54 protein-coding genes and 1 pseudogene (2 of these 55 running past the window's edge) are annotated in these 55,636 nt (G+C 62.5%); 36 read left to right on the forward strand and 19 right to left on the reverse strand.

Annotated elements, in window-relative coordinates; genetic code table 11:
- A protein-coding gene (locus tag YH63_RS10345; protein WP_046829610.1) for a tripartite tricarboxylate transporter substrate binding protein crosses the window boundary here: on the forward strand, window positions 1-242 show its 3' portion. 727 nt of this gene lie to the left of the window's left edge; the window shows 242 of its 969 coding nt (coding positions 728-969); its start codon lies off the left edge, out of view; it ends in the stop codon at window positions 240-242.
- Window positions 243-342: 100 nt separating this feature from the next.
- On the opposite strand, the gene YH63_RS10350 is transcribed toward YH63_RS10345, so the two are convergent.
- Entirely contained in the window at window positions 343-1,368 is a 1,026-nt protein-coding gene (locus YH63_RS10350) for an acyl-CoA desaturase (protein ID WP_046829609.1), read from the reverse strand.
- Between the two features lie 323 nt (window positions 1,369-1,691).
- Here YH63_RS10350 and ykgO point away from each other — a divergent pair, with 323 nt between their 5' ends.
- The 6 genes from ykgO to YH63_RS10380 all read left to right on the forward strand — a co-directional run bounded on the left by ykgO (window position 1,692) and on the right by YH63_RS10380 (window position 6,884).
- Window positions 1,692-1,817 carry a type B 50S ribosomal protein L36 gene (gene ykgO, locus YH63_RS10355; RefSeq protein WP_002718645.1) on the forward strand — a complete coding sequence of 42 codons (126 nt, stop codon included), beginning with the start codon at window positions 1,692-1,694 and terminating at the stop codon, window positions 1,815-1,817.
- Between the two features lie 137 nt (window positions 1,818-1,954).
- Window positions 1,955-2,620, forward strand: coding sequence for a tetratricopeptide repeat protein (locus tag YH63_RS10360; protein ID WP_046827675.1), 666 nt, complete (start codon window positions 1,955-1,957; stop codon window positions 2,618-2,620).
- A gap of 111 nt (window positions 2,621-2,731) precedes the next feature.
- Window positions 2,732-3,700: an alpha/beta fold hydrolase gene (locus YH63_RS10365; RefSeq protein WP_046827674.1), complete on the forward strand. Its 969-nt coding sequence runs from the start codon at window positions 2,732-2,734 to the stop codon at window positions 3,698-3,700.
- A gap of 201 nt (window positions 3,701-3,901) precedes the next feature.
- Entirely contained in the window at window positions 3,902-4,282 is a 381-nt protein-coding gene (locus tag YH63_RS10370) for a hypothetical protein (protein ID WP_046827673.1), read from the forward strand.
- Window positions 4,283-4,537: 255 nt separating this feature from the next.
- Window positions 4,538-4,942, forward strand: coding sequence for a phasin family protein (locus YH63_RS10375; protein WP_046827672.1), 405 nt, complete (start codon window positions 4,538-4,540; stop codon window positions 4,940-4,942).
- 460 nt (window positions 4,943-5,402) lie between these two features.
- Window positions 5,403-6,884, forward strand: coding sequence for a DUF1254 domain-containing protein (locus tag YH63_RS10380; RefSeq protein WP_246658039.1), 1,482 nt, complete (start codon window positions 5,403-5,405; stop codon window positions 6,882-6,884).
- Between the two features lie 16 nt (window positions 6,885-6,900).
- Here YH63_RS10380 and pyk read toward each other — a convergent pair whose 3' ends face one another.
- Together pyk and YH63_RS10390 are read right to left on the reverse strand one after the other, a co-directional pair.
- A complete protein-coding gene (gene pyk / locus YH63_RS10385) occupies window positions 6,901-8,337 on the reverse strand; it encodes a pyruvate kinase (protein WP_046827670.1) in 1,437 nt (478 codons plus the stop codon).
- Complete coding sequence (locus tag YH63_RS10390; protein ID WP_046827669.1) at window positions 8,334-8,885, reverse strand: DUF1036 domain-containing protein; 552 nt, start codon at window positions 8,883-8,885, stop codon at window positions 8,334-8,336. The genes pyk and YH63_RS10390 overlap by 4 nt, the downstream gene beginning before the upstream one ends.
- A 301-nt stretch (window positions 8,886-9,186) precedes the next feature.
- Between YH63_RS10390 and YH63_RS10395 the strand changes: the two genes are divergently transcribed.
- Window positions 9,187-9,489 (forward strand): DUF1244 domain-containing protein, encoded by a 303-nt coding sequence (locus tag YH63_RS10395; protein WP_046829608.1) that lies wholly within the window; start codon window positions 9,187-9,189, stop codon window positions 9,487-9,489.
- Window positions 9,490-9,836: 347 nt separating this feature from the next.
- Complete coding sequence (locus YH63_RS10400; protein WP_046827668.1) at window positions 9,837-10,112, forward strand: DUF2312 domain-containing protein; 276 nt, start codon at window positions 9,837-9,839, stop codon at window positions 10,110-10,112.
- 89 nt (window positions 10,113-10,201) lie between these two features.
- On the opposite strand, the gene YH63_RS10405 is transcribed toward YH63_RS10400, so the two are convergent.
- The 4 genes from YH63_RS10405 to YH63_RS10420 all read right to left on the reverse strand — a co-directional run bounded on the left by YH63_RS10405 (window position 10,202) and on the right by YH63_RS10420 (window position 17,132).
- Entirely contained in the window at window positions 10,202-11,014 is an 813-nt protein-coding gene (locus tag YH63_RS10405; protein WP_046827667.1) for an enoyl-CoA hydratase, read from the reverse strand.
- A gap of 116 nt (window positions 11,015-11,130) precedes the next feature.
- The gene (locus tag YH63_RS10410) at window positions 11,131-12,759 is read right to left on the reverse strand and encodes a DUF882 domain-containing protein (RefSeq protein WP_046827666.1); all 1,629 of its coding nucleotides are present in this window, start codon (window positions 12,757-12,759) and stop codon (window positions 11,131-11,133) included.
- 428 nt (window positions 12,760-13,187) lie between these two features.
- Window positions 13,188-15,257 carry a L,D-transpeptidase family protein gene (locus YH63_RS10415; RefSeq protein WP_046827665.1) on the reverse strand — a complete coding sequence of 690 codons (2,070 nt, stop codon included), beginning with the start codon at window positions 15,255-15,257 and terminating at the stop codon, window positions 13,188-13,190.
- A 363-nt stretch (window positions 15,258-15,620) separates the two neighbouring features.
- Entirely contained in the window at window positions 15,621-17,132 is a 1,512-nt protein-coding gene (locus tag YH63_RS10420) for a sigma-54-dependent transcriptional regulator (protein ID WP_046827664.1), read from the reverse strand.
- A 147-nt stretch (window positions 17,133-17,279) separates the two neighbouring features.
- Here YH63_RS10420 and YH63_RS10425 point away from each other — a divergent pair, with 147 nt between their 5' ends.
- The 5 genes from YH63_RS10425 to YH63_RS10445 all read left to right on the forward strand — a co-directional run bounded on the left by YH63_RS10425 (window position 17,280) and on the right by YH63_RS10445 (window position 22,468).
- A complete protein-coding gene (locus YH63_RS10425) occupies window positions 17,280-19,172 on the forward strand; it encodes a M3 family oligoendopeptidase (protein ID WP_046827663.1) in 1,893 nt (630 codons plus the stop codon).
- Between the two features lie 198 nt (window positions 19,173-19,370).
- Window positions 19,371-19,523, forward strand: a complete 153-nt coding sequence (locus YH63_RS10430; RefSeq protein ID WP_046827662.1) for an aa3-type cytochrome c oxidase subunit IV — start codon at window positions 19,371-19,373, stop codon at window positions 19,521-19,523.
- A gap of 71 nt (window positions 19,524-19,594) precedes the next feature.
- Window positions 19,595-20,722 (forward strand): Re/Si-specific NAD(P)(+) transhydrogenase subunit alpha, encoded by a 1,128-nt coding sequence (locus YH63_RS10435; RefSeq protein WP_046829607.1) that lies wholly within the window; start codon window positions 19,595-19,597, stop codon window positions 20,720-20,722.
- Between the two features lie 11 nt (window positions 20,723-20,733).
- Window positions 20,734-21,054 carry a proton-translocating transhydrogenase family protein gene (locus YH63_RS10440; RefSeq protein WP_046827661.1) on the forward strand — a complete coding sequence of 107 codons (321 nt, stop codon included), beginning with the start codon at window positions 20,734-20,736 and terminating at the stop codon, window positions 21,052-21,054.
- A 13-nt stretch (window positions 21,055-21,067) separates the two neighbouring features.
- Window positions 21,068-22,468 (forward strand): NAD(P)(+) transhydrogenase (Re/Si-specific) subunit beta, encoded by a 1,401-nt coding sequence (locus tag YH63_RS10445; protein ID WP_046827660.1) that lies wholly within the window; start codon window positions 21,068-21,070, stop codon window positions 22,466-22,468.
- Window positions 22,469-22,533: 65 nt separating this feature from the next.
- Here YH63_RS10445 and YH63_RS10450 read toward each other — a convergent pair whose 3' ends face one another.
- Window positions 22,534-22,917: a VOC family protein gene (locus YH63_RS10450; protein ID WP_046827659.1), complete on the reverse strand. Its 384-nt coding sequence runs from the start codon at window positions 22,915-22,917 to the stop codon at window positions 22,534-22,536.
- 114 nt (window positions 22,918-23,031) lie between these two features.
- Between YH63_RS10450 and YH63_RS10455 the strand changes: the two genes are divergently transcribed.
- Window positions 23,032-24,132: a calcium:proton antiporter gene (locus YH63_RS10455; protein ID WP_046827658.1), complete on the forward strand. Its 1,101-nt coding sequence runs from the start codon at window positions 23,032-23,034 to the stop codon at window positions 24,130-24,132.
- A gap of 62 nt (window positions 24,133-24,194) precedes the next feature.
- Here YH63_RS10455 and YH63_RS10460 read toward each other — a convergent pair whose 3' ends face one another.
- Together YH63_RS10460 and YH63_RS10465 are read right to left on the reverse strand one after the other, a co-directional pair.
- Entirely contained in the window at window positions 24,195-25,571 is a 1,377-nt protein-coding gene (locus tag YH63_RS10460; protein WP_046827657.1) for a vWA domain-containing protein, read from the reverse strand.
- Window positions 25,572-25,743: 172 nt separating this feature from the next.
- Window positions 25,744-26,685 carry an AAA family ATPase gene (locus YH63_RS10465; protein ID WP_046829606.1) on the reverse strand — a complete coding sequence of 314 codons (942 nt, stop codon included), beginning with the start codon at window positions 26,683-26,685 and terminating at the stop codon, window positions 25,744-25,746.
- Window positions 26,686-26,971: 286 nt separating this feature from the next.
- Between YH63_RS10465 and YH63_RS10470 the strand changes: the two genes are divergently transcribed.
- The 7 genes from YH63_RS10470 (at window position 26,972) to YH63_RS10500 (ending at window position 32,564) form a co-directional block, all read left to right on the forward strand.
- Entirely contained in the window at window positions 26,972-27,436 is a 465-nt protein-coding gene (locus YH63_RS10470; protein ID WP_052753830.1) for a hypothetical protein, read from the forward strand.
- A 61-nt stretch (window positions 27,437-27,497) separates the two neighbouring features.
- Window positions 27,498-27,788 carry a hypothetical protein gene (locus YH63_RS10475; RefSeq protein ID WP_052753906.1) on the forward strand — a complete coding sequence of 97 codons (291 nt, stop codon included), beginning with the start codon at window positions 27,498-27,500 and terminating at the stop codon, window positions 27,786-27,788.
- 85 nt (window positions 27,789-27,873) lie between these two features.
- Window positions 27,874-29,277, forward strand: a complete 1,404-nt coding sequence (locus YH63_RS10480; RefSeq protein WP_052753905.1) for a TolC family protein — start codon at window positions 27,874-27,876, stop codon at window positions 29,275-29,277.
- Between the two features lie 14 nt (window positions 29,278-29,291).
- Window positions 29,292-30,674 (forward strand): multicopper oxidase family protein, encoded by a 1,383-nt coding sequence (locus tag YH63_RS10485; RefSeq protein ID WP_046827656.1) that lies wholly within the window; start codon window positions 29,292-29,294, stop codon window positions 30,672-30,674.
- Window positions 30,675-30,676: 2 nt separating this feature from the next.
- Entirely contained in the window at window positions 30,677-31,162 is a 486-nt protein-coding gene (locus YH63_RS10490; RefSeq protein WP_246658040.1) for a cupredoxin domain-containing protein, read from the forward strand.
- A 26-nt stretch (window positions 31,163-31,188) separates the two neighbouring features.
- Window positions 31,189-31,491 (forward strand): copper-binding protein, encoded by a 303-nt coding sequence (locus tag YH63_RS10495; RefSeq protein WP_046827655.1) that lies wholly within the window; start codon window positions 31,189-31,191, stop codon window positions 31,489-31,491.
- Window positions 31,492-31,637: 146 nt separating this feature from the next.
- Window positions 31,638-32,564: a hypothetical protein gene (locus tag YH63_RS10500; protein WP_046827654.1), complete on the forward strand. Its 927-nt coding sequence runs from the start codon at window positions 31,638-31,640 to the stop codon at window positions 32,562-32,564.
- Between the two features lie 606 nt (window positions 32,565-33,170).
- On the opposite strand, the gene YH63_RS10510 is transcribed toward YH63_RS10500, so the two are convergent.
- The gene (locus YH63_RS10510) at window positions 33,171-34,277 is read right to left on the reverse strand and encodes a substrate-binding domain-containing protein (protein WP_046827653.1); all 1,107 of its coding nucleotides are present in this window, start codon (window positions 34,275-34,277) and stop codon (window positions 33,171-33,173) included.
- Window positions 34,278-34,391: 114 nt separating this feature from the next.
- Here YH63_RS10510 and YH63_RS10515 point away from each other — a divergent pair, with 114 nt between their 5' ends.
- Entirely contained in the window at window positions 34,392-35,876 is a 1,485-nt protein-coding gene (locus YH63_RS10515) for an aldehyde dehydrogenase family protein (RefSeq protein ID WP_046829601.1), read from the forward strand.
- 163 nt (window positions 35,877-36,039) lie between these two features.
- Window positions 36,040-36,843: an alpha/beta hydrolase gene (locus YH63_RS10520; RefSeq protein ID WP_046827652.1), complete on the forward strand. Its 804-nt coding sequence runs from the start codon at window positions 36,040-36,042 to the stop codon at window positions 36,841-36,843.
- Window positions 36,844-36,909: 66 nt separating this feature from the next.
- Here the strand turns inward: YH63_RS10520 and rpsU are convergent, their stop codons facing one another.
- Complete coding sequence (gene rpsU, locus YH63_RS10525) at window positions 36,910-37,221, reverse strand: 30S ribosomal protein S21 (RefSeq protein WP_046827651.1); 312 nt, start codon at window positions 37,219-37,221, stop codon at window positions 36,910-36,912.
- A gap of 269 nt (window positions 37,222-37,490) precedes the next feature.
- On the opposite strand from rpsU, the gene aqpZ reads away from it, so the two are divergent.
- On the forward strand, window positions 37,491-38,207 hold the full coding sequence (aqpZ, locus tag YH63_RS10530) for an aquaporin Z (protein WP_046827650.1): 717 nt from the start codon (window positions 37,491-37,493) through the stop codon (window positions 38,205-38,207).
- A gap of 61 nt (window positions 38,208-38,268) precedes the next feature.
- On the opposite strand, the gene YH63_RS10535 is transcribed toward aqpZ, so the two are convergent.
- Window positions 38,269-39,363: a 5-(carboxyamino)imidazole ribonucleotide synthase gene (locus tag YH63_RS10535; RefSeq protein WP_046827649.1), complete on the reverse strand. Its 1,095-nt coding sequence runs from the start codon at window positions 39,361-39,363 to the stop codon at window positions 38,269-38,271.
- Window positions 39,364-39,527: 164 nt separating this feature from the next.
- The gene (purE, locus tag YH63_RS10540) at window positions 39,528-40,013 is read right to left on the reverse strand and encodes a 5-(carboxyamino)imidazole ribonucleotide mutase (RefSeq protein WP_046827648.1); all 486 of its coding nucleotides are present in this window, start codon (window positions 40,011-40,013) and stop codon (window positions 39,528-39,530) included.
- A gap of 96 nt (window positions 40,014-40,109) precedes the next feature.
- On the opposite strand from purE, the gene YH63_RS10545 reads away from it, so the two are divergent.
- Entirely contained in the window at window positions 40,110-40,877 is a 768-nt protein-coding gene (locus YH63_RS10545; RefSeq protein ID WP_083992586.1) for a GGDEF domain-containing protein, read from the forward strand.
- A 7-nt stretch (window positions 40,878-40,884) separates the two neighbouring features.
- On the opposite strand, the gene YH63_RS10550 is transcribed toward YH63_RS10545, so the two are convergent.
- Entirely contained in the window at window positions 40,885-41,091 is a 207-nt protein-coding gene (locus tag YH63_RS10550; RefSeq protein WP_046827647.1) for a YdcH family protein, read from the reverse strand.
- 377 nt (window positions 41,092-41,468) lie between these two features.
- On the opposite strand from YH63_RS10550, the gene YH63_RS10555 reads away from it, so the two are divergent.
- Window positions 41,469-41,645, forward strand: coding sequence for a YdcH family protein (locus tag YH63_RS10555; protein WP_083992585.1), 177 nt, complete (start codon window positions 41,469-41,471; stop codon window positions 41,643-41,645).
- A 77-nt stretch (window positions 41,646-41,722) separates the two neighbouring features.
- Here YH63_RS10555 and YH63_RS10560 read toward each other — a convergent pair whose 3' ends face one another.
- Window positions 41,723-42,832 carry an NAD(P)/FAD-dependent oxidoreductase gene (locus YH63_RS10560; RefSeq protein ID WP_046827646.1) on the reverse strand — a complete coding sequence of 370 codons (1,110 nt, stop codon included), beginning with the start codon at window positions 42,830-42,832 and terminating at the stop codon, window positions 41,723-41,725.
- Window positions 42,833-43,042: 210 nt separating this feature from the next.
- On the opposite strand from YH63_RS10560, the gene YH63_RS10565 reads away from it, so the two are divergent.
- From YH63_RS10565 to YH63_RS10585, 5 genes and pseudogenes are all read left to right on the forward strand, one after another.
- Window positions 43,043-45,757, forward strand: a complete 2,715-nt coding sequence (locus YH63_RS10565; protein ID WP_046827645.1) for a sensor domain-containing protein — start codon at window positions 43,043-43,045, stop codon at window positions 45,755-45,757.
- A 105-nt stretch (window positions 45,758-45,862) separates the two neighbouring features.
- A pseudogene (locus YH63_RS10570) lies at window positions 45,863-46,054 on the forward strand (glycerol-3-phosphate dehydrogenase); the annotation flags it as partial.
- A complete protein-coding gene (locus YH63_RS10575; RefSeq protein ID WP_046827643.1) occupies window positions 46,051-47,157 on the forward strand; it encodes an ABC transporter ATP-binding protein in 1,107 nt (368 codons plus the stop codon). The pseudogene YH63_RS10570 and the gene YH63_RS10575, both read left to right, overlap by 4 nt.
- Window positions 47,154-48,065 (forward strand): ABC transporter permease, encoded by a 912-nt coding sequence (locus tag YH63_RS10580; RefSeq protein WP_046827642.1) that lies wholly within the window; start codon window positions 47,154-47,156, stop codon window positions 48,063-48,065. Before YH63_RS10575 ends, YH63_RS10580 begins: the two co-directional genes overlap by 4 nt.
- Window positions 48,065-48,883 (forward strand): ABC transporter permease, encoded by an 819-nt coding sequence (locus YH63_RS10585; protein WP_046827641.1) that lies wholly within the window; start codon window positions 48,065-48,067, stop codon window positions 48,881-48,883. Before YH63_RS10580 ends, YH63_RS10585 begins: the two co-directional genes overlap by 1 nt.
- Here YH63_RS10585 and YH63_RS10590 read toward each other — a convergent pair.
- Window positions 48,880-50,946, reverse strand: a complete 2,067-nt coding sequence (locus tag YH63_RS10590; RefSeq protein ID WP_046829599.1) for an AsmA family protein — start codon at window positions 50,944-50,946, stop codon at window positions 48,880-48,882. The two genes, YH63_RS10585 and YH63_RS10590, sit on opposite strands and share 4 nt — an antisense overlap.
- A 341-nt stretch (window positions 50,947-51,287) precedes the next feature.
- Here YH63_RS10590 and YH63_RS10595 point away from each other — a divergent pair, with 341 nt between their 5' ends.
- Both YH63_RS10595 and YH63_RS10600 read left to right on the forward strand, forming a co-directional pair.
- Window positions 51,288-51,989 carry a CoA transferase subunit A gene (locus YH63_RS10595; RefSeq protein WP_046827640.1) on the forward strand — a complete coding sequence of 234 codons (702 nt, stop codon included), beginning with the start codon at window positions 51,288-51,290 and terminating at the stop codon, window positions 51,987-51,989.
- A 22-nt stretch (window positions 51,990-52,011) separates the two neighbouring features.
- On the forward strand, window positions 52,012-52,662 hold the full coding sequence (locus YH63_RS10600) for a 3-oxoacid CoA-transferase subunit B (protein WP_046827639.1): 651 nt from the start codon (window positions 52,012-52,014) through the stop codon (window positions 52,660-52,662).
- 12 nt (window positions 52,663-52,674) lie between these two features.
- Here YH63_RS10600 and YH63_RS10605 read toward each other — a convergent pair whose 3' ends face one another.
- Both YH63_RS10605 and YH63_RS10610 read right to left on the reverse strand, forming a co-directional pair.
- A complete protein-coding gene (locus YH63_RS10605; protein WP_046827638.1) occupies window positions 52,675-53,106 on the reverse strand; it encodes a DUF1772 domain-containing protein in 432 nt (143 codons plus the stop codon).
- 91 nt (window positions 53,107-53,197) lie between these two features.
- Entirely contained in the window at window positions 53,198-53,854 is a 657-nt protein-coding gene (locus tag YH63_RS10610) for a DUF924 family protein (protein ID WP_083992584.1), read from the reverse strand.
- Window positions 53,855-53,956: 102 nt separating this feature from the next.
- Between YH63_RS10610 and YH63_RS10615 the strand changes: the two genes are divergently transcribed.
- Window positions 53,957-54,931, forward strand: a complete 975-nt coding sequence (locus tag YH63_RS10615) for a LysR family transcriptional regulator (RefSeq protein WP_046827637.1) — start codon at window positions 53,957-53,959, stop codon at window positions 54,929-54,931.
- 97 nt (window positions 54,932-55,028) lie between these two features.
- On the forward strand, window positions 55,029-55,636 hold the 5' portion of the coding sequence (locus YH63_RS10620; RefSeq protein WP_046827636.1) for an AI-2E family transporter. Its footprint extends 457 nt past the window's final position; only the first 608 of its 1,065 coding nucleotides appear in the window; the start codon lies at window positions 55,029-55,031; the stop codon falls past the right edge of the window.

Here is a 55,636-nt window from a genome sequence, read left to right on the forward strand (position 1 = left end):
AGGGTTTCGAGGCGACCGCATGGTTCGGCCTCTATATGCCGACGGCCAATGGTAACGCGGCTCACACAAAGCTGGTTGCGGCGATGAAGGAGATCCTCGCAGCACCGCAGACGCGCGAGAAGTTCGCGACGCAGGGCGTCGAGCCCGGCAAGCTCACCGGCGCGGATTTCACCAAGTTCGTCGATGCGGAAATCAGCAAGTGGTCGGGCGTGGTGAAGACCGCGAAGGTCCCGCAGCAGTAACAACCGGCCTGAAGATCGCAGAAAGCCCGCTCCGGAATTGTCCGGGGCGGGCTTTTCTGCATCGAGATATGGTTGGAGAAAGAAGCGGAGTTCGCTGCGATCACTCGTCTGGCGTGTTGCTTCCGCCGCGTGTGACCATGTTTACGCCGGCCTTGGCCATCACATGGGGACTTGGCCCGACGACATCGGTTGCGAGTCCGAGCTTTTCGAACAGGCGGATGGTCAGCCAGGTGGTGTCGAACTCCCACCACTTGTGACCGTGTCGCGCCGAGCGCGGGTCGGCGTGGTGATTGTTATGCCAGCCTTCGCCGTGGGCGAGCAGGCCGATGAAAACATTGTTCCGGCTGTCCTCGTCGGTCTGATAATTCCGGTAACCCCAGAGGTGGGTCACGGAATTCACCGCCCAGGTCTGGTGCCAGACGAACACCGTGCGCACGAACACGCCCCAGAGCAGGATACTCAGCCCGAATTGCAGGGCCTGCATCGTGGTGCCGCCCATCGCCAGTTCGGCGAGAAAACCGAGGCCAAAAAACACAGCCCATTGCGCGAGAATGATTTTGACCTGAAGCCAGTTGCGCTCGATCGCGACATAGAACGGATCGCGCAGGATGTCCTTGGCGTAGCGGTCGTAGATTCCGAGGCGGTTCAGCTCCGGATTCTTGATGATCAGCCAGCCGATGTGGCCCCAAAGGAAATTCACCAGCGGACTGTGCGGATCGGGCTGTTCGTCGGCGTGCTGATGATGCCGGCGATGCACCGCGACCCAGCGGGCTGGTGTGTCCTGCACGCAGCAGATCGCGATGACCGCCAGCGTATGCTCGAACCACTTCGGGCACTTGAAGCCGCGATGGGTGAGCAGGCGGTGATAGCAGATGTTGATGCCGAGCAGACCGGACAGCCGTGCGGCGATGATCGCGACGATCACGCCGGTCCAGCTGAAGGTCCAGGGGATAAAGGCGAGCAGGGCCACCAGATGATAGGCGAGGATCACGGAGGCTGTCGGCCACTCGATCCGGCGCAGGAGCACCCCGTTTGGCAGCGGCAGGCGGCCTGACTGTTCAGGCGCGGCAAGGCCGGTGTCGGTGAGTGGCAAGGCCTTCGCGGCTGCCGGACGATGTGTGGTCATTTCGGCGGTCAACGGTCCAGATCTTCCGGGGGGCCAAAGCCGTGTTTAATGTACGCGCCCGGGAACATGAAGGATCGTGGGCGCGAACAGGTCCAAGTGTCTGCTTAGAGGCTGATTTGGGCCTCGGAAAGTCCGAAAATGGGTTCCGGTCGGGTCATTTTGCCCCGGTTTGAGCTGTTGAATTGGCCTGATCGGATTGACATTTGTCCCCCCGATGGCATAGAAACCGCCTGTCTCGCGCGGCCCTTGGCCTGCGGGATATGCCCATCAACCAACGGTTCATACTCGGCCCTGCAACGCGGCCTTCCAGAGAGCATTGTCCCATGAAGGTCCGTAATTCGCTGAAGTCCCTGCGCGGCCGTCACCGCAACAACCGTCTGGTCCGCCGCAAGGGCCGGGTTTACGTCATCAACAAGGTTCAGCGCCGCTTCAAGGCGCGCCAGGGTTGATCCAAACGGGCTGATTTTTCGCCTGTTTGTTCCATGACGTGTGCCGCCACCGAGGCGGCAGGTTCCTCCCCACATCACAGCCGTTTGACGCCGCTTGTACTTTGCACGCGGCGCTTTCCGCGTTTAGACTTTCCGTCATGGCATTGCGGTCCACAACCACGGCGAACTGGACGCGGGTTTTAAGGCTCGCGATCGGCATTGTTGTGCTGGCAGCAATCGCCGCGACGCCCGCCGCTGCACAGGCTCCGCAACCGACGCCGCCGGGCACGCAGAAGAAACTGCCGCAGGCGCCCGCCAAGCTGCCGCGCGTCATCGGTGACAAGGCCAAGAATCTCGATTTTCTGTTCGGCGCTTTGAAGGCCGCCCCCGATCAGGAAAGCGCCAAGGCTGTCGAAGCCCGGATCTGGGCGGTATGGACCGCAACGCCGAGCGATACCGCCGCGCTGCTAATGGCGCGGGCGAAACTCGCGATGGACAGCAAGGACACCGCTGTCGCCTTGAAACTGCTCGACGCCGTCATCAAGCTGCGTCCTGACTATATTGAGGCCTGGAATCGGCGCGCGACAATCCACTACCTGAAGAACGATTACAGGCGCTCGATGGAAGACATCCGGCAGGTCCTGATTCGCGAACCGCGCCACTTCGGCGCATTGGCGGGCCTCGGGATGATCATGCAGGAAACCGGCGACGAAAAGCATGCGCTCGATGCTTTCCGCAAAGCGCTGGCCATCAATCCCCATCTCGAACGGGTCCCGGACCTTGTGAAGTCGTTGACCGAGAAGGTCGAGGGCCGCGATATTTAACCAGGCATTTCTGAACCCGGCCGGTTTGCGGGCGGGCGCGATTTCGACGCGAAACCTATTCAACAGCCGTTCGTATTTTCCGCCGTGCAGAAAGTTTTCCGGATTTCTTCCATGATTGTTTTGGCTGTCGCGGTCACGCTGGCGGTGCTGGCGCTGGTTACGCAGGCGGGCGTCTTTGTGCTCGAACGCGACCATCCGCCGGAGGGCCGGTTCGTCGACGTGAAGGGCGCGCGGCTTCACGTCGTGGAGCTTGGCCCGACCTACGCGCCCGGTCTGCCGATCGTCCTTGTTCACGGCGCAAGCTCAAGCCTGCAGACGATGCGCAAGCCGCTCGGCGACAGGCTGGCGAAGGACCGCCGTGTCATCCTGATCGACCGGCCCGGGCATGGCTGGAGCACGCGCGAACGCTATGAGGATTCCACGCCTGCGATTCAGGCCCGCATGATCGACGAGGCGCTCGGCAAACTCGGCATCGACCGGGCTATCGTCGTCGGCCACTCATGGGCCGGCGCGCTGATGCCGGCGCTGGCGCTGGCTTATCCCAAACGTGTCGCCGCCATCATGATGCTGTCGCCGGTGGCCTATCCGTGGCCGGGCGGCGTCGGCAATTTCAACAAGATCGCGACCATTCCGGTGATCGGTCCGCTGCTCGCCTATACGATCACATTGCCGCTCGGCATATTTCTGGTTGAGGGCGGAACTCGTTACGTCTTCGCGCCGCAGACGATGCCGGACGGTTACATCGCGGCGACGGCGGTGCGCATGGTGTTGCGGCCGCAGGTGTTTCTCAGCAATGCCTGGGATCTCACGACGCTGAAGGCGGAGACGGTCAGGCAGTCGCCGAGCTATCCATCGATCAAGGTTCCGGTCACGATCATCGCCGGTGATGCCGACAAGACGGTTTCGACTGAAATTCACTCGCGGCCTTTCGCCGCTGCAGTGCCCCAGACCAGGCTTGTGGTGTTGCCGAACGGCGGCCACATGCCACAGGTCTATGCGGCCGACGTAATCGTATCGGAGGTCGAGGCGATCGCAGCGAAGGCGCAGGCCGGGTCATCGGCATCGGCCGTTCCTTATTGATTGCTTTCGAAAGCCGGTTCCCGTTTTCTCGGGAGTATGCTCTGTTGGCGTAGTCGGAACTTTGAGTCCGATCGCCGTAATAAAGTGCAGCGGCTTCCGGCGGTGAGATGCGGCCCGCGTTAAATTTGATGCAGTGCGGTGGCAGGCCGCGCGTCGCGGCGCTCACTGCCGTATTCAGAAAATTGTGATCGGGAGATCAACATGAAGGCTTCGACATTGAGTTTTTTCGCCGCTGTCATCGCAGTGCTGGTCGGAATGTCGTGGGGTATCGTCATGGCCCTTTCGCATGATCATTCCGCCATGCCTGCCCATGCCCATCTCAACCTGCTCGGCTGGGTGTCGTTGTTTCTTTTCGGGATTTATTATCGCCTTCATCCGCCGCTGGATGTCTCGCGCATCGCGATGATGCAGGTCTGGATCTGGATCGTCGGCACGATTGTATTGACCGTCGGCGTCGCCATGATTCACGCGGGCAACAAGGCGGGCGAACCGTTCGCAGGCATCGGTTCTTTCGTCGTGCTTGGCGACATGCTGCTTTTCGGCTGGCTGGTGGTCCGGTATGAGCGCCGTGCGGCGGCGTGATCCAGTCGTTGCGTTATCTGCCGAGTATTTTTCACGCGCTTGCAGCAATCCGCCGTTCGGTCATGAGCGGTGACCTTGATCATTCCAGGCAATCTGATTCTTGTGAGCGTGCACGTGCAACATGCACCTGCATCGGAGAGAAATTTTTCTTTTCGCTCACGATGCGATGAGCATCATACTGCTGCCATCGATCAGTGATGAAGTGTCGGCGTTAGACGTGTCCTTTTCTTGCTCCAGCAGAATGAAGGTCCGACAATGGCACCCACATCCACCAGCGACAACGTATTCAACAAGGCGGCGGAAACGATTCCGTTTCCGGATCTTGCGCGCGTGAGCGAGATCAATGGAACCATGCTGAATGAAACTGCGAAGTTTAACGCGCAGGTCGGCACGGCCATGCAGAACATCGGCAAGGAATGGTCGGAGTTCGTCGGCATGAGGCTGCGCGAGGACGTCCAGTTGTTCCGGACGATCCAGGACTGCCGCTCGCTGCAGGATTTGCAGCAGGCCTATGCCCAGTTCTGGCAGACCGCGTTCGCGCAGTATGGCGAGGAAGCGCAGCGCATGCTGCGGCTCACGCAAGGGACGGTCGAAGATGTCACCCGCGCAGCGCAGGAAGCGCGCGAAACGACAGTCCACGCCGCCGACAAGGCGGCCTGAGAGCGGCCTGCGCCGGACACAATAACCAACTGTCGTGCCCGATGATGTGCGGGCACGACTGTCACCATGCGCCGGAGTTTCGCCTCGCGAAATGGTGCGGTTCGCCAGTTGCGGCGCAGCGATGCGCCCTTTCCTGATCGATAAACTTCAATTCAAGCATGATACTTACCCCGATAGTTAGCTAGGCTGAACTATCGGAACTGGATTCTGTTGCCTGACTGAGGACCGGAGAGTTATTCTTGCTGGGACAGCGGTGACGGGGTTTTCCCAATTTCAGTCACGTTGTCCATTCGATGCGATTGATCGGCTGATTTCCGTCAAGCAGACAAGGCCGCCTTATCTCAAGGCGAGCAAGTTTTGGAGGAACCAAACAATCGGGGCGTGGCGCGCGAACCTGCGTGCCCTTTTCTATTTTCGAAAGCCATCAGGAAAATTGAAATCGAACAACGGAGGTTGTGTGATGCTTACTCCCGTTAAGAGAATTCGTTTTGGATTGATCCTGTTAACTGGTTTGGCTGCGACAGGGACACTACAGATCCCATCTGCTGCAACGGCGCAGACCGCGCAGCTTTCCGAGCAGGAGGCGCTCGCCATCGCCACCGACGCTTACATTTATTTCTATCCGCTGGTGACGATGGATGTAACGCGCAAGCAATTGACGAACATGGAGCCGGGCAAGGGCATTGGCGGTCCGGCGAATACGTTCGCCAACATTCCGGCGTTTCCGGCTGCCGACATGAAGGCCGTGGTTCGTCCGAATTTCGATACGCTGTATTCGAGCGGCTATCTGGATATGACGAAGGAGCCCGTCGTCATCTCCGCACCAGACACCGCCGGGCGCTATTATCTTCTTCCCATGCTCGACATGTGGTCGGACGTGTTCGCTTCGCCTGGATCACGCACCACGGGAACGCAAGCGGGAAATTTCCTGATCGTTCCGCCGAACTGGCGGCCGGATCTGCGGGACCGGCTTGTTGAAGAGTTCAAGCTTCCGAAGGAAACGCAGGTCATTCATGCGCCGACACCGCATGTCTGGGTCATCGGGCGCACCAAGACGGACGGTCCACCGGACTATGCCGCGGTTCACAAGATTCAGGCCGGCTACAAGATCACGCCGCTGTCGGAATGGGGAAAGCAGGCGAAGCCTGTCGAGGCGAAGATCGATCAGTCCATCGACATGAAGACGCCGCCAAAGGTCCAGGTCGACACCATGGCGGGCGGCAAGTATTTTACCTACGCGTCTGAAATTCTGAAGGTCAATCCGTCCCATGACACCGACCAGCCGATCATCGCGCAGATGAAGCGCATCGGCATCGAACCGGGCAAGAGCTTCGACATTGCGAAGGTTGATCCCGCGGTGAAGAAGGCCATCGAGGCCGCGCCGGAGGCTGCGCAAAAGCTGATGGAATGGAAGGTGGCGACTCTCGCCCGTGTCGCGAACGGCTGGTCAATGAACACCGACACGATGGGCGTGTACGGAAATTACTATCTCAAGCGGGCCATCGTGGCTCAGCTTGGTCTTGGCGCGAACCTGCCCGAGGACGCGATCTATCCGCTCAACCTTGCGGATGATGCGGGAAAACCGCTCGACGGCGCCAACAAGTACACGATCAGTTTCGAGAAGGGGAGCGCGCCGCCGGTGAACGCGTTCTGGTCGGTCACGCTTTACGACCCCGAAGGCTTCCAGGTCGCCAACAGCCTCAATCGTTTTGCTGTCAGCAGCTGGATGCCCTTCAAGACCAATCCCGACGGCTCGCTGACGCTGTATTTCCAGAGCGAGAGTCCGGGAGCCGATAAGGAGGCGAACTGGCTCCCTGCGCCGAAGGGGCCGTTCAACCTCACAATGCGTCTCTACGGTCCTCAGTCCGACGCGTTGACCGGGAAGTGGAATCCGCCACCTGTGACGCGGGTCCAGGAAACGGTGGGTCAGTCAGCGAAGTAGGACGGCGCGTTCGCCTTCAGATGTCGGCGTCGCGCTCGGGGCCGACATAGGCGATGCGGACCATGTTAGTGGTGCCCGGCGTGCCGAGCGGTACGCCGGCGACGATAATCACGCGCTGGCCGGCTTTCGCAAAACCGTCGCGGAATGAAATCCGGGCGGCGCGGTCGATCATGTCGTCCTGATCGTGGGCGTCTTCCGCGATCACGCAATGCACGCCCCACACCAGCGACAGTTTGCGTCCGGTATTGACGTTCGGCGTGATGGCGACCACCGGCGGCTTCGGCCGTTCGCGCGCGACACGCAGCGCGGTCGAGCCGGAACTGGTCCAGCAGATGATGGCGGAGAGATCGAGCGTTTCGGCGATCTGCCGCGCCGCGTCGGCAATGGCGTCGCCTGCGGTGGCTTCGGGATCGGGCCGTTGCGCGGCGATGACGCCGCGGTAGGTCGGATCGCGCTCGCACTCCTCGCCGATGCGGTTCATGGTCAGCACCGCTTCGACGGGGAACTTGCCGGCGGCTGATTCCGCCGACAGCATGATGGCGTCGGCGCCCTCGAACACGGCGTTGGCGACGTCGGAGACTTCGGCGCGGGTCGGTACTGGCGACGTGATCATCGATTCCAGCATCTGGGTTGCGACCACCACCGGCTTGCCGGCGCGCCGCGCCATGCGAGTCATCTGCTTCTGAAGTCCGGGCACGCGTTCGGCGGGCAGTTCGACGCCGAGATCGCCGCGCGCGACCATCAAGGCGTCCGACGCCTCCATGATTTCGGCAAGACGTTCGATCGCCTGCGGCTTCTCGATCTTCGACATCACGGCGGCGCGGCCGCGCACCAGTTTCTTCGCCTCGATCACGTCGTCGGCGCGCTGCACAAACGACAGCGCGACCCAGTCGACGCCGGTTTCAAGCGCGGCTTCGAGATCGGCGCGGTCCTTCGGCGTCATCGCTGACACCGGCAGGTCCGTGTCGGGCAGGCTGACGCCCTTGCGGTCGGACATTTTTCCGCCGGTGACGACGCGCACCAGCGCATGGTCGGGCGAGGTCTCCTCGGCGATCAGGCGAAGCTTGCCGTCGTCGATCAGCAGCGCGTGGCCCGGCCGCAAGGCTTTAAGAATTTCGGGATGGGGAAGGTGGACGCGGGTTTTGTCGCCCGGCGTCGGATCGGCGTCGAGCGTGAACATCGCGCCGTTGTTGAGTTCGACAAAGCCGTTCTCGAAATTGCCCAGCCGCAGCTTCGGTCCCTGAAGATCGATCAGAATCCCGATCGGCCGCCCGTAGCTGCTCTCCACGTTGCGGATCGTCGCCACCATCTCGCGCATCTTGTCATGCGGGGTATGGCTCATGTTGATGCGGAACACGTCGGCGCCGGCCTCGAACAGCTTGCGGATCGATGCGCTGTCTGAAGAGGCTGGTCCGAGGGTGGCGAGGATCTTGATGCGTCGCAGACGTCTCATTTAGGATTTCCAGGAGCTGCACCGGGAAGTGCGCCGGGTTGTGCAGCCCCCGGCGCATTCGGCATGCCGGGCAGGCCGGGCGAGCGCGGGTTCTGTTCGGTGGATTCGGTCAGTTGGACGGTCCAGGCGCGTTGTTCGCCGGTATCGACCTCGAAATATCCGGTGCGGTCGAAGCCGCGCGCCAGACAGTCTTCAGTGCCTTTGATGGTGAATTCCTTGTCGCGCGAACACATGAAGGCTTGCCCCGACCACTCTCCGCCGCGGTCATAGTCGATGGCGTAGATATAATAGTATCGTGCGACAAGCGTTCCGCGCAGCAGGGTTTCGCAGGCGCGGGACGACACATTCCACCAGCCTTCGGTGACCCAGCCTTCATTGTCCTTGTAGCCGAGCGCGATGCCGACCCGGCTCGAGGTGTTGTTGCAAAGCCGGAAATCAGCGGCTGCCGGATCGTTCCACGCGCACAGTGCGACCAGCGCGACAAGCCCGGTAAGGGCAGCGGTGATCGTACGATGAAACGTCATGCGGCGGGAAATCGTGGCTGTCATCTAATCAGGTACTATCAACCATTCGTTGATTTCGCGTAACACATTGAGCATGATCGGCAAAAGCGGAGATCCGATGTCCGGTCAGTCCCGGTCAGTATAGGGCGGCTTGGCGGTTTCGCCAAACTACACACAAGCGTTATTAGGCCCGTTGCCGGGCGGTGGCGCGGGTATGGCTGGCTTTTCTCGCCATATGGAAATCATTGAACCTGTCACGCGGGGCTTAAAATCACGAGGTCCGGCCCCATGTTAGGAGGCCGGTGGCGGGACAGCCAGCCGGCCTCAAAATTGCGGAAAAATGACCATGGCGATCGATGAGAAGACCCGGACGGAATTGGAAGCGGCGGTTTTTCGCCGCTTAGTCGAGCATCTGCGCGGGCGGACCGATGTGCAGAATATCGACCTGATGAACCTCGCGGGCTTCTGCCGCAATTGTCTCTCCAACTGGCTGAAGGATGCCGCCGACGACAAGGGCGTGGCGCTCAGCAAGGACGAGAGCCGCGAGGCGGTGTACGGCATGCCTTACGAAACCTGGAAGGCGAAGCATCAGACCGAGGCGACGCCCGATCAGGTCGCCGCGATGAAAAAAAGCCACAGCGGCCACTGAAACACGCAAGTGAAATCGGCTCGATTGGCGCCGGCTTTTCTTTCGCCTGTGGGTCACTGTGGATGACCGCGACTCCGCCTTGACGCGGCAGGCCTCACTCTTGAGTGTGATGCCAGTGTCCTGAATCCTTTCGTTCGCTTCATTTTGCAGCGCTTTCTGTAGCGAACGAAAGGATTCAAAGGGACACTGGAAACTAAAGTTGCTAGTGGTCTTTTGATTCTGACATTCGCAAAGAGAGTTGTTGAAACGGGATGCGAATGTCAGAATCAGATCACTAGATGACGTGCCGCGCACGCCCGCGATCAACCCCATTGATCAAGCCCCATTAAAGTTCAGGAGTACCTCCGATGGCCACCACCTCGGCTGCCGTGAAAGACGACGATACCGCGCACAGCTTCGCGAAGGGTCAGCTTAAGGCCATCATCGAGCGCATCGAGCGGCTTGAAGAAGAAAAGAAAACCATCAGCGACGACATCAAGGACGTCTATGGCGAAGCCAAGGGCAACGGCTTCGACGTGAAGGCGCTGCGCACCATCATCCGCATGCGCAAGCAGGACGCCGACGAGCGCCAGGAGCAGGAAACCATCCTGGAAACCTACATGCAGGCGCTGGGGATGCTGTAAGCGTTCGCGTCCGGCAACGGACGCTGGCATCCTGACAAGATTCCCCGGCCTGATCCGGGGAATCGCACCTCTACAAGACGAGCGGCCTACTATCGTCCCGTGAAAGCGGGCGGACGCTTCTCGATGAAGTGCTTCACGCCTTCCTTGAAGTCCTCGCTCTTGAGGCTGAGCGCCATTTCACGATCGGCAACGTCCATCGCCTCGTCGAGCGTCTGCATCGGCGTTTCCCACAGCTGCTTCTTGATCACGCGCAGTGACCGCGGCGACGACAGCTCGGCGAGTTCTTTGGCGTAGGCCATGACCGACGGCATCAGGTCGGCCGCCGGATAGATGCGGTCGACCAGCCCCAGCCGCAGCGCTTCATCGGCCTTCACCTTGCGGCCTGACATCAGCAGGTCGGTGGCGGCCGACAGGCCGATCAACCGCGGCAACGTCCAGCTCATGCCGTGCTCGGCGATCAGGCCGCGCCGCGCGAACGCTGTGGTGAACACGGCCTCCTGCGCGGCGAAGCGCATGTCGCAGAACAGCGCGAAACACATGCCGAGACCGGCGCAGGGTCCGTTGATTGCCGCGATGATCGGTTTCGGAATCGCGGGGAAGTAAGTGTTCTTGCGCTGGAAGTCGGGGCGCGAATTCGCATCGATGGGGGTATCGGCGACTTCGGTCAGACCACCGGCCGCGCTGATGCTGGATAGCCGTTTCATGTCGGCGCCGGCGCAGAAGCCGCGGCCCGCGCCAGTCAGCACGATAACGCGGACGTTGTCGTCGGCCTTGGCCTGCTCCATGGCGTTGCGGACTTCCTGACCCATCACGGAAGTCCACGCGTTGAGCTGTTCGGGGCGATTGAGGGTGACGATGGCGACGCGATCGGTGACCCTGTAGTCGATCTCGGCAAAGGACACGGTGTTTCTCCTGGTGCTTGTTGTTGTTGGTTGATGCAGCACAGAATGCGCGGTCCCGATGCCGGGCGCAATCGTGCGACAGATTTAAGAGGAAAGCGTTGAAGCGCCGCGCCGTGTTACCGCAGCGCTGCGGTGCGCATGGCGAACGTCGTCGTCGACAGCGTCGTAGTCGCCGAGCCGGTGAACTTCTCGCAGACGATGCCCATTTGCGGATCGTTCGAGAACGTCATTGCCACCGCTGCGTTCGGCTTGACGAAATGCGTGCGCATTACCGTCATGTCCTGATCGCCGAGAACTGAGGCGACCATCGAGGTGCTGGCGCTTGGCGCAAGGATCATCGCGCGCAGCCAGATGTCGTTTGTCTGGGAGGCCTGCTTGATCCGGGTCGCAGTCGCGATCTTGCCCTGTGGTGCCTTGGCGATCGCCGCAGCGGAGGCGTTGATGTCCGCGCCGGACATGGGGTTCGGAGCGAGCGATGCAACGCGCGGGCTGCGCGGCAGCGGCGCGCTGGCCGCGACGACCTTGGCGCGATCGAGCGGAGCATCCGCCGGCGCGTAGGCGAGCGCCTGCGAGACGTTCTGCGGCAGGCTTGCGGTGAATTGCGGATCGGCGGCGACGACGGCGCCGCGGGCCTTGAGGGCGGCGATCTGGGCCTCTGCCGCGGGCTTCGGCGCCGGTTCGTTATCCCAGAAGCCGCGGGCGTTGATGATGTCGATGGGCGATTGCGGGGCGTATTCGTCGGCGGGAATCGGCTTGAGTGCGGCTTGCGGCTTGGGCAGCGGAACGGTCTTGGTATCAGCCGAAGCGACCTGATAGGACGCCGCGCCTGCGGGCTTCGCGCGCGGCAGCGGCACGCGCTCGAGAAGTTTTTCGGCGGCGGCCGTGACGGTGGCCTTGGCGTTGTCGGCAGCAGCCAGCGCGACAGGAACAACCTTGCGGCGCGCCGCGTCGTTACCGGCTTCTTCCTCGTCATCCGCCTGCTTGCGGCCGAACAGCGAGGCCAGGAAGGTGCGCGACTTCGACGGCGCTGCGACATCCTCGCCATTGCCGCGGCGCTCGATGTCGGCGAGCGCCAGTTCGTAGCCCTTCAGCGGCTGGCCGTTGGACGGCACATGCACCGTACGGCCGTCCGGGAAGACGCGCGCGAGTTGATCGTGGGTCATGCGCGGCCAGTGGCGGATGCTGCCGACGTCGAGATGCACGAAGGGCGATCCGGAGGTGGGGTAGAAACCGACACCGCCGCGCTGCAGGCGAAGTCCGGCGAAACGAATCTGCTCGAGCGGCACGCTGGGGATGAAGAAGTCCAGCGCCTGGCCCTGCATATGCTGGCTGTGGCGCGCCACGCCCGAGGAGCGGCGGCGGAGCATGGAATTGGTGGCGGGCGAGCGATAGGCGGAGATGATCTGGATCGGCTGTTTGCCGTCGACGTCGCGATAGACTTCCCAGACGATGTCGAACAGCCGCCGGTCCATCGTGGTGGAATCCTGGCTGCGCCAGTCGCGCAGGAAGTGATTGAGCTTCTTCAGCGCGGCCTCGTCGTAACGGCCGTGGCGCTTGAAGGTGACGGTAAGGTCTTCGCCGGAATGGGTGTGATGGAAGGAGAGGGTGCGGGTGTCGCCGTCGGCGGTGGCGTTATGGACGGAGCGGGCGTTGGTCGCGATCAGCAGCAGCGAGGCGAGGCCGACGCGCACCGAGGTGCGCGAAAGCCATCCAAAGCCAATGCTGCGTGGAAAACCGCCCGCCACTCAGAATCCCGTCAGCCGTCAGTTTGTTTAGGTGATCCCCCGCTACCCCACGCAACGGGAGAGGATGAACATGGTCTTAAGGCAGGGGGGTTAAGCGTTATTTACCAATCCCCGCGCCGCGTTGGTTAGCTTCCCAAGTCTTGTTCTTCCCAAGTCTTAGTTTTCCCGAGTCTTAGTTTCCCCAAGTCTTTAGCGATCCCAATTCTTTACGAACCCAAGTCCCCGAGCCTGACCCAAGTCTGTCACAGGCCCGTGAAGACCGGAGTATGCCCTCCGGAGTATGGCAAAAAAGGGCCGTCGGGCCGATCCGGCCCGGAATGCTTTGTCGGCAATGGTTAATGAAAAAGGGCCCCGCCAACGGCGGAGCCCTTTCAAACTGTGGAAATCGGGGAAAATCGGCGCTTTTGGGCCGGTTCCAGCGAAGTTCCTTAGCGAACCACCCGGCGCTGACGCACGGGGGCCGGCGGCGGGGTCGGAGGTCCAAACAGGCGCTCGAAGAAGCCCATGCCGCTGTTGCTGGCGAAGCTATCGCCGGGAACGCGCACGTTGGTCGGGCGGACGTAGTTCGGCTGGGCGTGGGACACGGCGGTTTCCATGTCGCGGCCTTCGCTGCCCTTGAGCAGTGCAAGCACCCTGGAATCGCGGCTGTAGATATCCTTGCGGAATTCGAGCTTGCCCGCGCTGTCCACGAATGCGGTCTGATAGGTGATGTTGACCGGGATCGGCGTCGGGAAGTTGATGTTGACCTCGCTGCGGCCGTACATGCCCTTGATCTTCTCGGATGTGTAGTTGTCCTTCGGCAGCACGATGCTCAGCAGGTTCGCGGCGTACTGGTCGGGGTTCTGCACGCGCATGCAGCCGTGGCTGAAGGCGCGCTCTTCCTTGGCGAACAGGTGCTTGTCCGGCGTGTCGTGCTGATAGACCAGGAACTTGTTCGGGAAGTTGAAGCGGATGCGGCCGAGCGCATTGGCTTCGCCCGGCGGCTGCGAGATGCGGATGCTGCCGTCAGCGGCGCGCGCGAGTTTCAGGCCCATGCGGTCGAGCACGGTCGGGTCCTGCGCCAGTGCGGGCAGGTACTCGTTGTAGATGATCGATGGCGGCACGTTCCAGGTCGGATTGACGGTGATGAACTTCATCGTCTCGGTCAGTTCCGGGGTCGCATGCTTGCCGGGCTTGCCGACGACGACGCGCGTGGTCCAGACCTGCTTGTCGCCTTGCATCAGCTTGAGCGAATAGTCGGGAATGTTGAGGATCACATAGGCGTCGCCCAGCGCCTTCGCGCCGAGTTCGCGCGGCAGCCAGCGCCAGCGCTCCATGTTGACGCGCACGATGTCGATCTTGCGGTCGTTCCTGGGGCCGTTGAGCGCGCGCACCGTGGCGTTGTCGAGCACGCCGGTCGCCTTCAGGTCGTTGCTCGACTGGAATTTGCGGACAGCATCGGCGACCGCCGCGTCATAGCGCTTGTCGGCAGCGTTCTCTGCGACATGAAGCTTGGCGCGCAACGCCGGCACGCGTTCGTCTTCCATTACGACCGGATTGGCATTCTTCTTGGTCGGCTTGACGAACTTGAGCACGTCGCCTTCGGCGATGTGCTTCGAGGTGTCCTCGGTCACGCCGCGCAGCTCGGCGAGCTTCGCCTTCAGAGCCTGATAACCCTTGTGCGGCGGGTTATAGCCCGCCAGCGCCGCCGACGCGTCGCGCGCCGTCGATACATTGATCAGGACCTCGACCGGATCGACCGGGTGCTCGGGGTACGAAATGTCCGCGCTCACGCGCGAGTAGTGCATGCGGCCGCTTTGCGCGTGGCGCGCATAGTCGAGCATGCTTTCGGTCAGGCGCAATTCCGCCTCGGCCTGTGCGTCAGGTGTGGTCGCAGCGGCGAAATCCGGCGTCGGATAATCGGCGGCATTCAGGCCGTCGCTGCTCGCGTCCTTGAGGCGCGCGATCACGCTCTTGGCGCGGGCGGTCGCGGCGCCGGCTTCGCTCCAGAGCGGAGCGTAGTTGCGGTCCTTGTAGAAGTTCTCGACAGCGGTGCGCTCGTTCTTGCGGTCGAAGTAGCGCGCGCCCTTGGCAGCGATCAGGTCGCGCAGCTTGTCGGCAACCGGCTGATCGGCTGCGGCGACGGCCGGAGCGGCCTTGGCAGGTTCGGTCTTCGGAGACTCGACGGCGGGGGCTGGGACTGCTGCTGTTGCTGCCGGCGGAGTTGCGGTTGGTGCCGTTGCGGTCGGCGCCGTTGCAGCCGGAGGAACAGTTGCCGTGGTGGCCGGAGCGGCGGCTGCGGTGTCGGGCTTGAAGTCGTTCACCGTCGGCGGCGGCACGTTGGCGGGCTCGGGAAGCGGGACCGCGGCATCGATGGCGAGATCTGCAGGGCTCTTGGCGGGACCAGACTGCGCATGGGCGGTGGTCGCGGCGACAGAGAGGAATGTAGCGGCCACGGCCATCAAAATCCGGTCGAAGCCCTGAGGGCTCTTGCGGTGGCCGGTCGAAAAGTCACGCATTCTCGCACCCCAATTCTCGCACCCTGTCGGGTGAAACTGCCCCGGCATGGAACAGCTCATGATGGTTTCCGTCACTGCCTGATGCAAAAGCGCCGGCCAGATCGGTAGTTGCTACGCAGTTTCGCATTGAAAACACTGCGAAACATACACGCACGAAACGCTACACGCGCCAGCTTGAAGCGGCCAGCCGCCGCCAGATCAACTCGAAGTCATCGCACAGGAAGTGACTTCAATTCGGCATGTCTTGCAACGGTTTGCGCGCATTGCCGCGCGCTTTTCCTGTGTCTGTCACCGCGCCGCAACGGTTCGAATATGAGTAACGAAAAAGCCGTGCCGGCGTTCCATGCCGCAGTGATTCGCGTTTCAGCGCGAAGGGTCGGATTCCGTGCCGGAGGCCGCGGCCTCGTCCAGTTTCCGGTACAGCGTCGAGCGGCCGATCTTCAATCGCCGCGCGACCTCGGACATCTGGCCGCGATAATGGGCGATGGCGAAACGGATGGTTTCCGCCTCCATGTCATCGAGGGCGCGCATTTCGCCGTCCTCGCCGAGCATGGACAGCGTTCCGTACGCAGACATGAATCCGGCTGGCGCGGGTGACGGAGCGATTGGTATTTCGGCACCTGCAACGGTCTCGCCGGGAGAGGAGGGCGGGCTGTCCATGACCACCGGCTCCGCCTCGTAAACCGGGGCCAGGGACATTCCACCGGTCTGCGGAAAATCATCCGGTCCAAGCTGGCCGCCGTCGCTCATCACCACGGCGCGATACACCGCATTTTCAAGCTGGCGGACGTTGCCGGGCCACGTCAGTTGTCCCAGCATCGCCATGGCTTCGCCGCTGACGCTGGTCACGGGCCGGTTCTCTTCGGCGGCGATGCGCGTCATGAAATGCCGCACCAGATGCGGGATGTCTTCGCGGCGCGTGCGCAGCGGCGGAATCGTCAGCGGCAAAACGTGCAGCCGGTAAAACAGGTCTTCGCGGAATGCACCGGCCTTCACCTGATTGAGCAGGTTGCGGTTGGTCGCCGATACGATCCGTACATCGACCTTCACGGGCTTGCGCCCGCCGACCGCTTCGACCTCGCCCTGCTGCAGGGCGCGCAGCAGTTTCACCTGCGCCGCCAGCGGCAGTTCGCTGATCTCGTCGAGGAACAGCGTGCCGCCATTGGCCTCGACGAATTTGCCTGCGTGACGTTCGGTGGCGCCGGTGAACGCGCCCTTCTCGTGGCCGAACAGCAGCGACTCCACCAGATTGTCCGGGATCGCGCCGCAGTTCACGGTGATGAACGGCTTGGCGCTGCGCTCGGAGGAGCCGTGGATGGCACGGGCGATCAATTCCTTGCCGACGCCGGATTCTCCTTCGATCAGCACCGGGATCGTGGAGGCTGCAGCCTTCTTGCCCATCGAAATGACGTGGTTCATCGTCTCGGAGCGGGTGACGATGTCGGCGAAGGTGAGTTTGCCCTCGCGGCGATGGCGGATGCGCTGCAGTTCGCCTTTCAGCGCACTGGCATTGAGGGCGTTGCGCAAGGACACCTGCAGGCGCTCGATGCCGACCGGCTTCACCACGAAATCATGCGCGCCCGCGCGCATCGCGGAGACGACGTTGTCGATCCCGCCATGGGCGGTCTGCACGATCACCGGAACATCGAGGCCGGCGTCGCGAATTCTGGCCAGCACGCCCATACCGTCGAGGCCGGGCATGACAAGGTCGAGCACCAGGGCGTCGACGGGTTTGGTGTCGGGATTGATCAGATGGGCGAGGGCGGCATCGCCGCTATCGACTGTCACGGCGTCGTAACCGCAACGTTGCACCATGTTTTCGACGAGGCGCCGCTGTACGGCATCGTCGTCGGCAATCAGAATGGTCGCAACCATGGCATTCCCCGCAACTCTGGACTATCTCAACAACATGTCTCGAATCGGGGCACTCTCGCCGATGCCGATTAACGACCTCTTAAGAGTTGGCTTCTTTGGCAAGTGCTGCAATCGTCCTGAACGATCTTGAACATCACGGGTTGAAATATGGCTTCGCGCACATCGGCTCTCCGCAAATCTCCGGCAAAATCCAAAACCGCGCCCAAGGCGAAAACCTCCGCCAAAAAGCCGTCTCCCAAAAAGGCATCCGGCGCGACAGGCAAGGCGGGAAAGCTGCCCGAGTGGAATTTGACCGATCTTTATCCCGCGCTCGATGCACCGGAGGTGGCGCGCGATCTCGACAAGCTCGATGCCGACTGCGTCGCGTTCGAGGCTGCCTACAAGGGCAAGATTGCGGAGCAGGTTGCAAAGCCCGACGGTGGCGAATGGCTGGCCGAGGCGATCAGGAGCTACGAGGGGATCGACGATCTGGCCGGACGGCTGGCGTCCTATGCGGGGCTTGCCCATGCGGGCAACACCGTCGATGCCGCGATCTCGAAATTCTACGGCGACGTGTCCGAGCGCATCACTGCAGCCTCGACGCACCTTCTGTTCTTCGCGCTCGAACTCAACCGCGTCGATGACGAGGTGATCGAGCGCGCGATGGTGGCGCCCTCGCTTAATCACTACCGGCCATGGATCGAAGATCTGCGCAAGGACAAGCCGTACCAGCTCGAGGATCGCGTCGAGCAGCTGTTCCACGAGAAATCTGTCAGCGGCTATGCGGCGTGGAACAGGCAGTTCGACCAGACCATTTCGGCGCTGCGCTTCAAGGTCGGTGGCAAGGAGCTGGCGATCGAGCCGACGCTGACGCTGTTGCAGGATCGTGCGCCCGCCAAGCGCAAGGCGGCGGCGCAGGCGCTGGCGAAAACCTTCAAGGCCAACGAGCGCACCTTCGCACTCATCACCAACACGCTCGCCAAGGACAAGGAAATCTCCGACCGCTGGCGCGGCTTCCAGGACATCGCCGACGCGCGCCATCTGGCCAACCGCGTCGAGCGCGAAGTGGTCGATGCGCTGGTGGCGTCGGTACGCGCCGCCTATCCGCGGCTTTCTCACCGCTACTACAAGATGAAGGCGCGCTGGTTCAAAAAGAAGTCGCTGCCGTTCTGGGACCGCAACGCGCCGCTGCCGTTCGCGACCACCGGCCAGATCGGCTGGAACGATGCGAAAAGCACGATCCTGAAAGCCTACGGCGATTTCTCGCCGCAGATGGCGAATATCGCGGCGCGCTTTTTCACCGACCGCTGGATCGATGCGCCGGTGCGGCCCGGCAAGGCGCCGGGCGCGTTCTCGCATCCGACCACGCCGTCGGCGCATCCCTATGTGCTGATGAATTATCAGGGCAAGCCGCGCGACGTCATGACGCTCGCGCATGAGCTTGGTCATGGCGTGCATCAGGTGCTCGCCGCCAAGAACGGCGCGCTGATGGCGCCGACGCCGCTGACGCTAGCGGAGACCGCCAGCGTGTTCGGCGAGATGCTGACCTTCAAGCGGCTGCTGGCCGAGACCAAAAATGCCAAGGAGCGCCAGGCGCTGCTCGCCGGCAAGGTCGAGGACATGATCAACACGGTGGTGCGCCAGATCGCGTTCTACTCGTTCGAGCGCGCGATTCACACCGAACGCCGCAACGGCGAACTGACCGCGCAGCGGATCGGTGAAATCTGGCTGAGCGTGCAGGGCGAAAGCCTCGGCCCGGCTATCGAGATCAAGCCCGGCTATGAGACGTACTGGATGTACATCCCGCACTTCATCCATTCGCCGTTTTATGTCTACGCCTATGCGTTCGGTGACTGCCTCGTGAACTCGCTCTACGCGGTCTACGAGAACGCCTCGGAGGGGTTCGCCGACCGCTATCTCGCGATGCTCTCGGCCGGCGGCACCAAGCATTATTCCGAGTTGCTGCAACCGTTTGGGCTGGACGCCAAAGATCCCAAATTCTGGGACGGCGGGCTGTCGGTGATCGAAAGCCTGATCGCTGAACTGGAGGCGATGGGATAGGCAAAAGCAGCCTTTTTTAGAGGCAATTGCCGGAAGGATTGGCGTCCTGTTCCGCATCGCGGAAATTTCCGCGAGGGTCATTGCATGGCATGCATGCGGGTGGTTCTAATCGGTTGTCCAAAGCGGAGGCAGCCGTTGCCCTTGCCCCGCAATTGGGCTAATTCGCGTCAACATTTAGAGTGGCGCTGGAGGGGATCGATGGCTGACCATAACGAAGTTGCTTACACCACGGCGGATGGCATGGACTATCCTGCGCACGAGCAAACCTACGAAGGGTTTCTCGTGATGACGAAGTACGGGACGATTTCCGTTATCGTCATCCTCGCCTTGATGGCGATCTTTCTCACCTGATCGAATTCGGTTGTCCCGGCGGTGTGGCCGGTGATTAAGTCATGCGCGGCCGAACGGCTGCGGGAGGCGTCATGAAAATTGCGATAGCCAAGGAAGTGGATGCAGCCGAGCCGCGCGTTGCGGCGACGCCCGACACCGTCAAGAAGTTCAAGGCGCTGGGCATCGATGTCGCGATCGAGCCGGGTGCCGGCATCAAGTCCGGTCTGCTGGACGCGGACTATGAAGCCGCCGGCGCTGTCGTCAGCGCCGATGCGGTGAAGGATGCCGACATCGTCATCAAGGTGAAGCGTCCGGAAGTCTCCGAAGTTACGAAATACAAGAAGGGCGCACTGGTCATCGCGATCATGGACCCCTACGGCAACGAAGCCGCGCTGAAGGCGCTGGCCGATGCCGGCGTTGCGGCCTTCGCGATGGAGCTGATGCCGCGCATCACCCGCGCGCAGGTGATGGACGTGCTGTCGTCGCAGGCCAACCTCGCCGGCTACCGCGCCGTGATCGAATCCGCCGAAGCCTTCGGCCGCGCGTTTCCGATGATGATGACCGCGGCCGGCACCGTGCCCGCGGCGAAAGTGTTCGTGATGGGCGTCGGCGTTGCCGGCCTGCAGGCGATCGCCACCGCGCGCCGCCTCGGCGCCGTGGTCACCGCGACCGACGTGCGTCCGGCGACGAAAGAACAGGTCGAAAGCCTCGGCGCCAAGTTCCTCGCGGTCGAGGACGAAGAGTTCAAGAACGCCCAGACCGCCGGCGGCTACGCCAAGGAAATGTCGAAAGAGTATCAGGCCAAGCAGGCCGCGCTCACCGCCGAGCACATCAAGAAGCAGGACATCGTCATCACCACGGCGCTGATCCCGGGCCGTCCCGCGCCGAAGCTGGTCACCGCTGAGATGGTGAAGTCGATGAAGCCCGGCTCCGTGCTGGTCGATCTTGCGGTCGAGCGCGGCGGCAACGTCGAGGGCGCCAAGGCCGATGAAGTGGCGGATGTCGATGGTGTGAAGATCGTCGGCTACACCAATCTCGCCGGCAAGGTCCCGGCCTCGGCGTCGAGCCTTTACGCGCGCAATTTGTTCTCATTCATCGAGACGCTGTACGACAAGGCCGCCAAGTCGCTCGCCGTGAAGTGGGACGACGACCTTGTGAAGGCGACTGCCTTGACCAAGGACGGCGCCGTCATTCATCCGAATTTTCAGCCGAAGGCATAAGGAGAGCCGACATGCATGGAATTGAGGCTGTCGACCCGTTTGTGTTCCGGTTGTCGATTTTCGTTCTCGCGGTTTTCGTCGGCTACTTCGTGGTGTGGTCGGTGACGCCCGCGCTGCATACGCCGCTGATGTCGGTCACCAACGCGATTTCGTCGGTGATCGTGGTCGGCGCACTGCTGGCGACCGGCGTCGCGCAGGTCGGCAACGACGACGGCCCGCTCTGGGCGCGCGCGTTCGGTTTCATCGCGCTGGTCTTTGCGTGCATCAACATATTTGGCGGCTTCCTTGTCACCCAGCGCATGCTGGCGATGTACAAGAAAAAGCAGAAGTGACGGGGCAGGGAACATGAACGCGAATCTCGCAGCGCTGCTCTATCTCGTCGCTGGCGTCCTTTTCATCCTGTCGTTGCGCGGCCTGTCGAGCCCGGCGTCCTCCCGCCAGGGCAACTTCTTCGGCATGATCGGCATGGCCATCGCCATCGCCACCACGCTGGCGGCGCATCCGCCGACCAGCACGACCGGCTGGATTCTCGTGATCCTCGGCATCGCCATCGGCGGCGGCATCGGTGCGGTGATCGCCCGCCGGGTGCCGATGACCTCGATGCCGGAACTGGTCGCGGCCTTCCACTCGCTGGTCGGCATGGCCGCGGTGCTGGTCGCCGCCGGCGCGTTCTATGCGCCTGCCGCGTTCGACATTGGCGCCCGCGGCAGCATCCATGCCTCGAGCCTGATCGAGATGTCGCTCGGCGTCGCCATCGGCGCGCTCACGTTCACCGGCTCGGTGATCGCGTTCCTCAAGCTCTCGGGCCGCATGAGCGGCGCGCCGATCATCCTGCCGGCCCGCCACATCATCAACATCGTGCTCGCGCTGGCGCTGGTGTTCTTCATCTACGGCCTTGTGGTTTCGCAAAGCTCGTTCGACTTCTGGATGATCACCATCATCGCGCTGGTGCTCGGCGCCCTGCTGATCATTCCGATCGGCGGCGCGGACATGCCGGTCGTGATCTCGATGCTCAACTCGTATTCGGGCTGGGCGGCGGCGGGCATCGGCTTCACGCTGGGCAACTCGGCGCTGATCATCACCGGCGCGCTGGTCGGCTCCTCCGGCGCGATCCTGTCTTACATCATGTGCCACGCGATGAACCGCTCCTTCATCTCGGTGATCCTCGGCGGCTTCGGCGGCGACAGCGGCGGACCGGCCGCGGCGGGCACCGGCGAAGTCAAGCCGGTCAAGCTGGGCTCGGCGGACGATGCGGCCTTCATTATGAAGAACGCGCAGAAGGTGATCATCGTGCCGGGCTACGGCATGGCGGTGGCGCAGGCGCAGCACGCCTTGCGTGAAATGGCCGACACGCTGAAGAAGGAAGGCGTCGAGGTGAAGTACGCGATTCATCCGGTCGCGGGCCGCATGCCCGGCCACATGAACGTGCTGCTGGCCGAAGCCAACGTGCCCTACGACGAGGTGTTCGAGCTCGAGGACATCAACTCGGAGTTCGCGCAGGCCGACGTCGCCTTCGTGATCGGCGCCAACGACGTGACCAACCCCGCGGCGGAAGAAGATCCGAAGTCGCCGATCTATGGCATGCCGGTGCTGCAGGTCTGGAAGGCCGGCACTGTGATGTTCATCAAGCGTTCGCTCGCCTCCGGCTATGCCGGTGTCGACAACCCGCTGTTCTACCGCGACAACACCATGATGCTGCTCGGCGACGCCAAGAAGATGACCGAGAACATCGTCAAGGCGATGTAGGCGAACGCCGCCTTCTCAAATCGCAGGAACGAAAGAGGCCGTGCGCTTGGCACGGCCTCTTTTTTTTATGCCTTTGGTACCCGATACAGCGCGCAGAGCTTGTTGCCGTCGGGGTCGCGCAGATAGGCAAGGTGCATTTTCACGCCGCCCCCTTCACGGATGCCCGGCGGCTCCTCGCACGTCGTGCCGCCGTTCGCGATGCCGCTTGCATGCCAGGCGTTGGCTTCCTCGGGCGAAGTCGCAGCAAAGCCAATGGTCCCGCCATTGGCCGGCGTGGCGGGTTTGCCGTCGATCGGCTTCGACACCGAAAAAGTCCCGGTTTTGGTGCGATAGAAGATGCGATGGCGATCGACCACCCCCGGCGGCACCCCGAGCGTGCCCAGCAGATTGTCGTAAAACGCCTTGGCCTTTTCGAGATCGTTTGTCCCGATCATGACGTGAGAGAACATTTTTTTGTTTCCTTCCAAAAAGCAGTCCTTTTTGGTTAAGGCATCTCGCTTCCGGGTGCAAATTCCCTCCGGGCTGGCTAGGCGTTTTGTAATCGCGCCGTTAGTATCGAGCGCATGAGTGCCCATACACACATGCCACGGTCAGCCTGGGTTTATCCCGCGCTGGCCATTTTGCTTTATATCGTCACCGAAATTCCGGCGCTCGGCATCGGTTTCACCCACACCCCGGCGGGGCTTGCCTTCGCGGCCGTGCTGCTGGTCATCCTGTTCGGCACCGTGTTCGCCGCGGTCCACCATGCCGAGGTGATCGCAGAGCGAATCGGCGAACCCTATGGCACGCTGCTGCTGACGCTCTCGGTAACCATTATCGAGGTGGCCCTGATCGCCACCATCATGCTCGGCGAGAACGGCGTGCCGACGCTGGCACGCGACACCGTGTTCGCGGTGGTCATGATCGTCTGCAACGGCCTCGTGGGCATCTGCATCCTTGTTGGCGGCCTGCGCTATCGCGAGCAGGATTTCCAGGTCACCGGTGCCAACGTCTACCTCAGCGTGCTCATCGTGCTGGCCACTATCACGCTGATCCTGCCGAATTACACCGAGACCACGCCCGGCCCGGTCTATTCCGCGAGCCAGCTCGGCTTCGTCAGCGTCGTCACCATCGTGCTGTATGGCGTGTTTCTGTACACCCAGACCATTCGCCACCGCGACTACTTCATCGCAGGCGCGGGCGAGGGGGAACGGGACTACGCCCCGGCAGGCCGCCTGTTTTTGATCAGCGGGTCCCTGCTGCTGGTCTCGCTGGTCGGGGTGGTGATGCTGGCCAAGAAGTTCTCGCTGGTGGTGGACGCCGGAGCGGCCGCCATCGGCGCGCCGCCGGCCTTTGCGGGCGTTGTCGTGGCGCTGCTGATCCTGCTGCCGGAAGGCGTCGCCGCGCTGGCTGCCGCGCGCAAGAACGATCTGCAGAAGAGCATCAATCTTGCGCTCGGCTCGTCGCTGGCCACCATCGGCCTGACCGTGCCGGCCGTCGCGATCGCGACCTATTTGCTGGACAAGCGGCTGGTGCTCGGTCTCGAGACTCGCGACACCATGCTGCTGATCATGACCTTTCTGGTCAGCCTGGCGACGTTCGGAACCGGCCGCACCAACATCCTGTACGGCTTGGTGCATCTGGTGATGTTCGCGGTGTTTATTTTCATGGTGCTCGTGCCTTAGGGCATGATCCCGAAAAGTGGGCACCGGTTTTCGGATAAGATCATGCCCGAACAGAAAACCGCTTACTGATACGCCGCGACGATATCGGTGATGGCGCGTTCGAGCTGCTTGGCGGTGGCGCACTGGCGCACGACGCTGCAATAGGTCGCGTAGCGCGGCATTTCCGAATCGCCCCAGCCCCACACCATGCGGCCTTCGGGATTGAGCCAGACCAGCCGCTTGGAGCGCTCCGAGATGCGCCGAAGAATGTCGGCGCGGGGATCGAGGTTGTTGGTCCGCGCGTCGCCCAGCACGATCACCGTGGTTTGCGGCGTTACTGCGCTGAGACACAGCTTTTCGAAATCGGCCAGCGACTTGCCGTAGTCCGAGGAGCCGAATCCGACCTGCGTCATGATCTCCTTCATCGCCTTGTCGGCGTCCATCTCTTCGAGAATGTCGCTGACCTCGATCAGGTGGCCGGAGAACGCGAAGGAGCGGACGTCGGACACAACTTCATGAAGGCTGTAGATCAGCAGCAGGAAGAAATCCGAGACGCGCGCGACCGAGCCGCTGACATCGCAGATCGCGATGATCTTCGGTTTGTCGCGGTGGCGGCGCTTCCACGTGGTCAGGAACGGCACGCCGCCCCATGCCGCGTTGCGCCGGATCGTGCGGCGGACGTCGAGATGGCCGCGGCGCTGGCGCTTGCGCGGCTTGCTGTAGCGCTCGCGCAGACGCCGTGCGATCTGGCGGATCAGCACGCGCATCTGCTGGATCTGCCGCTGGTCGAGCTGCGACATCGGCGCGTTGCGCAGGATGTCGTTGCGCAGGTTCTCGGTTTCCTCGCGGCCGTACAGCAGCAGCGCCTGCGAAACGGTATCGCGCACATTCTCGCGCAGCGCTTCGGTCGCTGCCGCAAGCCGCTCGGCCTCCGCCGGATTGCTGACTGTCAGGGCGTCGAGATCGTCCCGCAATTGCGCGATGCCGAGTTCGTTGAGGATCTTGCTCGAATAGATGCCGCGCTGGGTGAAGAACCGGATCTCGGACAGCTCCGCGGCGGCGGAGGCATTCGCAATTGCCGCTGCGAGAGCGTTGCGGTCCTGCGACATCAGCATCTGCGCCAGCGGCCCGAGGCCCGAAGGAGGGGACGATGCCGCGGCGCCCGGCGGCATCTGCTCGCTCGATGTCTCGCCGCTCTCGCCGGATTCGCCTGCCTCGTTGTCTTGAGTCGGCGGTCCGGTAATTTCAGGTTGCTGGAAGAACAGGTCGAAGCATTCGCCGAGCGCCCGCTTGTCGTCGGTGCTCTTGGCGAGGGTCAGCAGAAACGTGTCGCGCAGGATTTCGCGGTCGGTAAAGCCGATCTCGGAAACCGCCCGCATCGCGTCGATGCTTTCGGAGGGCGAAATCCGCACCCCGGCCCCGCGGGCCGCCCGAAAGAAGCGATGCAGGTTCTCTCTCATCCGGTCTAACCGAAGACGTTCCAGTGTGGTGGTTCGCAAGTCCGCATCGTTTCTACAGCGCCTTCTTTTGCGGACTTGCGAACCAAAACCACACTGAAGTTATAATTGCTAGTGTCCTTTTGAATCCGAAGTTCGCTATGGAGTGTGCTGCAAGATGAGGCGAACTTCGGATTCAGGACACTAGCTGGCGGGTCTTGCCAATGAAGGCGGTGACTTGCGGCATGGTGGTCTCGATGTCGGCTTCGTACTTGAGCAGGACGTTGAGCGTGTCCTTGACCATCTGGTGATCCAGTTCGCTCGCCTGCAGCAGAACCAGCACCCGCGCCCAGTCGATAGCCTCGGACACCGACGGCAGCTTCTTCAAGTCCAGCGTGCGGACGTCATTGATGAAGCTGACGATCTGCCGCCGCAACGACTGTGATATGCCGGGCACGCGGCTCTCGACAATACGCTCCTCGAGCTTCTGCTCGGGGAAGCCGATGTGCAGATGGAGACAGCGCCGCTTGAGCGCGTCGCCGAGATCGCGTTCGCTGTTGGAAGTGAGGATCACCGTCGGCGGCGAAATCGCGGAGATGGTGCCGAGTTCAGGCAGCGTCACCTGAAAGTCGGACAGGATTTCGAGCAGCAGCGATTCGAATTCCGCGTCCGACTTGTCGATTTCGTCGATCAGCAGCACGCAGCCCTTCGGCTGTTCGAGCGCCTGCAGCAGTGGGCGCGGCTCGACAAATTCCTTGGAAAAGAACACGTCGCCGAAATCGTGCAGCTTGTTCAGCGCCGCCGGCAGCGTCTCCGCGTCGCCCAGCACTTCGCCGAGCTTGTCCTTCAGGATCTGCGTGTAGAGCAACTGCTTGGCGTACTTCCACTCGTAAAGCGCCTTGGCTTCGTCGAGGCCCTCATAGCATTGCAGGCGAATCAGCTTGAGGCCGCGCCATGCGGCGATCGCCTTTGCCAGTTCGGTCTTGCCGACGCCGGCCGGCCCTTCCACGAGGATCGGCTTTTCGATCCGCTGCGACAGATAAACCGCGGTCGCGATCTGACGATTGGCGATGTAGCCCGCCGAGGCCAGACCTTGTTCGACGGCGTCGATGGAGGCTGCCGGCTGATATTCGGTCAAGATCGTGAACTCCAAAAGGCTTGCTGTCAGTGATCGGCCGCTGATGGCCCGGCGCGAGCGGCTCCTGCGAAGGAACCCAGAGTATTTGCTACGCCGCCCGAAGGCTTTCGTCCATATCACCCCGGCTATGCATCCGCGCAGGCCGGAACCGCTGTGCGAAATGAGGCAGTGAACCGAAGTTTTTCTCGCGTTGCTGTGACCGCAAAGCGTCTTGCCTGTTTGGAACTCTGACTGTACCTCTGTCGATGGTTGTGGCTGGTCGCCACGACGGGAGTGCCGGTTCCGGATGCTGACGCAACTGACCAGGGTCATGAGGGTAAAGGCTGCGCGCATTCTCGTTGCGCTCTATGCCTTTTGCCTCGTCGCGCCGGTCAGTTTCGCCTTTGCAGACAGCGCTCTGGCGCACTGCCTGACAAGCCCAGCGCAGGTCCAGCATGTCGGACACGTGCACGGTGAAGCCGCTCATGTCCATCAGGGCATGACGCATGCGGATCACGATCATCACGCGCCGGCGAATGCCGAATCTGCCGGTGCGATGCACGACCACGCCGGCATGACTGATTCCGGCGGCAAGTCGACCGCCCCCGCTTGCTGTGGCGTGATGTGCATCAGCGCGCTTCCGGCCAGCATGTTTGAGTTGACGCCTCGAACGATGACTCACGCATCGGTCGCGGCCTCTTCCGACGCCGGAATTTCCGGCGAGGCCCCCGACCTCCTTTATCGCCCCCCAATCATCCTCCTGTCGATCTGATCGCCGGCGCTGCGACTGAAGAGTCGCGCGCTTTCGAAGCCGTTTGACATTCGAGGATATGATGCCCGCGCAAAATCTGGCGAGGCTCGCTGCCGTTGATCCGGTGGCGACGACACTCGTGCCGATGCCGTTCAAAGCACTATTTCTATCGCTCGCGCTGCTGTTTCTCGCAGGCTGCGCCACCAAGCCTGCAGTTTCCGCTGGGCCGGACCCGTCCGATCCGGGGGCGCGGACATCGCGCGCTGAATACAGCTCCACACTCGGGCGCTACACGTCCCAAAGGCCGGTGGCTCCCGCTGCCTGGAAGAAACAGAACGAGCAGGTCGCACCCGCTCCGAAATCCGGCGAGTAGGTGCACCATGCCAGCTCAGGATTTCAAGACTCTCACCTATACCGCAGCGCTGGATGACAGTGTCAGGCGCCGCGTCCGCAGGTGGATGATGGCAAGCACTGCCCTTCTGCTACTGTCGGGCTGCGCATCGTTCTCGCCTGATGGCGGGATGAGTGTGGTTACGGCCACGGTCTCGCAAGACCTCGGCAAGAATGCCGCCGCCTTGCGCACATCGAATGAGGCGGCGGCCGCCCGCAGCACAACCGCGCGGCTGCTCTCGAAGCCGTTATCTGCGGATGCAGCTGTTCAGATCGCGCTTCTGAACAATCGCGGATTGCAGGCGGCTTACAACGAACTCGCCATCGCGGAAGCCCAGGCAGTGGAGGGCAGCCTGCCGCCGAATCCTGCAATTTCACTGTCGCGGATTGCGGGATCGGTCGAAGTTGAAGTCGAACGCAAGATCGTCGCCAACGTGCTGGCGCTCGCAACATTGCCGGTTCGTTCGGAAATCGCAGCGGCCCGCTTTCGGCAGGCACAGATTGTGGCCTTGAGTGAAACGCTGCGGGTCGCAGCGGACACGCGGCGCGCCTACTATCGCGCCGTCTCAGCGCGCGAACTTGCGGGCTTTCTCGCGCAGGCCCAGTCCGGCGCTGAAACCGCGGCGAAGTTCGCTACCCGTCTCGGCGAGACCGGCGGCATGAACAAGCTCGATCAGGCGCGCGAGCAGGTGTTCTACGCCGACCTCACCGCGCAACTCGCCACCGCGCGTCAGCGCGCTGCGAGCGAGCGGGAAGCGCTGATCCGCGCCATGGGATTGTGGGGCGACGATCTGGCATTCCGGATGGGCATCGCGCTGCCACCGTTACCCTCGCGGCCGCAATCGCTGCCGGGCATCGAGACCGAGGCGGTTCGTCGTCACGTCGATCTCCAGATCGGGCGGATCGAGCTGGATGCGCTGGCAAAATCGTACGGACTGACGCAGGCGACGCGCTTCATCAACGTGCTGGATGCCGGGCTCACCGGAAAAACCTTCAGGGACAAGGCAACCGGAGAAAAAGCCCGCGAGCGCGGTTTTGACGTTGAACTTCAGGTTCCGATTTTCGATTTCGGCGAGGTTCGCGTCAGGGAAGCCGAGGCGACCTACATGCACGCGGTCAACCGCCTGACGGAGCGGGCGGTCAATGTTCGATCAGAAGCGCGCGACGCCTATCGCAGCTACCGGTCGTCCTATGACATCGCGAACCACTACCAGCGAGAAGTTCTGCCGCTGCGCAAGATCATCTCCGACGAAACCCTGCTTCGCTACAACGGAATGCTGATCGACGTGTTCTCGTTGCTGGCGGAGGCGCGTCAGCGCATCGCCGCAACGACGGCGGCGATTGAGGCGAGGCGGGATTTCTGGCTGGCCACGACAAATCTCAACACCGCGGTGATGGGCGGAGGTGTTCTCGGACGCGGCGAAGCCGCACGCGCAATGTCCGGCGCATCTGCCGAAGCCCCTCAGCATTGAATGGAGAACGAACAATGATCTCACGCAGAGCAGTTCTCGGATCGGCGGCGGTGCTGGCCGGCGCAAGCGCCGTCAGCGGCCGCGTTCAAGCCGCGAGTATTCCGGAAGCCGCAACGTCAACCGCGACGACGATGCAGCCGCCGCTGTTTCCGTCCAGCGGCCCGGACTATCAGCCCGTCGTCACGCTCAACGGCTGGACGCTGCCCTGGCGCATGAACGGCGACTGGAAGGAATTTCATCTCGTCGCCGAACCCGTGGTGCGCGAATTCGCACCGGGCATGGTCGCACACCTGTGGGGCTACAATGGTCAGGCGCCAGGCCCCACCATTGAGGCGGTCGAAGGCGACAAGGTCCGCATCTTTGTCACCAACAAACTGCCCGAGCACACGAGCGTGCACTGGCACGGCATGCTGCTGCCGAACGGCATGGATGGTGTCGGCGGTCTGACCCAGCCGCACATCAAGCCCGGCAAGACGTTCGTCTATGAGTTCGTGCTGAAGAAAAGCGGCACGTTCATGTACCACCCGCATTCCGACGAGATGGTCCAGATGGCGATGGGGATGATGGGCTTCTTCGTCGTGCATCCGCGCGACCGGAAGTTCATGCCTGTCGATCGTGACTTCGTGTTCCTCGCCAGCGCCTATGCCATCGAGCCGGGGTCGTATCTTCCGAAAGTCGCGGAGATGACCGACTTCAACATGTGGACCTGGAACAGCCGCGTCTTCCCCGGGATCGACACACTCCCGGTTCGTCTCGGCGACCGTGTGCGGGTGAGGATGGGAAATCTCACCATGACCAATCACCCGATGCACATCCACGGTCACGAAATCTTCGTCACCTGCACCGATGGCGGATGGGTGCCTGAAACCGCACGATGGCCGGAAGTCACCATCGATCTGCCGGTCGGCAGCATGCGCGCGTTCGAGTTCGTTGCGGATGCGCCGGGCGACTGGGCATTCCACTGTCACAAGAGCCATCACACCATGAATGCGATGGGCCACGACATCCGGAACTTCGTCGGGGTGCAGAAGCGCGATCTGGTCAAGTCGGTGCGCAAGCTGGTGCCGGATTACATGCCGATGGGAAGCGCCGGCATGGCCGACATGGGCGAAATGGAAATGCCGCTGCCGGACAACACGCTGCCGATGATGACCGGCTTCGGCCAGTTCGGCCCGATCGAAATGGGCGGCATGTTCACAACCGTCAAAATCCGCGAGGGGCTTGCGGCGAACGATTATACCGACCCGCCTCCCTACAAGAACCCCGCTGGAACGGTGGCCTACGAGGTCGCGAGCGCGACGGCGCCTCCCGCGAAACAATCGGCTTCGCCCCCAAAGTCGAAGCCTGCGATCGAGATGAAAGTGATCAAGCCTCCCATGAACCACAAAGGACACTGAAGATGCATGCTTTGAAGATGCCCGCTTTGCGAAAATCCAAAATCACCCTGATCGCCGCCGCGTTGATGCTGTTGCCGGCATCGTTCGACCGCCTATCGGCGCACGACAACCACGCCTCTTACGACGCCGGGGAGCCCGGCGATCCGAAAAAGCCTTCGCGTGAGATCGTCGTCGAGATGGGGGACCGGTACTATCAGCCGAAGAAAATCGAAGTGAAGCGCGGCGAGCAGGTCCGCTTCGTGCTTCGCAACGACGGCTATGAGGATCACGAATTCCTGCTGGCGACGCCCGAGGCGAACCTCAAGCACGCCGAGGCGATGCAGAAGAATCCCGGCATGGAACACGACGAGCCGAACGGGATTCAACTCGCGCCGAGTAAATCCGGCGAGATCGTCTGGAAATTCACGAAGGCCGGGACGTTCGAGTTTGCGTGTCTGATCGCCGGGCACCGCGAGGCCGGGATGATCGGCACTGTTGTCGTGAAATGATCGAACACAAAACCAGAGGAAGAAATATGCGGAAACTTATTCTTGCGACGTCCTGCTTCATCGCGCTGTCGGCTCTCCTTCCCGCAGCGCCGGCGCATGCTCAGGCGCTGCCGGTCAGCGGAACCGTCACCAAGATCGACGAGGCGGCCGGAAAAATGACCATCAAACACGGTCCCATCAAGAAAATGGATATGGAGGGGATGACCATGGTTTTCAGAGCCCAGGCCCCGGACATGCTGAAGCGGGTGAAGGTCGGCGACAACGTCAGGTTCGACGTCGACAAGGTCAATGGGCAGATGACCCTGACCGGAATCGAGAAGGTGAAATAGCCGCTGGTCGGCAACGCCGGGGGGCCGGGTAAGGCTTCTGACAAAGCCGTTACCCGGCGTTTTCCCCGCAGTTGCCACCGATCTGTCGCAGTTGATCCCTCAATCGGCCCTAAAGTTCCCCCATGCAACGTCTGCGGGGAGTTGTGATGATCAAGAAGCTGTTCACGAAATACTTTTTGGAGGTCGTTCCGTCGATCGTGGCGACGGTGGTCGGTGCGTACATCGTCACGCACTACATCAACGCCAAGTCGGAGGCCGACAAGCCGAAGGCGGCCATTGCGGCTCCCGCTCAGACCTCCAAGGAGGCTGCCCCCCAGACGCTGAAAGCCGACGAGTCCGGTGATAAGGCCGCCAAGGCTGAAACCGCAAAAGCCGAAGCCGCCAGGCTCAAGGCCGAAAAGCAGGCTCTCGAAAAGGCCGCGGCGGAGCGCTCGGCCGCTGACCGGGCGGAGAACGCGAAGAAGGCCGCCGAAAAACTTGCCGCCGAAAAGGCTGCCAGTGAGAAGGCTGCCGCCGACAAACTCGCCAGTGAGAAGGCTGCTGCCGAGAAGCGGGAACGGACCGCTGCGAAGCCAGCGCCCGCTGCGCCATTGCCTGCCGAGACCAATGCTGCGCCCGACGACAGGCGCGATGCCAACGATCTGGCGCGGGCCGCGATCGAACGGCTGCGCAATGCCAAGGCGATATCTGAGCTGCCGCGTGCGCCGGAAGCCGTGCGTGCCGACGAGCCGGCGAAAGCGCAGGAGCGGGGTCAGGAGCGCGCCCGGGTCAACAGCGTCGTCTATGCCCCTGCCGCTGCGCCGCAGCCGCCGGTCCAGCCGCTGCCGCCTGCGGTCACGGTCGCGCCACCGCCGAGCGAAGCCGCCGTGATGGCTCCGCCGCAGCCATTTCCCACGCCGATCTCAGGATCGTCCGAGACCCGGGCCGATGATGGCCAGCGGTTGACGCCGCCGGCCGACATTCCCTCGCGCCCGCTCGATCTGCGCGCGAAACAGGGGCGTTCGTCGGTGACCGAGGACGTGATGTCCGCCGCGAAATCCGTATTTCAGGCCGTGGTGCCGGAATCGAACTAGGCGCGTACTCGGGACAGTTTGAAATGAGAGAGCCGCTGCTTCTCTCGTTTCAACCAGCGTGTTGTCCTAAGCCGTTTAATAGCACCGCGTGATATTTACGCTTACGGTTTCCTCTGCGCCTTCGCGCCGGGGAACCTTGACGGTCTGCTTGGTGCATTCCTGCACATAAGGTCTGTCAGACGGTGCGACCGCCGGCGGAAATCGATGTGCCCAATCCCAGGGGACATCATAAGTGTAAGTGTAGCGGATATCGCCTGACGGTGGCGGTACGACATCCACGCCGCGTCCGGCATACGATGGTTCGTAGAACACGCCGGCTGTGCCCGGCCAGAAAGTCCCTGCGTTGTGTCCTCGATGACGCTGCAGAGGCCGGCCGGTTGATGGACGGAAAGCCGGACGCGCCGAAACAGGCCCTCCAGCATACGTGGCACCCGGATCGGCAAATGTCTCGTTCGGGGCAAGGATAAGCGCGGCCACGCCGAGAGAGGCGATAAGCGCTCCGTACATTCTATACGTCATGGCACGCACCAGTTCTAAGTTGCGAGCAGCACTCAAGGCACGCTAGGTCGCGCCTTTGGGGCCCGCAAACGTAGAGTTAATAGTTGGTTAAGGCTTAATCTTAACGGGTCGGCTGGTGGCGTCGACGATATCCAGAAATTCCTTGACCGTGCTGACCGCTCCGGGGTTTGCCGCGACATAGCCGGGGAGTTGCGTCACCGCATCGTGAAACGCCTCGCCCTTCATCACGTCGAGCACGCGTTGCATCGGCTCGCTATCGAGGAATCCGCGGCGGCACACGAAGAAATAGTCCTCCGTCAGCAGACGGACGAAATCGAGTCCGAACTGCTTCGCGGCGGCCTCGACGCCGAACGCGGCATCGGCCATGCCGCTGGCCACGTAGGCAGCGACGGCGGCGTGGGTGAACTCCATCTGCTGTGCGCCGTTGATCTTCGCCTCGTCGATCCTGTGCTGTGCCAGCAGCTGATCGAACAGCGTCCGTGTTCCGGAATCGTGATCGCGGTTGACGAAGCGGGCTTTTGTGTCGACCAGATCTTTCAGCGATCCAATTTTCAATGGATTGCCGTGCTTCACCATCAGACCCATCTCGCGGGTCACGAAACTGATAACGCGATCCTCGCGCGGATCGAGCCACTCCCGGCACGCCTTGACGCTTTGCGCGCGCAGTTCGCCTCGCGGAATGTGGACGCCGGAGAGATCGCACGCGCTCTGCGCCAGCGACACCAGCGAGTTCTGGTTGCTGACATAGCGCAGGTCGACGCCGATGCCCGGCTCCCGGTCGAGCAGCTCACGCAGCTTCGAGACCGCGAATCCGTGGCTGGCGTGCACGCGGATCACGCTTGGGCGGTGATGCAGGAACGGCTTGATTTCGGTGACAAGTTCCTGCGCGAGATTTTCAAGCTGCGGGCCGAGGCGGGCCTGCATGCGCTGTCCGGCCCACACCAGCTTCTCACCGAAGGCAGTCAGGGTCGTGCCCTTGCCGCGATGGGTTTCGACCAGCGGCACGCCGAAGAACTCGGACCACTGTTCGACCAGATTCCAGACATGGCGGTAGGACAGGCCGGCGTGTTTTGCCGCGCTGGTGAGTTTGCCGGTTGTACGGATTTCGTTGAGCACGCCCAGCATGACGACGGCGGTCTGCGGGCTGCCTTCCTTGTGGAAGCGCCAGACGGGTTCGATCTCGATATGAAACATCGGCACCTCTGATTATGAAATGGACTTCATACGACCGCGAGCCACTGGCAAATCATATCATATTTACTAACAAGAATTTAGTGCAAAAATTGGGAGAAAGAACAGGAGAATATGATGTCGATTGCATATGATTACTCCCATGATACGCCCCGCGACGCCGTTGTCCTCCGCAAGCAGCTCCTGATCGACGGCCGGCACATCGAGTCGGTGTCGGGCCGCACCTTCAAGACGCTCAATCCTGCGACAGAGGAGGTCATCGCGGTGATCTCCGAAGGTAACGAAGCTGACGTCGAGCGCGCTGTCGTTGCTGCGCGCCGCGCCTTCTTGGGCGTCTGGGGCAACATGCGTCCGGCCGAGCGCGGCCACATCCTGTTCAGGCTTGCGGAATTGATGAAGCAGCACGGCGATGAACTCGCCGAGCTGGAAAGCCGCGACGCGGGCAAGCCGATCTCGGCGGTGCTGCGGCAGGATCTTCCCGCCGCCATCGACACGCTGACCTATTACGCCGGCTGGGCCGACAAGATTCACGGCGACACCGTGCCGACGCGCGGCGACGCGCTGACCTACACCGTGCGCGAACCGGTCGGGGTGGTGGCGGTGATCGTGCCGTGGAATTTTCCGCTGATGATCGGCATGTGGAAGCTCGCGCCGGCGCTGGCCTGCGGCTGCACCGTGGTGATGAAGCCTGCCGAATTGACCTCGCTGTCGGCGCTGCGGATCGGCGAGCTTGCACTGGAAGCAGGTCTGCCGCCGGGCGTGCTGAACATCGTGCCGGGCCCGGGCCGTGTGGTCGGCGACGCGCTGGTCAATCATCCCGGCGTGGACAAGGTGACCTTCACCGGATCGCCCGGCGTCGGCCGCGGCATCCTTCGCGGTGCGGCGGGCAACTTCAAGCGCGTGTCGCTCGAACTTGGCGGCAAGTCGGCCAACGTGATCTTCGACGATGCCGATCTTGACGCGGCCACCAAGGCGGCTGCGGCGGGAATCTTCTTTAATGCGGGGCAGGTGTGCTCGGCCGGTTCTCGCGTGCTGGCGCATGAGAACGTCTACGACGAAGTGGTCGAGCGGCTCACGGCGCGCGCGAAAGCCTTGCGCATGGGCGACACCGCGGACAAGATCACGGCGCTCGGTCCGGTGATTTCCGAAAAGCAGATGAAGTCGATCCTCGACTATATCGATATCGGTGAGAGGGAAGGCGCATCACTCGTCTCCGGTGGTGAACGCGTCGGCGACCGCGGCTATTACATCAGCCCGGCGGTGTTCGCGAACGTGAAGCACGAGATGCGAATTTCGCAGGAAGAAATATTCGGGCCCGTGGTCAGCGTCATCAAGTTCAAGGATGAAGCCGATGCGCTGCGGATAGCCAACGGCACCGCATTCAGCCTCGCCGCTGGCGTATGGAGCCGCGACATGGGTCGCGTGCAGCGCTTCGCGAAGAAGGCGAAGGCCGGCACGGTCTGGATCAATACCTATGGCTACACCGACGTGCGGTTGCCGTGGGGCGGTGCGGGCGATTCGGGTTTCGGCCGCGAACACGGCACCGAAGCGCTCGCGAATTTCACCGAGCCGAAAGCGGTCTGGATGAACCTGAACGTTTGAGACCTTGTTTGGGCGCACTTTCCCTCCCAGGAATGCTCGAGCACACACGCGGGCCGGAAGGCCCGCGTTTTTTTACGGCGGTATCCTGTATCCCTGGATTGCCGGATTTGATCGTCCATGATCCGATGCAACGAGCTAGACCGTCATTTCGCTTGTACGGGTGATGAAAAGTTTTCAGTCGATCGTGGTGCTTGCGATAGCCGCTTATGCCGCGGTCGCGGTGGCGCTGTATGTCTTTCAGCGGCTGCTGCTTTATCCGGTGCCGGAAACGACGAGAACCGATCCCGCCGCAGCAGGATTTCCGGAAGCGCGGGAAGTCATGCTCGAGACCAGGGACGGCGAGAAGGTCATCGTCTGGCACGTCGCGCCGAAAGTGGGGAAGCCGGTCGTGCTGTTCTTTCACGGCAACGGCGAAGTGCTGGCGTGGCGTATTCCGCGCTTTCGCGCCATCACCGCCGACGGCACCGGCCTCATCGCCCTGTCGTTCCGCGGGTATGGCGGGTCCAGCGGCAAGCCTACCGAAGATGGGCTGCTGAACGACGGAGCGGCGGCTTATGCGTTCGCAGCGGCGCATTACCCGCCGGAGCGCATCGTGCCGTGGGGCTATTCGCTCGGCTCCGGCGTCGCGGTCGCCATCGCCGCGAGCCAGCCGGTCGGCAAACTCATTCTTGAAGCGCCCTATACATCGGTCGCCGATATCGCCGCGTCGCTGTTCTGGTACATGCCGGTGCGCTGGCTGATGCGGGATACATTCCGGTCTGATGAGCGCATGGCCAGCGTGAAAGTCCCGCTGCTCATCATGCACGGAGAGAAGGATACGGTGGTCCCGGCGCAACTGGGGCGGCGGTTGTTCGATCTTGCGCCCGGTCCGAAACGCTTCGTGCCGTTCCCGCTCGGCACCCACATCAATCTGGACGACACCGGCGCGGTGGATGTTGCGCGCGCCTTCATGGCCGGCAAGGACTAGTTCTCGCTCAAACAAAAACGCGGACCGTGAGGCCCGCGTTTTCGTATCTAAAACTGTTGAGATCGCTTAGCGCGGTCCACGCGGACCGGCACCAGCGCCTGCGCCTCCACGGCCACCAGCAGCGCCGCGATCACCGCCCGGACCAGCGCCGAACACCGGCTTCGGCTTCATCGGCAGCAGGCCTTCGCGCTGCAGCTTCTTGCGCGCGAGCTTGCGAGCACGGCGAACGGCTTCCGCCTTTTCGCGAGCCTTCTTCTCGGAGGGCTTTTCGTAATGACCGCGGAGCTTCATCTCGCGGAAAATGCCCTCGCGCTGCATCTTTTTCTTCAGCGCCTTGAGAGCCTGGTCGACATTGTTATCGCGGACGAGAACCTGCACGCGGCATCCTCTTTGGTTTCAATCAGGAATTCAGGAGACGACGAAGGGCCGACTAAAGGCCACGCCCTTCCCATCAAGGGCGCGGATGTACCAGATCAAACCGGGAATGTCCACCTGTGGACGGCCTTTTTCCAGGGCCCGAATGTCACGATTTCGGGGCAAATTGGATGGGCCGGGCCCGCGATTCGGGGGAGTTTAGGAAGGCTTAAGACTCCGATTTCTACGGTTCCCGCCATTGAGGTGATCCAACACCACTGGGGAGACGTGACATGAATACGAAGAAGTATGCCGCCGAGGTCATCGGCACGTTCTGGCTCACATTTGCAGGCTGCGGCAGCGCCGTCCTTGCGGCGGCTTTTCCACAGGTGGGCATCGGCCTGCTCGGGGTCTCGTTCGCGTTCGGCCTGAGCGTGGTGACGATGGCCTTTGCTATCGGTCATATTTCAGGGTGCCATCTCAATCCCGCCGTCACCGTTGGCTTGGCCGCAGGCGGCCGCTTCCCTGCAAGCCAGATTGTTCCCTACATCATTGCCCAGGTGATCGGAGCCGTGCTTGGCGCGGGCCTGCTCTACGTCATTGCCAGCGGCAAAGCCGGGTTCGACCTCGCAGGCGGTTTCGCCTCCAATGGCTATGCGGACCATTCGCCCGGTAAATACAGCCTTCTGGCTGCCTTTGTGTGTGAAGTGGCGATGACTGCGATGTTCCTGTTCATCATCATGGGGGCGACCCACGGCAAGGCGCCGGCCGGCTTCGCGCCGCTGGCGATCGGTCTTGCGCTGGTGATGATCCATCTCGTCAGCATCCCCGTCACCAATACCTCGGTGAACCCGGCGCGCAGCACCGGTCCCGCGCTGTTCGTCGGCGGATGGGCCATTCAGCAGCTTTGGCTGTTCTGGGTCGCGCCGATCATCGGCGGCATTATCGGCGGCGTGGTCTATCGCTGGCTGAGCGACGAGCCGGCGGGCATCGTGGCCGGCAACAAGTAAGCTCCGATCAAGCAAGAAGGCCGCCGCGAGCAATCGCGGCGGCCTTTGTCTTTGGACGCTTTCAGGACTGCTTGACCTCGGTCACATGGCCCATCTTGCGGCCCGGCCGGGGGGCGCCCTTGCCGTAGAGGTGCACCGTGGCGCCGGGAACGCCGAGCCACTTGCCGTAGTCGAGGATGTCGTCGCCGATCAGGTTGGTCATGGTGACGTCGCCGTGCCGGACCGGGTGCGCCAGCGGCCAGCCGGCGATGGCGCGGATGTGCTGCTCGAACTGCGACACCGAGGCCCCGTCCAGCGTCCAGTGGCCGGAGTTATGCACCCGGGGGGCAATTTCGTTGACCAGCAGGCTCGGACCGTCCTTGCCGGGTACAACGAACAGTTCCACCGCCAGCACGCCGACATAGTCCAGCGCAGTCGCGATTTTCTCCGCGATGACACGCGCCTGCGCCGCAAGCTCATCGGAAATGCGCGCCGGCGCATGGGAAAACTTCAGGATGTGGTCGCGATGTTCGTTCTCGGTGACATCAAAGCAGACCACTTCGCCGCTGGCGCTGCGCGCTGCGACAACGGAAATCTCGCGCTCATACGGCACGAAGGCTTCGAGAATCGCGGAGCGCGTTTCGAGATCGGCCCACACCGCTTCAGGATCGTCGCCCTCGCGGACCACGACCTGGCCCTTGCCGTCGTAGCCGAAGCGCCGGGTCTTGAGCACCGCAGGCAGACCGATCTGGCCGATCGCCGTCTTCAGTTCCTGCGCGGACGAGACGTCGGCATAACGCGCGGTGGCGATGCCGAGCTTGGTGACGAAGTTCTTTTCCGCGAACCGGTCCTGCACGGTTTCCAGCACCCCCGGGTCCGGCAGCACCGGGCGGCGGGCCGACAGGATCATGGCCGTGGACGAGGGGATGTTCTCGAACTCATAGGTGATGACGGCGACGTCCGACGCGAACAGTTCCAGCGCTTCGACGTCGGCATATTCCGCGCAGGTCGCGTTCTGCACCACGTCGAAGGCCGGTGAATCCGGATCCGGAGAAAACACCTGTGCCTTGAGACCAAGACGCGCGGCAGCGAGTGCGAGCATCCTGCCCAACTGCCCGCCGCCGAGAATTCCGATGGTGTCGCCTGGTTTCAGCGTCACCCGACCTGAAGATGTCACTTAGATTAGTGTCCCGTATCCGACGTTCGCTTTACTCTGCAGCGCCTTCCGAGCGAACGTCGGATACGAAAGGACACTAACAAATTGTAATCCTAGTGATCCTTTGGTTCTGACATTCGTAAGAGTGCCTGCGAAGAGAGGATACGAATGTCAGAACCGGATCACTAGGTATCCTCTGGGCGCTCGCTTACGGCCTCGGTCTGCTGCTTGCGCCATGTCGCAAGCCGGGTTGCAAGGCCGGCATCGCTGAGTGCCAGCACGCTTGCAGCGAGTAAGGCGGCATTGATAGCGCCGGACTTTCCGATCGCCAAGGTGCCGACCGGAATTCCGGCCGGCATTTGCACAATGGAGTACAGGGAATCGACGCCCGAGAGCGCCTTGGATTCCACTGGAACACCGAACACCGGAAGTTCCGTCAGGGATGCTGCCATGCCCGGCAGATGGGCCGCGCCGCCTGCGCCAGCGATGATGACCTTGAAGCCGGCGGTCTTGGCTCCCTTGGCGAAGGCATAGAGCCGCTCGGGGGTGCGGTGCGCGGAGACGATGCGCGCCTCGTGTGCAACGCCGAGCGCGGTCAGGGTCACTGCGGCGTGACGCATGGTCTCCCAGTCAGACTGGCTTCCCATGATAATGGCAACAGGGGCGGTCATTTGGAATCTTCAAAAAAGAGCAGAAAAAGAGGGCGGATTATAGGGTTGCGCCCCTGCGTGGCAAGCTACCGCGAATCCGTTATCCTTTCATGGTCAATGGCCGTGCCGGTCGAGCGGATTAAAGGCGAAAACGTGAAGAAAGCGCGCGGCAAAGTGGCATCACGGGGTCCGACGACAAAGAAGCGGCCCGGGCGCGCCGCGAGCCGAAGCAAATCCACAGCAAAATCGACCGCAAAATCCGCTTCGAAGATCACCCCGCTGAAACCCAAGCGCAAGCCGGCAGCGGCCCCTCTGGCCAAGGCGAAGCGGCAGGTCTCGGCCCTGAAGGCGGAACTCGCCGCGGCGCAGGCCCGGATCGACGAACTGCAGGCGTGGGCCGACACCGATTTCCTGCTGAACATCTACAACCGCCGCGGCTTCGAGCGGGAACTGGACCGGTCGATCGCCTACATCCGCCGCTACAACGCCACCGGGGCGCTGATCGTGCTCGATGTCGATCGTCTCAAACCAATCAATGACACGTTCGGTCATGCGGCGGGCGACGCAGTGCTGAAGGGCGTGGTTGCGGTGCTGATGCGCCATGTCCGCTCGTCGGATGTAGTGGGGCGGCTCGGCGGCGACGAATTCGGCTTGCTGCTCTGGAATTTGACTGAAGTCGATGCGCTGGCAAAGGCGGTCGCTCTGGAAGAGGCGATTGACCGGCTGACATTCGTTTTCAAGGGCCGGTCCGTCGTGGCTGGTGCATCGACGGGTACTGCGCTGATTGATGCGGTGACCGATGCGGCATCCGTGATGGAAGCTGCCGACCGAGCGATGTACACGCGAAAGACCCTGCGGCGTGACCACGCGCGCTCGGCGCTCTGACGGATTGCTAGGCGATGATGTCGGGCGTGATCTGATCTTCGATGAAGGAAATCCGGTCACGCAACTGCAGCTTGCGTTTTTTCAAACGCTGCAATCTGAGCAGGTCGGGCGCGGGCGACTGATGCAGCGCCTCGATGGCGGCATCCAGATCGCGATGCTCCTGCTGCAATTGCGCCAATTCAAGCGCGAATTCGTTGTTGTCCTGATCTACCATAACCGTCATTTGACTGAATTCGCCCGGTCTTTCAGCTAGGTGTCATAGGTGACGCTGAAAGCATCTGCATGATTGTCATTGCAGAAAATCGTTACCAACTCCAGCGACGGTAACGCGGGAAAGGTTCCCTCACAATTCGTTTCCCTTGGATGCGAAAATTTTGAAAGACTGTTCTCGACTCCGCTGTCGACAGACGGCTCCTGTCATGTAGACTTAACCGTCCGGAGCAAATTCAGCAAAAGTGGGATACCGGTTTTGCGCCCGAATTTACTCCTACTGAGAGAGAAGGAGCGCGTTTTCTTCACGCGAACCGGACGCCACTTCGCTTGAAAACGTGCTTTGTCCGATCTGAGGTCCACTTACACAGGAGACTTCTTATGGCAATTCAGGCGCATCTCGTTGAGCTGGAACGTAAACACGAGGTTCTGGAAAACGAATTGCACGATGCTCTCCAGCATCTTTCCACCGACGACCTCCAGATTATCGAACTGAAGCGCCGCAAGCTGGTGCTCAAGGATCAAATCGAGCGCATCAAGCTCGCACCGGTCCACTAACACCCTTCATCGACGGAATCCTTCCGGCAGTTCAAAGCGATGCTCGTAACGGCAACAGCTGCCGTTGCGAGAACCGGCTACGCCTGGACTCTGGCGGCGCGCGCGACTTCGTCCGCGATGGCGAGGGATGACGTGAGGCCGGGTGACTCGATCCCGAACAGGTTGACCAGTCCCGCAAGGCCATGGTCCTGCGGCCCCTGGATCACGAAATCCTGCCGGGCGACGGCGGGCGGTACGATCTTGGGCCGGATTCCGGAATAGCTCGGCGTCAGGGCGCCGTCGGGCAGCGTCGGCCAGTAGCGCCGGATCGCGGGATAAAACCGCTCGGCCCGCGCCGGGTCGACGGCATAGTCGAGGCTATCGACCCATTCCACGTCCGGTCCGAATTTCGCCTGGCCGCCGAGATCGATGGTCAGATGGACGCCAAGGCCGCCCGGCTCCGGCACTGGATAGATCAGGTGCGAGAACGGCGCGCGCGTGCTGCAACTGAAGTAGTTGCCCTTGGCGTAATAGCTGGTCGGGATGCGCTCGGACGGCATGCCCTCAATGGTGCGGGCGATGGCGGGCGCATTGAGCCCCGCCGAATTGATCAGCACCCGGCATTGCAGCGCCATCGGTGTGTCGCCGCCGATCTCGATTTCGAATCCTTCCTGAATGGCCTTTGCGCGCAAAAGCGGCGCATGAAATGCGAGTGCTCCGCCGGCGTCCTCGATCTCGCCGCGCAGCGCCAGCATATAGGCATGGCTGTCGACGATGCCGGTGGATGGCGACAGCAATGCGCCGGTGCAATGCAATGCTGGTTCCAGCGCGCGTGCCTCGGCGGCAGACAACATGCGCATATCGTCCACGCCGTTGGCTTCGGCGTGCGATTTGATCGAAACCAGCTTCTCGTCCTCATTGGGTGCGGTTGCGACAATCAGCTTGCCGCAGCGGCGGTACGGCACACCATGTTCGTCGCAGTAGCTATAGAGGGCCTGCTTGCCGGCGACGCACAGGCGCGCCATCAGGCTTCCGGCCGGATAATAGATTCCGGCGTGAATCACCTCGCTGTTGCGCGAGGACGTTCCGGTCCCGATGTCGCCGGCCGCCTCGACCACCACGACTTCAAGCCCGGCCCGCGCCAGCCGCCGTGCGGCGGCCAGGCCTACGACGCCGGCACCGACCACCACACACTCAACGCTGTCCATCGACGATCCGCTTTGCCGGGGAGATTTTTTCTCTGCTCATTTTATATCCAGTGTGCGGCGTTGCGATGCACTCGGCGTTAGAACTTGGTTAAGCATAGAAGGCCAATTGCCCTCATTTAAGTCACATTGTCGGCGGCCTGCGCGTACGCGTTTACCCGATCCAAAGAGGTACAACCAGAGACTGCGGATGAAGAATTCCGCGGAATGGTAATGACCGGCTGGCAGAAGCAAGCACGAGCTACCACAGCGAGCCCGGTGTGGGTCGCTGCGTGCGCGTGCATCTTGATTTTTGGGTCGGGAAGTGCGGTCGCGCAGATCGTCGCCAATCCCGATGGCACGTTCTCGGCAGCCGTGACGGACACCACGCAGACCGCCATGATATGGCAGGTTGTGATCGGCGGCTTTGTGATCGTGGCGTTCCTCGCCGCGATCATACTGTGGACCTCGACGGCGCTGCGCCGGGCGCGCCACGCCAATATCCGGCGCGCGGCTTTCGTCTCCAGTTCCCTGAACAACCTGACCACCGGCATCGTGATGCTTGATGGGCACAAGCGCGTCGTGTTCTGCAACGACCGGTATCTGGAAATCTATGGGCTGGACCGCTTCGACCTTTTCCCCGGAATGACGGGCCCCGATCTGCTGGATTTGCGGAAGCAGCGCGGCACGTTCGATGGATTGCTCGACACTTACTATCGCAACGTCGAACATACGGATGGGCACATCTGCGAGCTTTCCGATAGCCGCTCGATTCTCATCAAGCATCGCAAGCTGGCCAACGGCGGAACGGTGTCGACGCACGAAGACTGCACGGCCCAGCGCAAGCTGTCCCGGCAGCTTGCAACCACCAAGAATTTTCTTGAATCCGTGATCGACAACATTCCGGTCTGCGTCGCGGCCAAGAGCATCGAGGACGGCAGATACATTCTCGCCAACCGTGCGTTTGAACAGTTCTCCGGCCTCAGCCGCGATCAGATCATCGGATTCACAGCGGAAAGAGTTTATGTGCCTGACGCCGCGAAGGCGGTTGCGGAAGCGGATCGCGACGCGATTGAATCGCCGACGGGGCAGACGCGCACCGAATTGCTCATCGAACTTAACGGCCGCATGCGTCAGGTTGCCTGCAACCGCATGATCGCGCGCGACGAGAAGGGCAGGCCGGAATTTCTGGTGGCGCTGTTCGAGGACGTGACCGACCGCAGGTCGCTGTCGCGCGAAATCCAGGGCGCGAAGAAGTTCCTTGAACTTGTCGTCGACAACATTCCTGTCTCACTGATGGTCAAGCGGCTGAGCGATGATCAATACGTTCTCGCCAATCGCACCGCCGAGGCGATGCTGGGCCGGAGGCGCGAAGACGTCATCGGCAGCACCATTGAGGATATCTACAATCCCGCCGATGTGAGGCTGATCCGCAAACGCGACGATGACGCCGTCCGCAAGAAGGGCATCGTCACAGAAGAGCATCCGATCCAGACCGAAAGCGGGCTGCGCCTGTTCCTGACCCGGCGCGTCACCGTGCTCGATGAGGCCGGCGAGCCGCAGTATCTGATCAAGACCAACGAAGACATCACCGATCGCCGTGAAACCGAATCGCGCATGGCCCACATGGCCTATCACGATGCGCTGACCGAGTTGCCCAACCGCGCCGCGTTCCTGCAGGCGCTGGAACAGATGATCGACGCCTGCGAGGACACCGACGAGGAATTCGCCGTGCTGTCGCTCGATCTCGACCGTCTGAAGGAAATCAACGATGTGTTCGGCCACGAGGTCGGCGACCAACTGCTGATCGAGTTCTCGCGCCGCCTTGAATCGGTCATCTCCGGTGGTGTCGTTGCGCGCCTGAGCGGCGACGAGTTCGGCCTGATCATCGATGGCCTGCAGCCGGATTCCGCGAAGGCGCTTGCCGCGCGATTGATGCAATCGATGCAGACCGAATTTACCTTCGAGGGCCGGGCGGTCCGCATTGGCCTCACCATCGGCATCGCGGTGTATCCGCGCAACGGCCGCGATGCCGAAACCTTGCTCACCAACGCCGACGCAGCCTTGTTCCGCGCCAAGACGAAAGCGCGCGGCTCCATTAACTTCTTCGACATGGAGCTGGACCAGCAGCTGCGCGACCGGCGCGCGCTGCATCAGGACCTGTCGACCGCGATCCGGAACGGCGAACTGTCGCTGCACTATCAGCCGCAGGCCCGTGCACGCCACAAGATGAAGACCGATCATGTTCTCGGCTTCGAGGCGCTGGCGCGGTGGACTCATCCGATACGTGGCTTCGTTCCGCCCAGCGATTTCATTCCGCTGGCCGAAGAAAGCGGCCTGATCGTCGAAATGGGCGAGTGGATTTTGCGCCAGGCCTGCCTCGAGGCGGCGTCGTGGCCGAAGGATCTGCAGATTTCGGTCAATCTGTCGCCGGCCCAGTTCATGCACGGCGATCTGGTCGGGCTGGTTCACTCCATCCTGCTTGAGACCGGCCTTGCGCCCGGCCGGCTGGAGCTTGAGATCACCGAAGGCGTGCTGATCGAGGATTTCGACCGCGGCCTGTCGCTGCTGCGGCGGCTGAAGGCGCTCGGCGTGCGGATCGCGATGGACGATTTCGGCAGCGGCTATTCCTCGCTGACTTACCTGCAGGCGTTCCCGTTCGACAAGATCAAGATCGACCGCACCTTCGTGATGAATCTCGGACGTAACACGCAGTCCGCGGCCATCATCCGCGCCATGATCGGTCTTGGGCACGGCCTCAATATTTCCATCGTCGCCGAAGGCGTGGAGACCCAGGAGCAGCTCTCCTTCCTCGCGGACGAGGCTTGCGATCAGGTGCAGGGATACTTCCTCGGCAAGCCCGCACCGATCGAGACCTATGCCGAGTGGATCGGCCGCGCCAAGCCCGACGCCAAGAACGTCGTCAAAATTCCGCGCAAGGTCGGCTGACGCGCGTCTTTAAATCCGTCAAAATCCACTAGACTTGACTCGCGATGATGCCCGTCGGAGATCATCGCGACATGACTGATATTGCGGCCTATGGCACGCGGGTCGGGTGCGGCAAAAAGCATGGATGATCTTGGGCCGGTATTCGGCGATGACCTCACCGGCGCGGAGGTTCGTTATTTGATGAAAGAAGAATTCGCTGGTTTTGCCGACGACATTGTGTGGCGGCGGTCCAAGCTCGGCCTGACGATGTCGCGGCAGGATCGGGGGGCACTTGCAACATTCATGGCGACGGCATGACGGCGACCGCGGGTGAAGCGCCGTTGCTGCGGATCGCATCGGTGGTGAAACGCTTCGGCGGATTCACCGCGGTGGACGATCTGTCGCTCGACATCGTGGCCGGTGAGTTCTTCGCACTGCTGGGGCCGAGCGGCTGCGGCAAGACCACGCTGCTGCGCATGCTGGCGGGATTCGAGACGCCCGACGCGGGCGCGATCTACCTCGACGGCAACGACATCGCGCAGGTGCTGCCGCATGAGCGGCCCGTCAACATGATGTTCCAGAATTACGCGCTGTTCCCGCACCTGACCGTCGAGGGCAACATCGCGTTCGGTCTGAAGCGCGCCGGTTTGCCGAAGGACGAGATCGCCGCGCGGGTCGCCGAGATGGTGGCGCTGGTGCGTCTGGACGGGATGGAGAAGCGCCGTCCCGATCAACTCTCCGGCGGCCAGCGTCAGCGCGTGGCGCTGGCGCGGTCGCTGGCGCGCCGTCCCCGGATGCTGCTGCTCGACGAGCCGCTCGCCGCGCTCGACAAGAAACTGCGCGAAAGCACGCAGGCCGAATTGCTGGAAGTGCAGCGCCGTCTCGGCATGACGTTCATCATCGTCACCCACGATCAGGAAGAGGCGATGACGGTCGCCGACCGGATCGGGGTGATGGACAAGGGCCGTCTCGTGCAGGTGGCGCCGCCGCGCCAGCTTTATGAAGGGCCGAACTCGCGCTGGGTCGCGGGCTTCGTCGGCGACATCAATCTGATCGAGGGGCAGGTCGCCGCGCGCCAGGCCGGACATTTTACCATCGCTACGGAAAGTGCGGGCGCAATCACGGCATCGCATCTCCCGCCCTCCGCGACGGACAAGGTCTGCGCGGCGATCCGCCCGGAGAAAATCCGGCTGTCGCAACCGGCGCAGCATGAGGCTGCGTCTGTCAATGCGTTCGCAGGCCATCTGACGTCCGCCGGATTTCTCGGCGGTCTGTCGGTCTACAGCGTGACACTCGATCACGGCGCGGTGTTGCGGGTCGCGCTTCCGAACGCCACGCGCGCGGCGGCCGACGGATTTTCGGTCGGGCAGCGGGTGAGCGTCTCGTTCGCGCCCGATGACGTCGTGGTGCTGGACCGATGAGCGGGCGGCGCATCTTCACCCGTCCGGCGCGGCTGGCCGCGCTGGCGCCGTATTTGTGGATGGCCCTGTTCTTTCTGGTGCCGTTTGGCTTCGTGCTGAAGATCGCGCTGTCGCAGACCGCCATCGCCCAGCCGCCCTACGTTCCGGTGTTCGATCTCGCGGCTGGCTGGGCTGCCTTCAAGACGGCGCTGGGAACATTGTCGCTCGACAATTTCAAGCTGCTGGTGTCGGACGATCTCTACATTCTCTCCTATGTCCGCAGCCTCGCTGTTGCCGTCACCTCGACGGTCATCCTTCTGCTGATCGGCTACCCGGTGGCTTACGGCATGTCGCGGCTGCCGCAGCGCTGGCAGCCGATTGCGATGATGCTGGTGATCGTGCCGTTCTGGACTTCGTTCCTGATCCGCATCTATGCGTGGATCAACGTCCTCCAGCACGACGGCCTGCTCAACAAGGCGCTGCTCGCGCTCGGAATCGTCGACAAGCCTCTCGTGTGGCTCTCGACCGATTCGGCGATGTATCTCGGCATCGTCTACTCGTATTTTCCGTTCATGATCCTGCCGCTCTACGCGACATTGTCGAAGATGGACGATGCATTGCTCGAAGCCGCGGCCGATCTCGGTGCGTCGCGGCTGAAAGCCTTCTGGCTGGTGACGGTGCCGCTGTCGCTACCCGGCGTCGGCGCGGGCCTGCTGCTGTGCTTCATTCCCATCGTCGGCGAATTCGTGATTCCCGATCTGCTGGCGGGTTCGGACCGAATGATGATTGGGCAGACGTTGTGGCTGGAGTTCTTCACCAACAAGGACTGGCCGGTGGCGTCCGCGATTGCGATCGTGCTGCTCGCGTTGCTGCTGGTGCCGCTGCTGGTCTACGAGAAGCTGCAGCGCCGCCATCTGGAGACGCGCTAATGGCGGCTCGCAACGTCGCACGCCTGTCGGGCTTCAACCTGGTATCCATCGCGCTGGGGCTGGCGTTCCTGTACCTGCCCATCGCGATTCTCGTGATCTATTCGTTCAACGCCTCGCGTCTGGTGACGGTGTGGGGCGGCTGGTCGCTGCGCTGGTACATCGAGTTCTTCAACGACGAGGCCATGCTGTCGGCGACGTGGATGAGCCTGCGCGTGGCGTTCTGCTCGGCGACAGCAGCGACGGTGCTCGGCACGCTTGCGGCGCTGGCGTTGTCGCGCGGCGAGCGTTTCAGGGGGCGGACGCTGTTTTCCGGCATGCTTTACGCGCCGCTGGTGATGCCGGAAGTCATCACCGGGTTGTCATTGCTTCTGCTGTTCGTGGCCATCGACGCCGGGCGCGGGTTCTGGACCGTCACCATCGCGCACACCACGCTCACCATGTGCTTCGTGGCGGTGGTGGTGCAATCGCGGCTCGGTGCGCTCGACCGCAGCCTCGAGGAAGCCGCGATGGATCTCGGCTGTTCGCCGGTGCGGGCCTTCATCGCCGTGACGCTGCCGCTGATGCTGCCGTCGATCGCGGCGGGCTGGATGCTGGCCTTTACGCTCTCACTGGACGATCTGGTGATTGCGAGTTTCACCACCGGTCCGGGATCGGCGACACTGCCGATCCGGATCTATTCGGAAGTGCGCCTCGGGGTGAAGCCGGAGATCAACGCGATCTGTACGCTGGTGATCGCGGCAGTGGCGCTGGTGATCATCGCGGCGTCACTGGTGTCGAAACTGTCGAGCGACAAGGGCGAAAGCGCCGCGCCGCTTTAGTCAGCCTTTTCCGGCGCGGAGTCTGCGGCGGCCGGCGGCGTTGACGGTGGTGCATCGGCGGACGTTGCGGGTGCAGGCGCCAGCGGCGGAACAGGTGGTGGCAGCACCGGCGTCGGCAGGACGGGTTGCGGGGCCGCGGCCTGTGGTTGCGCTGTGGGCTCGGCGGCCGGCTTTCTGCCGCCGGTGAAGCGGTCGATCACGGATTTCACCGCGTCGCGCGTTTTGCGATCCTTCAATGAATCGAGCAGCGGCGCGGACGCCGGGGAGCGGCGAATCAGTGAATCCGAATCCGGGAATATCAGCGGATCGTCCCACGGGCCCTGCACCACGAACGGCAACTGAAACGCCGGCGGCGCGTCGCTTGCGACCACGAGGCTGGCGACGCCCTTCAGGTCGTACTCGCGCGACGGCACCGAGGCCGTGCCGGTGAGCAGCACGCGCGTTGTCGGGCCTTCGATCCGCGCGTCTTCGGCAGTCGCGACGCCGTCATTGAAGCGGATCGCGATGTTCAGTGAATCGAACGGCGTCGAGCCGTTGCGGAAATTGCCCGCGCCTGACAAGGGGCGGCGCTCCAGGCGCTTGAGTAGCTGTTCGACATTCAGCCCGCCGATCGCGCCGTCGCGACCGGTCAGCGTCGCGGTGCCGTCGAGCGATTGCGCCAGCGTAAACGGGCTGGCGCCCTTGGCTTCAACCGCGAAGTTGAGATTGCCGCGTCCCGTCAGCCTGCTGACGCCGAACAGCTCTTGAACGCTGCTCGCCAGATCAACATCGGTGAACTGGAACTGGGCCTTGACCTCGGCGGCCGCGTCGGCGCGCGTCACGCCAAACGACCCCTTGAGGATGCCGCCGTAGATTTGCGCTTCGCCGATGCTCAGCGCCAGCGTTCCGCTGCGCATGTTGGCGCCGAGCGCGGTGCGGCCGAGCTTCGAGCTGCCGATGGTGACCTTCGCCGCCGACAGCCGCATGTCGAGATCGGTGGCGGAAAGGCCGCGCAGATCGAACAGCTGCCGGTTCCAGTCGCGCGCGCCGCTGGCGACCAGGCGAATGGTGTCGATGTAGGGCGTAAAATCGAGCGCATCGGCGGCGAGGGTGGCCTGCACCGTCTGGCGGTCGTTGTTGCTGTAGGTGATGACGCCTTCGGCGGTGTTGCCGTCGAGTTCCAGGTTGACGTTGGTCAGCGCGATCGATTCGCCCACCACATTGGTGCGGGCCTTGAGCGAGAATCGTCCCAGTCCCCCGGTGCCGGGAGGATCCTGCCCCGCCCAGCGCATCGCATTGCGCAGCGATGGGCTGTCGGCGGCGAGTGTGCCTTCCATCAACAGGCTGGTGCGGTTGGCGACCGCGCCGTCGAAAGCGAATTTCAGCGGCGCGCTGGCGACGCGGACCTTGATGCCGGAACGGTCGCCGGACAGCGCGGCGATGAAATCGGTAATGCTGAGACTGCCGTCGACGAGTTCATTGCGCCAGTTGAACTGGCCGGTGGCGGCAAACGAGCGTGAGATCGACGGCCATGCCAGCGACAGATCGATGCCGTTGACGGTTTCGGCGATCTCGCGGTCATCGTTCTGATAGGTGAGGACGCCGTTCTTGATGCGGATTTCGGAGAACGACACCGGGCTGTCGACGCCCGGCTTGATGGTGCGCGCCAGCGTCTCGATGATGGTCGACCAGTTGCTGCGGCCGTCGGCGTTGCGCTTCACGTTGATCCGCGGATCCTGCAGCGTCACGTCGGCGATTTCGTATCGCCGCATCAGCAGCGGCAGCAGGCGCAGGTTCGCCGTCAGTTCCTCGACGGTGAGAGGCTCGTCGGCGACGCCGCTGCCGCGCGAACTCGCGCCCTTCAGTCCGACCTGCCGCAATGTGATGGCGCTGCCGGGGAACACCGAAACGCGCACATCGCCGTTGACCTTCAGGTCGAGGCCGGTCGCGGCGCGAATTTGCTTCTCGACCGAAAGCCGCACGGCGTTCGGGTCGATCATCCAGGAAATGGCGATCAGGCCGAGCAGCGCGGCGGCAAGAAACGCCGCAATCGGCATCCCGAGGCGCTTTATCCCTTGGGCCATCGTCAATGAGTTCATCCGGTAGGTTTGGGTCTGAAGGCACCGGCAGGTTTCCCGCCGCAGCGCAGGCTGCAACTTGATTGCTTTTCTTGACGCTTTCAAGGCCATCCGAAGCCTTAAACCCTGCAATCGCGCCTCAAAACCAAAGGTATTGGCAAAGGTATTGGAAGGCGTTCGGACAAGGGGGCGCACCGGACAGCATTGCACGACAGCGGACGGGCGGGGTGCCGTAGCGCGATTGACGTGCCTTAAAGATTCCGCCTAATAATCGCCCTGAAAGCGGACTTGCGAACCTCCACACGAGCGGCTTGCCCGCCCATTTCCCTCCATCAGGTTGCACCCCCATGAACAAGGTTTACCCCGACGCGAAATCCGCGCTCGATGACGTTGTTAAAGACGGCATGATGATCATGTCCGGCGGTTTCGGCCTCTGCGGCATCGCCGAGGTCCTGTCGGATGCGTTGCGCGAAACCGGCGTCAAGAACCTGACGGTTGTGTCGAACAATGCCGGCGTCGACGGCATCGGTCTCAGCCGCCTGCTGGAAACCCGCCAGATCAAGAAAATGATTTCATCCTATGTCGGTGAGAACAAGCTGTTTGCGCAGCAGTATCTCGCGGGCGAACTCGAACTCGAGTTCAATCCGCAGGGCACGCTGGCCGAGCGCATTCGCGCCGGTGGCGCGGGCATCCCGGCGTTCTTCACCAAGACCGGCGTCGGCACACTGATCGCCGAGGGCAAGGAAGTTCGCGAGTTCAACGGCGAGAAGTACATCATGGAGACCGGCCTCGTCGCCGATCTCGCCATTGTGCACGCCTGGAAGGGCGATACCGCGGGCAACCTCGTGTATCGCAAGACCGCGCGCAACTTTAACCCGATGATGGCGACCGCTGCGAAGGTCACCATTGCGGAAGTCGAGCATCTGGTGCCCGCAGGCGAGATCGATCCCGATCACATCCACACGCCGGGCATTTTCGTGCAGCGCGTGGTGCAGGTCGATCCGAAGCTGAAGCGTATCGAGCAGCGCACCCTGCGCAAGCGCGCGTAACTGATTTCCAGAGGAGAGCCCCATGGCCTGGACCCGTGAACAGATGGCAGCGCGCGCCGCGAAGGAACTGCGCGACGGCTATTACGTCAATCTCGGCATCGGAATCCCGACGCTGGTTTCCAACTACATCCCCGAGGGTCTCGACGTCTCGCTGCAAAGCGAGAACGGCATGCTCGGCATGGGTCCGTTCCCCTACGAGGGCGAGGAAGACCCCGACCTCATCAACGCCGGCAAGCAGACCGTCACGGAGCTTCCCGACACCAGCTATTTCTCCAGCGCGGATTCGTTCGCGATGGTGCGCGGCGGTCACATCGACCTGTCGATCCTGGGCGCGATGCAGGTCGCCGAGAACGGCGATCTCGCCAACTGGATGATCCCCGGCAAGATGGTGAAGGGCATGGGCGGCGCGATGGATCTTGTCGCGGGCGTCAAGCGCGTTGTCGTTGTGATGGAGCACTCCGCCAAGGATGGCTCGAAGCTGCTGCACCGCTGTAACCTGCCGCTGACCGGCGAACGCGTCGTCGACATGGTCGTCACGGATCTGGCGGTGTTCACCATCGACAAGCACGGCAACGACGGCATGGCCCTCATTGAGCTTGCCGACGGCGTCACGCTCGACGACGTGAAGGCGAACACCGAGGCGACGTTCCGCGTCGCGCTGAAGAACGCATAAGCGTTCTTCAGGTCAGGTCATCGACACCCACAGGAAGATCAATGTCGCGGCGACGCCCAGCAATGTGCGTCCCGCGTGCAATCTGGCCCACGTCTCGATCAGAGCGCGGGTTTTAGGCCCCGCGTTCGCTGGCTCCATCGCCATCAGTTTGTTGTTGGTCGGCATGATGACCAGCAGCGTGTAGGGCCAGTTGGCCACCAGCACCGCGCCCCCGATCAGCCACAGCCATTGGCCGGTCTGCCACCACGCCAGAACGCCCAGCAGAAATCCCACGATGGCCATCGGCGCCTGCATGGCGAAGCCGCGCGTGTAGGATGGCTTCCATTCGGTGAGGAGCGCGCGATCGTCGAGATGCAGCCGCGCCGGTTGCTCGGCAAAGCCGACATAGAATGCCGCTCCGGCAAACAGCGCGGCGACGGTGAGCGCAAGTTGTCCTGCAAACATTGAGTGATCCTCTGTTGCTCAAGTCCGGGCAAGGGGACCGGTTCCTGAGCGATCCGGGCTTGTCCTGACAGTGCGATGTGGTCGTCCGGATTCAGCCCGCGTATCCGCCGTCATCCAGAAACTGCTGCTCCTCCGCGGTCATCGCGCGACCGAGAATCGGATTGCGATGCGGGAAGCGGCCGAAGCGGCGGACGATTTCGCGGTGGCCTTTTGCATGAGAAAGATTCGGCTCTCCGAGGGCCCGCGCCAGCGCAACGGAGCGTTCCTGATCGACGACATCCTCCGAGTGGCCGAACGGGAGATAGAAGAACAGCCGAAGCTCCCCCATGGCTTCGTCGTGTCCGGCGTCGATGGCCGCTGTGGCGGCCTCGCGCGCCATGGCGTCGGTCGCATACATGCGCGGCGTGCCGCGAAAGGCATTGCGCGGAAACTGATCCAGCAAGATCACCAAAGCGAGTGCGCCGTGCGGGGTCACCGGCCAGTCTTCGAGTTCGCCGCGGACTGCAGCTTCGTGGGCGTTGAGAAATCGCTCGCGAAAGTCGCGGTCGAAACCGGCGTCCTTGGCGAACCACATCGCAGCTCCGGCGTTGCGCCAGAAATCGACGATGCTGGACGCGGTTGCCGATGCGACCGGCGGCGGACTGACCTGACGCCGATGCGCCTCATGGCCGGCATGGAACTCCTGTTCGATAAAAGCTTCTTCGTTGCTGGCCGCATTGATGAAGGGTGCAAGTTGTGACGGTGACATTTCGGTTCTCCGGCTGTGGCGCGTCGGCCCGTGGGGTCCGAACTCGATGCCTTCGCAATCGCAGTTGGATCCCGATGAATCCAGTGATATGATTTCAGGAATATGCTGAATGAAATTGACCTTGGCCGGACCGATCTCAATCTCCTGACGCTGTTCGAGGTCGTCCTGAAGGAAGGCCACGTCGGGCGCGCGGCGCAGCGACTGAACCTGTCGCCGTCGGCGGTCAGTCATGGTCTTGGCCGCCTGCGGAAGCTGCTGAATGACCCGGTGTTTCTGCGCACGCCGAAGGGCGTGGTGCCGACGGCGCGCGCGCTCGAATTGGCCGGGCCGGTCGCGGAGATTCTCGCGCGCGTGCGCAACGTGATCTCGACCGCCGAGCCGTTCGACGCGGCGAAATCCTCGCGGCGATTCATCATCGGCGCGCCGGACGGCGTGTCCTCGGTGTTCATGCCGCCGCTGCTGGCGCTGCTGCATAAGCGCGCGCCGGGCATCGACATCGGCTTGCAGCAGTTGCTGCCGCCACAGGGCGGCCGCCAGATCGAGCGGGCGTGGGAGCCGCTTTTCGACGAACTCGACGCGGGCGCGATCGACATCGCAATCGCACCGGTCGATTCGGCTCCGGCAAGGTTTGTTGCGGAGACGGCTTACGATGAGGACTTCGTCGCGGTGATGCGGTCGCGGCATCCGTTTGCAGCCCGCGCGACGCTGGAGCGCTTTTGCACGATGCGCCACCTCGTCGTCTCCATGACAGGCGATCCCCACGGCTTCGTCGATGACACGCTGGAGAAGCTCGGGCTTAGCCGGCGCATTGCGCTCACAGTGCCAAATTTCGCGATGGGTCTTGCGACCCTGTCCGAGACCGATCTGATCGCCGCGATGCCGCGGCGGTATGTGGCGATGTATGCGAGGCGTTTCGGACTGGTGAGCCGGGAACTGCCGTTTCCTTTGCGCTCGTTTTCAATTCGCGCGGTTGCGCCACGGGTGGCCATGATGGATGCCGGGCTGGCATGGATGTTCGCGCTCATTCGTGAGGCGACCGAACGCGAGCGATCCGTTCGTCGGCGACAAACAGACTGAGCGGGTGAAGACACAGCGCGCCTTCGCTTTGCCCACATCGAGGTCTTGCATTTTTATCCCGAACGCGGTGGGTATCAGACCAAACAAGGACGACCACATGCGCGGCAGTATTGAAGACAAGGCCTTCCTGATCCTGATCGTCGTGGTGTCGCTGGCCTTTGCCTGGATTCTCAGGTCGTTTTATGGGGCGATCCTCTGGGGCGTCGTCATCGCCATCCTGTTCGCGCCGCTGTACCGGCGGCTGCTCCGGAAAATGCCAGAGCGGCCCAACTTGGCGGCGCTGGCGATGATCGTGCTGGTGGTCATGATCGTTATCCTGCCGTTGACGCTGATCGCTGCGTCGCTGACGCAACAGGCGGCGGCCGTGTTCGCGAAGGTGCAGTCCGGCGAACTCGACTTCGTCAAATTGTTTCAGCAGATCCTCAATGCGCTGCCGCAGTGGATGACTGGCGTGCTCGACAGCTTCGGTGTCGCCAGCTTCGGCGGGATGCAGGAAAAAATCTCCGCCGGGCTGCTCAAAGGCAGCCAGCAGATCGCTGCCCAGGCGCTGAACATCGGCCAGAGCACATTCGAGTTCATCGTCAGCGTCGTCATCATGCTGTACCTGTTGTTCTTCCTGTTCCGCGACGGCAACGCGCTGTCGCGGCGCATCAAGGACAGCATCCCGCTGCGCGCCGAACTGCGCGATGCGCTGCTGGAGAAGTT

It is taken from the genome of Afipia massiliensis, assembly GCF_001006325.2.
GTDB classification, from domain to species: domain Bacteria; phylum Pseudomonadota; class Alphaproteobacteria; order Rhizobiales; family Xanthobacteraceae; genus Afipia; species Afipia massiliensis_A.

What these genes read in the sequence shown, in the direction of transcription:
- YH63_RS10500 (WP_046827654.1), top strand. Translation starts at nt 31,638, where the DNA reads ATGATCAAGAAGCTGTTCACGAAATACTTTTTGGAGGTCGTTCCGTCG.
- YH63_RS10425 (WP_046827663.1), top strand. Translation starts at nt 17,280, where the DNA reads ATGGCTTCGCGCACATCGGCTCTCCGCAAATCTCCGGCAAAATCCAAA.
- YH63_RS10485 (WP_046827656.1), top strand. Translation starts at nt 29,292, where the DNA reads ATGATCTCACGCAGAGCAGTTCTCGGATCGGCGGCGGTGCTGGCCGGC.
- YH63_RS10520 (WP_046827652.1), top strand. Translation starts at nt 36,040, where the DNA reads ATGAAAAGTTTTCAGTCGATCGTGGTGCTTGCGATAGCCGCTTATGCC.
- YH63_RS10610 (WP_083992584.1), bottom strand. Translation starts at nt 53,854, where the DNA reads ATGTCACCGTCACAACTTGCACCCTTCATCAATGCGGCCAGCAACGAA.
- YH63_RS10550 (WP_046827647.1), bottom strand. Translation starts at nt 41,091, where the DNA reads ATGGTAGATCAGGACAACAACGAATTCGCGCTTGAATTGGCGCAATTG.
- YH63_RS10595 (WP_046827640.1), top strand. Translation starts at nt 51,288, where the DNA reads ATGAACAAGGTTTACCCCGACGCGAAATCCGCGCTCGATGACGTTGTT.
- YH63_RS10585 (WP_046827641.1), top strand. Translation starts at nt 48,065, where the DNA reads ATGGCGGCTCGCAACGTCGCACGCCTGTCGGGCTTCAACCTGGTATCC.
- YH63_RS10590 (WP_046829599.1), bottom strand. Translation starts at nt 50,946, where the DNA reads ATGGCCCAAGGGATAAAGCGCCTCGGGATGCCGATTGCGGCGTTTCTT.
- ykgO (WP_002718645.1), top strand. Translation starts at nt 1,692, where the DNA reads ATGAAGGTCCGTAATTCGCTGAAGTCCCTGCGCGGCCGTCACCGCAAC.
- YH63_RS10515 (WP_046829601.1), top strand. Translation starts at nt 34,392, where the DNA reads ATGTCGATTGCATATGATTACTCCCATGATACGCCCCGCGACGCCGTT.
- YH63_RS10390 (WP_046827669.1), bottom strand. Translation starts at nt 8,885, where the DNA reads ATGACAGCCACGATTTCCCGCCGCATGACGTTTCATCGTACGATCACC.
- YH63_RS10350 (WP_046829609.1), bottom strand. Translation starts at nt 1,368, where the DNA reads ATGACCACACATCGTCCGGCAGCCGCGAAGGCCTTGCCACTCACCGAC.
- YH63_RS10445 (WP_046827660.1), top strand. Translation starts at nt 21,068, where the DNA reads ATGAACGCGAATCTCGCAGCGCTGCTCTATCTCGTCGCTGGCGTCCTT.
- YH63_RS10400 (WP_046827668.1), top strand. Translation starts at nt 9,837, where the DNA reads ATGGCCACCACCTCGGCTGCCGTGAAAGACGACGATACCGCGCACAGC.
- YH63_RS10365 (WP_046827674.1), top strand. Translation starts at nt 2,732, where the DNA reads ATGATTGTTTTGGCTGTCGCGGTCACGCTGGCGGTGCTGGCGCTGGTT.
- YH63_RS10495 (WP_046827655.1), top strand. Translation starts at nt 31,189, where the DNA reads ATGCGGAAACTTATTCTTGCGACGTCCTGCTTCATCGCGCTGTCGGCT.
- YH63_RS10415 (WP_046827665.1), bottom strand. Translation starts at nt 15,257, where the DNA reads ATGCGTGACTTTTCGACCGGCCACCGCAAGAGCCCTCAGGGCTTCGAC.
- YH63_RS10455 (WP_046827658.1), top strand. Translation starts at nt 23,032, where the DNA reads ATGAGTGCCCATACACACATGCCACGGTCAGCCTGGGTTTATCCCGCG.
- YH63_RS10560 (WP_046827646.1), bottom strand. Translation starts at nt 42,832, where the DNA reads ATGGACAGCGTTGAGTGTGTGGTGGTCGGTGCCGGCGTCGTAGGCCTG.
- YH63_RS10435 (WP_046829607.1), top strand. Translation starts at nt 19,595, where the DNA reads ATGAAAATTGCGATAGCCAAGGAAGTGGATGCAGCCGAGCCGCGCGTT.
- YH63_RS10430 (WP_046827662.1), top strand. Translation starts at nt 19,371, where the DNA reads ATGGCTGACCATAACGAAGTTGCTTACACCACGGCGGATGGCATGGAC.
- aqpZ (WP_046827650.1), top strand. Translation starts at nt 37,491, where the DNA reads ATGAATACGAAGAAGTATGCCGCCGAGGTCATCGGCACGTTCTGGCTC.
- purE (WP_046827648.1), bottom strand. Translation starts at nt 40,013, where the DNA reads ATGACCGCCCCTGTTGCCATTATCATGGGAAGCCAGTCTGACTGGGAG.
- YH63_RS10565 (WP_046827645.1), top strand. Translation starts at nt 43,043, where the DNA reads ATGACCGGCTGGCAGAAGCAAGCACGAGCTACCACAGCGAGCCCGGTG.
- YH63_RS10575 (WP_046827643.1), top strand. Translation starts at nt 46,051, where the DNA reads ATGACGGCGACCGCGGGTGAAGCGCCGTTGCTGCGGATCGCATCGGTG.
- YH63_RS10510 (WP_046827653.1), bottom strand. Translation starts at nt 34,277, where the DNA reads ATGTTTCATATCGAGATCGAACCCGTCTGGCGCTTCCACAAGGAAGGC.
- YH63_RS10375 (WP_046827672.1), top strand. Translation starts at nt 4,538, where the DNA reads ATGGCACCCACATCCACCAGCGACAACGTATTCAACAAGGCGGCGGAA.
- YH63_RS10360 (WP_046827675.1), top strand. Translation starts at nt 1,955, where the DNA reads ATGGCATTGCGGTCCACAACCACGGCGAACTGGACGCGGGTTTTAAGG.
- YH63_RS10605 (WP_046827638.1), bottom strand. Translation starts at nt 53,106, where the DNA reads ATGTTTGCAGGACAACTTGCGCTCACCGTCGCCGCGCTGTTTGCCGGA.
- YH63_RS10600 (WP_046827639.1), top strand. Translation starts at nt 52,012, where the DNA reads ATGGCCTGGACCCGTGAACAGATGGCAGCGCGCGCCGCGAAGGAACTG.
- YH63_RS10460 (WP_046827657.1), bottom strand. Translation starts at nt 25,571, where the DNA reads ATGAGAGAGAACCTGCATCGCTTCTTTCGGGCGGCCCGCGGGGCCGGG.
- YH63_RS10545 (WP_083992586.1), top strand. Translation starts at nt 40,110, where the DNA reads ATGGCCGTGCCGGTCGAGCGGATTAAAGGCGAAAACGTGAAGAAAGCG.
- YH63_RS10370 (WP_046827673.1), top strand. Translation starts at nt 3,902, where the DNA reads ATGAAGGCTTCGACATTGAGTTTTTTCGCCGCTGTCATCGCAGTGCTG.
- YH63_RS10450 (WP_046827659.1), bottom strand. Translation starts at nt 22,917, where the DNA reads ATGTTCTCTCACGTCATGATCGGGACAAACGATCTCGAAAAGGCCAAG.
- YH63_RS10475 (WP_052753906.1), top strand. Translation starts at nt 27,498, where the DNA reads ATGCCCGCGCAAAATCTGGCGAGGCTCGCTGCCGTTGATCCGGTGGCG.
- YH63_RS10580 (WP_046827642.1), top strand. Translation starts at nt 47,154, where the DNA reads ATGAGCGGGCGGCGCATCTTCACCCGTCCGGCGCGGCTGGCCGCGCTG.
- YH63_RS10555 (WP_083992585.1), top strand. Translation starts at nt 41,469, where the DNA reads ATGGCAATTCAGGCGCATCTCGTTGAGCTGGAACGTAAACACGAGGTT.
- YH63_RS10470 (WP_052753830.1), top strand. Translation starts at nt 26,972, where the DNA reads ATGCTGACGCAACTGACCAGGGTCATGAGGGTAAAGGCTGCGCGCATT.
- YH63_RS10480 (WP_052753905.1), top strand. Translation starts at nt 27,874, where the DNA reads ATGATGGCAAGCACTGCCCTTCTGCTACTGTCGGGCTGCGCATCGTTC.
- YH63_RS10490 (WP_246658040.1), top strand. Translation starts at nt 30,677, where the DNA reads ATGCATGCTTTGAAGATGCCCGCTTTGCGAAAATCCAAAATCACCCTG.
- pyk (WP_046827670.1), bottom strand. Translation starts at nt 8,337, where the DNA reads ATGAGACGTCTGCGACGCATCAAGATCCTCGCCACCCTCGGACCAGCC.
- YH63_RS10615 (WP_046827637.1), top strand. Translation starts at nt 53,957, where the DNA reads ATGCTGAATGAAATTGACCTTGGCCGGACCGATCTCAATCTCCTGACG.
- YH63_RS10440 (WP_046827661.1), top strand. Translation starts at nt 20,734, where the DNA reads ATGCATGGAATTGAGGCTGTCGACCCGTTTGTGTTCCGGTTGTCGATT.
- YH63_RS10395 (WP_046829608.1), top strand. Translation starts at nt 9,187, where the DNA reads ATGGCGATCGATGAGAAGACCCGGACGGAATTGGAAGCGGCGGTTTTT.
- YH63_RS10420 (WP_046827664.1), bottom strand. Translation starts at nt 17,132, where the DNA reads ATGGTTGCGACCATTCTGATTGCCGACGACGATGCCGTACAGCGGCGC.
- YH63_RS10380 (WP_246658039.1), top strand. Translation starts at nt 5,403, where the DNA reads ATGCTTACTCCCGTTAAGAGAATTCGTTTTGGATTGATCCTGTTAACT.